This window comes from Sphingomonas sp. P3_C5, assembly GCF_056402635.1.
The window spans coordinates 114,327-170,362 of sequence record NZ_JBFUHA010000001.1 but is presented as its reverse complement, the minus strand read 5'-3'; the positions used below and the strand labels follow the sequence as shown (position 1 = coordinate 170,362).

General features: G+C 64.9%; 57 protein-coding genes and 1 riboswitch (2 of these 58 cut by a window edge). Of the genes, 45 read left to right on the top strand and 12 right to left on the bottom strand.

Features of this window, described 5'->3' with window-relative positions; translation table 11 throughout:
- From AC1DVS_RS00820 to AC1DVS_RS00810, 3 genes are all read left to right on the top strand, one after another.
- Positions 1-2,408, top strand: partial view of a M16 family metallopeptidase gene (locus tag AC1DVS_RS00820; RefSeq protein ID WP_478019396.1) — the 3' portion only. 436 nt of this gene lie to the left of the window's left edge; only the last 2,408 of its 2,844 coding nucleotides appear in the window; its start codon lies beyond the left edge, outside the window; its stop codon occupies positions 2,406-2,408.
- 23 nt (positions 2,409-2,431) lie between these two features.
- Positions 2,432-2,728 (top strand): hypothetical protein, encoded by a 297-nt coding sequence (locus AC1DVS_RS00815; protein ID WP_478019394.1) that lies wholly within the window; start codon positions 2,432-2,434, stop codon positions 2,726-2,728.
- Between the two features lie 119 nt (positions 2,729-2,847).
- Positions 2,848-4,740 carry a CocE/NonD family hydrolase gene (locus AC1DVS_RS00810; RefSeq protein WP_478019392.1) on the top strand — a complete coding sequence of 631 codons (1,893 nt, stop codon included), beginning with the start codon at positions 2,848-2,850 and terminating at the stop codon, positions 4,738-4,740.
- Between the two features lie 137 nt (positions 4,741-4,877).
- On the opposite strand, the gene AC1DVS_RS00805 is transcribed toward AC1DVS_RS00810, so the two are convergent.
- The 5 genes from AC1DVS_RS00805 to AC1DVS_RS00785 all read right to left on the bottom strand — a co-directional run bounded on the left by AC1DVS_RS00805 (position 4,878) and on the right by AC1DVS_RS00785 (position 8,991).
- Positions 4,878-5,945, bottom strand: coding sequence for a 5-(carboxyamino)imidazole ribonucleotide synthase (locus AC1DVS_RS00805; RefSeq protein ID WP_478019390.1), 1,068 nt, complete (start codon positions 5,943-5,945; stop codon positions 4,878-4,880).
- Positions 5,942-6,427, bottom strand: a complete 486-nt coding sequence (purE, locus tag AC1DVS_RS00800) for a 5-(carboxyamino)imidazole ribonucleotide mutase (RefSeq protein ID WP_478019388.1) — start codon at positions 6,425-6,427, stop codon at positions 5,942-5,944. The genes AC1DVS_RS00805 and purE overlap by 4 nt, the downstream gene beginning before the upstream one ends.
- 90 nt (positions 6,428-6,517) lie before the next feature.
- Positions 6,518-7,204, bottom strand: a complete 687-nt coding sequence (gene gpmA / locus AC1DVS_RS00795; protein ID WP_478019386.1) for a 2,3-diphosphoglycerate-dependent phosphoglycerate mutase — start codon at positions 7,202-7,204, stop codon at positions 6,518-6,520.
- Between the two features lie 60 nt (positions 7,205-7,264).
- Positions 7,265-8,383, bottom strand: coding sequence for a M14 family metallopeptidase (locus tag AC1DVS_RS00790; protein WP_478019384.1), 1,119 nt, complete (start codon positions 8,381-8,383; stop codon positions 7,265-7,267).
- Entirely contained in the window at positions 8,380-8,991 is a 612-nt protein-coding gene (locus AC1DVS_RS00785; protein ID WP_478019382.1) for a DUF4136 domain-containing protein, read from the bottom strand. Before AC1DVS_RS00785 ends, AC1DVS_RS00790 begins: the two co-directional genes overlap by 4 nt.
- A gap of 150 nt (positions 8,992-9,141) precedes the next feature.
- On the opposite strand from AC1DVS_RS00785, the gene ykgO reads away from it, so the two are divergent.
- Positions 9,142-9,267: a type B 50S ribosomal protein L36 gene (gene ykgO / locus AC1DVS_RS00780; RefSeq protein ID WP_004210176.1), complete on the top strand. Its 126-nt coding sequence runs from the start codon at positions 9,142-9,144 to the stop codon at positions 9,265-9,267.
- Complete coding sequence (locus AC1DVS_RS00775; RefSeq protein ID WP_478019381.1) at positions 9,268-9,882, top strand: HAD family hydrolase; 615 nt, start codon at positions 9,268-9,270, stop codon at positions 9,880-9,882.
- A gap of 30 nt (positions 9,883-9,912) precedes the next feature.
- Here the strand turns inward: AC1DVS_RS00775 and pyk are convergent, their stop codons facing one another.
- Complete coding sequence (pyk, locus tag AC1DVS_RS00770) at positions 9,913-11,370, bottom strand: pyruvate kinase (RefSeq protein ID WP_478019379.1); 1,458 nt, start codon at positions 11,368-11,370, stop codon at positions 9,913-9,915.
- Positions 11,371-11,443: 73 nt separating this feature from the next.
- Here pyk and AC1DVS_RS00765 point away from each other — a divergent pair, with 73 nt between their 5' ends.
- The 7 genes from AC1DVS_RS00765 to AC1DVS_RS00735 all read left to right on the top strand — a co-directional run bounded on the left by AC1DVS_RS00765 (position 11,444) and on the right by AC1DVS_RS00735 (position 14,828).
- Positions 11,444-11,746, top strand: a complete 303-nt coding sequence (locus tag AC1DVS_RS00765; RefSeq protein WP_478019377.1) for a DUF1244 domain-containing protein — start codon at positions 11,444-11,446, stop codon at positions 11,744-11,746.
- A 49-nt stretch (positions 11,747-11,795) separates the two neighbouring features.
- Positions 11,796-12,035, top strand: a complete 240-nt coding sequence (locus AC1DVS_RS00760; RefSeq protein ID WP_478019376.1) for a DUF2312 domain-containing protein — start codon at positions 11,796-11,798, stop codon at positions 12,033-12,035.
- 117 nt (positions 12,036-12,152) lie between these two features.
- Positions 12,153-12,896, top strand: a complete 744-nt coding sequence (locus AC1DVS_RS00755; RefSeq protein WP_478019374.1) for a YebC/PmpR family DNA-binding transcriptional regulator — start codon at positions 12,153-12,155, stop codon at positions 12,894-12,896.
- 112 nt (positions 12,897-13,008) lie between these two features.
- Positions 13,009-13,494, top strand: coding sequence for a crossover junction endodeoxyribonuclease RuvC (gene ruvC, locus AC1DVS_RS00750; RefSeq protein ID WP_478019372.1), 486 nt, complete (start codon positions 13,009-13,011; stop codon positions 13,492-13,494).
- A gap of 9 nt (positions 13,495-13,503) precedes the next feature.
- Positions 13,504-14,094 (top strand): Holliday junction branch migration protein RuvA, encoded by a 591-nt coding sequence (gene ruvA, locus AC1DVS_RS00745; protein ID WP_478019370.1) that lies wholly within the window; start codon positions 13,504-13,506, stop codon positions 14,092-14,094.
- Complete coding sequence (locus AC1DVS_RS00740) at positions 14,091-14,441, top strand: hypothetical protein (RefSeq protein ID WP_478019368.1); 351 nt, start codon at positions 14,091-14,093, stop codon at positions 14,439-14,441. The genes ruvA and AC1DVS_RS00740 overlap by 4 nt, the downstream gene beginning before the upstream one ends.
- 84 nt (positions 14,442-14,525) lie before the next feature.
- The gene (locus AC1DVS_RS00735; RefSeq protein WP_478019366.1) at positions 14,526-14,828 is read left to right on the top strand and encodes an antibiotic biosynthesis monooxygenase family protein; all 303 of its coding nucleotides are present in this window, start codon (positions 14,526-14,528) and stop codon (positions 14,826-14,828) included.
- Here AC1DVS_RS00735 and AC1DVS_RS00730 read toward each other — a convergent pair.
- Both AC1DVS_RS00730 and AC1DVS_RS00725 read right to left on the bottom strand, forming a co-directional pair.
- A complete protein-coding gene (locus tag AC1DVS_RS00730; protein WP_478019364.1) occupies positions 14,825-19,033 on the bottom strand; it encodes a DUF2339 domain-containing protein in 4,209 nt (1,402 codons plus the stop codon). The genes AC1DVS_RS00735 and AC1DVS_RS00730 overlap by 4 nt on opposite strands.
- A gap of 524 nt (positions 19,034-19,557) precedes the next feature.
- Positions 19,558-20,460 carry a 2-hydroxyacid dehydrogenase gene (locus tag AC1DVS_RS00725; RefSeq protein ID WP_478019362.1) on the bottom strand — a complete coding sequence of 301 codons (903 nt, stop codon included), beginning with the start codon at positions 20,458-20,460 and terminating at the stop codon, positions 19,558-19,560.
- A 59-nt stretch (positions 20,461-20,519) separates the two neighbouring features.
- Between AC1DVS_RS00725 and ruvB the strand changes: the two genes are divergently transcribed.
- From ruvB to ftsH, 7 genes are all read left to right on the top strand, one after another.
- On the top strand, positions 20,520-21,542 hold the full coding sequence (ruvB, locus tag AC1DVS_RS00720; RefSeq protein WP_478019360.1) for a Holliday junction branch migration DNA helicase RuvB: 1,023 nt from the start codon (positions 20,520-20,522) through the stop codon (positions 21,540-21,542).
- Positions 21,543-21,572: 30 nt separating this feature from the next.
- A complete protein-coding gene (locus tag AC1DVS_RS00715; RefSeq protein WP_478019359.1) occupies positions 21,573-21,869 on the top strand; it encodes an immunity 53 family protein in 297 nt (98 codons plus the stop codon).
- 178 nt (positions 21,870-22,047) lie between these two features.
- On the top strand, positions 22,048-24,318 hold the full coding sequence (ptsP, locus tag AC1DVS_RS00710) for a phosphoenolpyruvate--protein phosphotransferase (protein ID WP_478019358.1): 2,271 nt from the start codon (positions 22,048-22,050) through the stop codon (positions 24,316-24,318).
- A 107-nt stretch (positions 24,319-24,425) separates the two neighbouring features.
- A complete protein-coding gene (locus tag AC1DVS_RS00705; protein WP_478019356.1) occupies positions 24,426-25,385 on the top strand; it encodes a helix-turn-helix domain-containing protein in 960 nt (319 codons plus the stop codon).
- A gap of 65 nt (positions 25,386-25,450) precedes the next feature.
- Entirely contained in the window at positions 25,451-26,440 is a 990-nt protein-coding gene (locus tag AC1DVS_RS00700) for a tetratricopeptide repeat protein (RefSeq protein ID WP_478019355.1), read from the top strand.
- Positions 26,441-26,494: 54 nt separating this feature from the next.
- Positions 26,495-27,520, top strand: a complete 1,026-nt coding sequence (gene tilS, locus AC1DVS_RS00695) for a tRNA lysidine(34) synthetase TilS (protein WP_478019354.1) — start codon at positions 26,495-26,497, stop codon at positions 27,518-27,520.
- A 76-nt stretch (positions 27,521-27,596) separates the two neighbouring features.
- Positions 27,597-29,558: an ATP-dependent zinc metalloprotease FtsH gene (ftsH, locus tag AC1DVS_RS00690; RefSeq protein WP_478019352.1), complete on the top strand. Its 1,962-nt coding sequence runs from the start codon at positions 27,597-27,599 to the stop codon at positions 29,556-29,558.
- Between the two features lie 128 nt (positions 29,559-29,686).
- Here the strand turns inward: ftsH and AC1DVS_RS00685 are convergent, their stop codons facing one another.
- Both AC1DVS_RS00685 and AC1DVS_RS00680 read right to left on the bottom strand, forming a co-directional pair.
- The gene (locus tag AC1DVS_RS00685) at positions 29,687-31,975 is read right to left on the bottom strand and encodes a J domain-containing protein (protein WP_478019351.1); all 2,289 of its coding nucleotides are present in this window, start codon (positions 31,973-31,975) and stop codon (positions 29,687-29,689) included.
- Complete coding sequence (locus tag AC1DVS_RS00680) at positions 31,975-33,672, bottom strand: Hsp70 family protein (RefSeq protein WP_478019349.1); 1,698 nt, start codon at positions 33,670-33,672, stop codon at positions 31,975-31,977. Before AC1DVS_RS00680 ends, AC1DVS_RS00685 begins: the two co-directional genes overlap by 1 nt.
- Positions 33,673-33,832: 160 nt before the next feature.
- Between AC1DVS_RS00680 and AC1DVS_RS00675 the strand changes: the two genes are divergently transcribed.
- On the top strand, positions 33,833-34,204 hold the full coding sequence (locus AC1DVS_RS00675; protein ID WP_478019347.1) for a hypothetical protein: 372 nt from the start codon (positions 33,833-33,835) through the stop codon (positions 34,202-34,204).
- Here AC1DVS_RS00675 and AC1DVS_RS00670 read toward each other — a convergent pair whose 3' ends face one another.
- Positions 34,205-35,272: a DUF3667 domain-containing protein gene (locus tag AC1DVS_RS00670; protein ID WP_478019345.1), complete on the bottom strand. Its 1,068-nt coding sequence runs from the start codon at positions 35,270-35,272 to the stop codon at positions 34,205-34,207.
- Positions 35,273-35,349: 77 nt separating this feature from the next.
- Here AC1DVS_RS00670 and AC1DVS_RS00665 point away from each other — a divergent pair, with 77 nt between their 5' ends.
- From AC1DVS_RS00665 to AC1DVS_RS00570, 20 genes are all read left to right on the top strand, one after another.
- Positions 35,350-36,615: a glutamate-5-semialdehyde dehydrogenase gene (locus AC1DVS_RS00665; RefSeq protein WP_478019343.1), complete on the top strand. Its 1,266-nt coding sequence runs from the start codon at positions 35,350-35,352 to the stop codon at positions 36,613-36,615.
- Positions 36,616-36,725: 110 nt separating this feature from the next.
- Complete coding sequence (locus AC1DVS_RS00660; protein WP_478019341.1) at positions 36,726-36,980, top strand: CopG family ribbon-helix-helix protein; 255 nt, start codon at positions 36,726-36,728, stop codon at positions 36,978-36,980.
- Positions 36,977-37,267 (top strand): type II toxin-antitoxin system RelE/ParE family toxin, encoded by a 291-nt coding sequence (locus tag AC1DVS_RS00655; RefSeq protein WP_478019339.1) that lies wholly within the window; start codon positions 36,977-36,979, stop codon positions 37,265-37,267. Before AC1DVS_RS00660 ends, AC1DVS_RS00655 begins: the two co-directional genes overlap by 4 nt.
- Positions 37,264-37,881 (top strand): nicotinate-nucleotide adenylyltransferase, encoded by a 618-nt coding sequence (locus tag AC1DVS_RS00650; protein WP_478019337.1) that lies wholly within the window; start codon positions 37,264-37,266, stop codon positions 37,879-37,881. The genes AC1DVS_RS00655 and AC1DVS_RS00650 overlap by 4 nt, the downstream gene beginning before the upstream one ends.
- 8 nt (positions 37,882-37,889) lie before the next feature.
- Entirely contained in the window at positions 37,890-38,303 is a 414-nt protein-coding gene (gene rsfS, locus AC1DVS_RS00645) for a ribosome silencing factor (RefSeq protein WP_478019335.1), read from the top strand.
- A 6-nt stretch (positions 38,304-38,309) separates the two neighbouring features.
- Positions 38,310-38,732, top strand: a complete 423-nt coding sequence (locus tag AC1DVS_RS00640) for a 23S rRNA (pseudouridine(1915)-N(3))-methyltransferase RlmH (protein ID WP_478019333.1) — start codon at positions 38,310-38,312, stop codon at positions 38,730-38,732.
- 4 nt (positions 38,733-38,736) lie between these two features.
- Entirely contained in the window at positions 38,737-39,933 is a 1,197-nt protein-coding gene (locus AC1DVS_RS00635) for a murein hydrolase activator EnvC family protein (protein WP_478019331.1), read from the top strand.
- Positions 39,934-40,034: 101 nt separating this feature from the next.
- Entirely contained in the window at positions 40,035-41,372 is a 1,338-nt protein-coding gene (locus tag AC1DVS_RS00630) for a S41 family peptidase (protein ID WP_478019329.1), read from the top strand.
- Positions 41,373-41,493: 121 nt separating this feature from the next.
- Positions 41,494-41,982, top strand: a complete 489-nt coding sequence (locus AC1DVS_RS00625; protein WP_478019327.1) for a disulfide bond formation protein B — start codon at positions 41,494-41,496, stop codon at positions 41,980-41,982.
- Entirely contained in the window at positions 41,979-42,524 is a 546-nt protein-coding gene (locus tag AC1DVS_RS00620) for a demethoxyubiquinone hydroxylase family protein (RefSeq protein WP_478021193.1), read from the top strand. Before AC1DVS_RS00625 ends, AC1DVS_RS00620 begins: the two co-directional genes overlap by 4 nt.
- A gap of 14 nt (positions 42,525-42,538) precedes the next feature.
- Complete coding sequence (locus AC1DVS_RS00615; RefSeq protein WP_478019326.1) at positions 42,539-43,084, top strand: hypothetical protein; 546 nt, start codon at positions 42,539-42,541, stop codon at positions 43,082-43,084.
- A gap of 70 nt (positions 43,085-43,154) precedes the next feature.
- Positions 43,155-43,664, top strand: a complete 510-nt coding sequence (locus tag AC1DVS_RS00610; RefSeq protein WP_478019324.1) for a DUF2306 domain-containing protein — start codon at positions 43,155-43,157, stop codon at positions 43,662-43,664.
- A gap of 4 nt (positions 43,665-43,668) precedes the next feature.
- Entirely contained in the window at positions 43,669-45,240 is a 1,572-nt protein-coding gene (locus AC1DVS_RS00605) for a hypothetical protein (RefSeq protein ID WP_478019322.1), read from the top strand.
- Positions 45,227-45,307, top strand: a riboswitch (ZMP/ZTP riboswitch). It overlaps the preceding gene by 14 nt.
- A gap of 27 nt (positions 45,308-45,334) precedes the next feature.
- The gene (locus tag AC1DVS_RS00600) at positions 45,335-46,018 is read left to right on the top strand and encodes a DJ-1/PfpI family protein (protein ID WP_478021191.1); all 684 of its coding nucleotides are present in this window, start codon (positions 45,335-45,337) and stop codon (positions 46,016-46,018) included.
- A 95-nt stretch (positions 46,019-46,113) separates the two neighbouring features.
- Positions 46,114-46,932, top strand: coding sequence for an arylamine N-acetyltransferase family protein (locus tag AC1DVS_RS00595; RefSeq protein ID WP_478019320.1), 819 nt, complete (start codon positions 46,114-46,116; stop codon positions 46,930-46,932).
- 33 nt (positions 46,933-46,965) lie between these two features.
- A complete protein-coding gene (locus tag AC1DVS_RS00590) occupies positions 46,966-47,595 on the top strand; it encodes a class I SAM-dependent methyltransferase (protein WP_478019318.1) in 630 nt (209 codons plus the stop codon).
- Between the two features lie 183 nt (positions 47,596-47,778).
- Positions 47,779-48,327: a DUF1003 domain-containing protein gene (locus tag AC1DVS_RS00585; RefSeq protein WP_478019316.1), complete on the top strand. Its 549-nt coding sequence runs from the start codon at positions 47,779-47,781 to the stop codon at positions 48,325-48,327.
- Between the two features lie 18 nt (positions 48,328-48,345).
- Positions 48,346-48,732 (top strand): reverse transcriptase-like protein, encoded by a 387-nt coding sequence (locus tag AC1DVS_RS00580; RefSeq protein WP_478019314.1) that lies wholly within the window; start codon positions 48,346-48,348, stop codon positions 48,730-48,732.
- Positions 48,722-49,378: a glutathione S-transferase gene (locus AC1DVS_RS00575; RefSeq protein WP_478019312.1), complete on the top strand. Its 657-nt coding sequence runs from the start codon at positions 48,722-48,724 to the stop codon at positions 49,376-49,378. The genes AC1DVS_RS00580 and AC1DVS_RS00575 overlap by 11 nt, the downstream gene beginning before the upstream one ends.
- 91 nt (positions 49,379-49,469) lie before the next feature.
- A complete protein-coding gene (locus tag AC1DVS_RS00570; protein ID WP_478019310.1) occupies positions 49,470-49,658 on the top strand; it encodes a hypothetical protein in 189 nt (62 codons plus the stop codon).
- A 39-nt stretch (positions 49,659-49,697) separates the two neighbouring features.
- Here AC1DVS_RS00570 and AC1DVS_RS00565 read toward each other — a convergent pair whose 3' ends face one another.
- Positions 49,698-50,330, bottom strand: a complete 633-nt coding sequence (locus AC1DVS_RS00565; RefSeq protein ID WP_478019308.1) for a DedA family protein — start codon at positions 50,328-50,330, stop codon at positions 49,698-49,700.
- Positions 50,331-50,822: 492 nt separating this feature from the next.
- Here AC1DVS_RS00565 and rpiA point away from each other — a divergent pair, with 492 nt between their 5' ends.
- The 5 genes in view from rpiA to AC1DVS_RS00540 are tightly spaced (at most 18 nt apart) and all read left to right on the top strand, a layout consistent with a single transcriptional unit that may run on beyond the window.
- Positions 50,823-51,518 (top strand): ribose-5-phosphate isomerase RpiA, encoded by a 696-nt coding sequence (rpiA, locus tag AC1DVS_RS00560; protein ID WP_478021189.1) that lies wholly within the window; start codon positions 50,823-50,825, stop codon positions 51,516-51,518.
- Between the two features lie 18 nt (positions 51,519-51,536).
- Positions 51,537-53,621 carry a transketolase gene (gene tkt / locus AC1DVS_RS00555; protein WP_478019307.1) on the top strand — a complete coding sequence of 695 codons (2,085 nt, stop codon included), beginning with the start codon at positions 51,537-51,539 and terminating at the stop codon, positions 53,619-53,621.
- Positions 53,622-53,623: 2 nt separating this feature from the next.
- A complete protein-coding gene (gene tal / locus AC1DVS_RS00550; protein ID WP_478019305.1) occupies positions 53,624-54,751 on the top strand; it encodes a transaldolase in 1,128 nt (375 codons plus the stop codon).
- The gene (gene gnd / locus AC1DVS_RS00545) at positions 54,697-55,767 is read left to right on the top strand and encodes a phosphogluconate dehydrogenase (NAD(+)-dependent, decarboxylating) (protein ID WP_478021187.1); all 1,071 of its coding nucleotides are present in this window, start codon (positions 54,697-54,699) and stop codon (positions 55,765-55,767) included. The genes tal and gnd overlap by 55 nt, the downstream gene beginning before the upstream one ends.
- A protein-coding gene (locus AC1DVS_RS00540) for a Cof-type HAD-IIB family hydrolase (protein WP_478019303.1) crosses the window boundary here: on the top strand, positions 55,764-56,036 show its 5' end (the start). 537 nt of this gene lie beyond the right edge of the window; only the first 273 of its 810 coding nucleotides appear in the window; its start codon is at positions 55,764-55,766; its stop codon lies off the right edge, out of view. The genes gnd and AC1DVS_RS00540 overlap by 4 nt, the downstream gene beginning before the upstream one ends.

Here is a 56,036-nt window from a genome sequence, read left to right as displayed (position 1 = left end):
TCGAACGCGCACTGTTCCTCGAGAGCGACCGCATGGGCTATCTGCTCGGCGCGATGACCCAGGGCGTGCTCGATGAGCAGCGCGGCGTCGTCCAGAACGAAAAGCGCCAGGGCGACACCCAGCCCTTCGGCCTGGTCGAATATAAGCAGATCGAGGCGCTGTTCCCGCCCAGCCATCCCTATGGCCACACCACGATCGGTTCGATGGCCGATCTCGACGCCGCCAGCCTGCAGACGGTGAAGGACTGGTTCCACGATCACTACGCGCCGAACAACGCAGTGCTGGTACTCGCCGGGGATATCGATGCGGCAACGGCAAAGCCGCTGGTCGAGAAATATTTCGGTGGCATCCCGCGCGGCCCCGAGAGCGTGGTGCCGGCGGCCGATGTGCCGAGGCTCGCGGCGCCCAAATCCGAGGTGATGAAGGACCGTGTCTCGACCACCCGCATCTACCGGATGTGGGCGGTACCTGGCCTCAACGACAAGGATTCGATTGCGCTCGATGTCGCCGCCGGCGTGCTCGGCGGCCTGTCGAGTTCGCGGCTCGATAATGCGCTGGTCCGCCAGGAAAAGCTCGCGGTCCGCGTCACGGCCAACAATGAGACGTTCGCGCAGACCGGCCTCTTCACTGTCTTTGCCGATGTGAAGCCGGGTGTCGATCCCGCCCTGGTGTCGAAACGACTCGACGAGATCATTGCCGATCTGATCGCCAAGGGACCAAGCGCAGACGAGGTCCAGCGCGTCGCGACCGGGAGCATCTCGGGGACGATCGCCGGGCTCGAATCGGTGGGCGGTTTCGGCGGCAAGGCAGTCACGCTCGCCTCAGGCGAACTCTATTCGCAAGACCCGGACCATTACAAAAAGGAGCTGGCGACCCTCGCTGCAGAGACGCCGGCCACGGTGAAGGCAGCGACTGCAAAATGGCTGTCGCGGCCGGTTTATGCGCTGACGGTCGAACCTGGTCCGCGCCCCGCTTATGCCGAGGCCGCTTCGACTGCCAAGGCAGCCGCCGACGCGACTCCTCCCGCCAAGGGTACGCGAGGCGCGCTGCCCGCGGTCGGCACCATCGCCAATCTCGTCTTCCCTGCAGTCGAGCGGACGAAGCTCAGCAATGGCATCGAGGTCGTCTATGCGCATCAGGCGGCCGTACCGATCACGCGGATGGTGATGAGCTTCGACGCGGGAGTCGCCGCCGATCCGGCGACCAGGCTCGGCACCCAGCAACTTACCCTGTCAATGATGGGGGAGGGTACGACGTCGAAGAACTCAATCGATCTCGCTGAAGCCAAGGAGCGGCTCGGCGCCAATATCAGCGCGAACGCAACCACGGACCGCACCAATATGTCGCTGTTCACGCCCAGCCCCAATCTCGGCGCTGCGGTCAGCCTCTTCGCTGATGTGGTCGAGAACCCGGCCTTCGCACCTGCGGAGGTCGAACGCGTCAAGGTGCAGCAGCTCGCCCAGATCTCGGCCGAGCTGACCAATCCCGGCGGTCTCGCGACCCGCGTGCTGCCACGCCTGGTCTATGGCCCCGCCTCGCCTTACGCCCGCGGCTTCGGCAGCGGCGACCCCAAGGCCGTGGCGCTGCTGACCCGCGACGATCTGGTCGCGTTCCAGCATGCCTGGCTGCGGCCGGACAAGGCGAAGATCTTCGTCGTCAGCGATCGTCCGCTTTCCGAGATCCAGACAGTGCTCGATTCGCGCTTCGGCAGCTGGACGGCGGCTGGCCCGGCCGGGGTCAAGGACTTCTCGGCACCTTCCGTACCGTCGGCCCCGAAGATCCTGCTGATCGATCGGCCGGATTCGCCGCAATCGCTGATCATCGGTGCCGCGCCGACGCCGCTGGTCGGCACCGACGAGTTGCTGCCGGTCATCGCAGCGAACGATTCGCTCGGCGGCAACTTCCTCTCGCGAATCAACATGGATCTGCGCGAGGGCAAGCACTGGTCCTACGGCGTCTCGGGCAATATCCGCCGCGCCGAGCATGCATCGCCCTATATCATCTCGGCGCCGGTCCAGGCCGACAAGACCGGCGCTTCGATCGCGGCGCTGCAGGGCGATGTGAAGGACTTCCTGACTTCCAAGGGAATCACCCAGCCGGAGTTCGATCGTACCATCGTCGGTGCGATCCGATCGCTGCCCGGCAATTTCGAAACCTCGTCAGCGGTGCTGAGCGCGATGCAGTCGAACGACCTGTATCGCCGCCCCGACAATTATTACGCGACGATCACGCAAAAATATCATGCGTTCACATTGCCCCAGCTTGACGCTGCGGCACGCGGGGCAATCGACCCGAACAAGTTCATCTGGATCGTCGTCGGTGACGCGGCGAAGGTCCGCCCTCAGCTTGACAGCCTCGGGCTGCCGGTTGAGGTGGTGCCGGCGGCGTCCGTTGCGGATGTACGCTAGAGAATTCGGCTAGGAGAGACATGATGGCGGGTATCGACGGAAGCTGGGACACGGTGGTGAAGTCGCCGCTCGGCGATCAGAAGGCAGTGCTGACGGTCAAGGCCGATGGCGGCGCTTTCTCCGGCTCCTATGTCGGTGCGATGGGCTCGGTCGACATCAGCGGCACCGCTGATGGCGACACCATCAAATGGTCGATGAACATCACCGTGCCGATGCCGATGACGCTCGATTGCACCGCGACCGCTGATGGCGACAGCATCACCGGTACGGTCGGCGCCGGCGCGTTCGGCGCCTTCCCGATGTCGGGCACGCGCGCCTAAACCCGCAGCGTCGGCTGACGGTTCAAGAAGGCCCGCTTCCCGAAAGGGAGGCGGGCTTTCTTCGTTGTGCCTTAGGAAGTGGGCGCGCAGTATCCCCCCAGGGTGGCAAGGGGGCAATGATGATCGCGAAATGGCTGATTGGCGCTGCGGCGCTGGGATTGATCGCGTCCGGTGCGGCCGCGCAAACCTATGACGAACGGCCCGCGACGCTCACGCCCTCGACCGAAGGGTGGAACTTCGAACGCCGCGGCGTCGATATTCCGATGCGCGACGGGGTGAAGCTCCACACCGTCATCCTGATACCGAGGGGCGCGAACGGGGCACCGATCCTGCTCACCCGCACGCCCTATAATGCCGAGGCGCTGACGACCAACCAGCAGAGCGGCACGCTGTCCGCCGTGCTCGACGGCTATGACAATGCCAATGATGTGATCGTGCAGGGCGGCTATATCCGCGTCGTCCAGGACGTGCGGGGCAAATATGGCTCGGGCGGCATCTACATGATGACGCCGCCGCTTGCCGGCACCTCGCTCAACCCGACAAAGACCGACGATTCGACGGATAGTTACGACACGATCGACTGGCTGGTGAAGCATCTGCCCGAAACAAACGGCAAGGTCGGCGTGCTCGGCATTTCCTACGACGGCTTTCTCGCGCTGATGCCGCTGATCAATCCGCACCCGGCGCTCAAGGTGGCGGTGCCGATGAACCCGATGGTCGATACCTGGATCGGCGACGACGCCTTTCACAACGGCGCCTTCCGGCAGAACGACATGCCCTATTTCTGGGAGCAGGAAGCGACCCGGGGGAACAGCGACCTCTGGTGGTCGAACACATATGATGAGTATTCGCTTTATCTGCGCGCCGGCTCGGCGGGCGAGGTCGCGCGGCAGCACAAGCTCGATCAGATCGGCTTCTGGCAGAAGCTCGTCGCGCATCCCGCCTATGACAGCTTCTGGCAAGATCAGGCGATGGACCGGATCCTCGCGCGCCAGCCGCTCAAGGTGCCGGTGATGCTGGTCCATTCGCTCTGGGACCAGGAGGATATCTATGGCGCGACCGCGGTGTACCGCGCCATCAAGCCCAAGGATGTCGCGGGCGACATGGTCTATCTTACGCTCGGCCCCTGGTACCATGGCCAGGAAATTAGCGAGGGCAGCCATATCGGTGCGATCAAGTTCGATCAGGACAGCGCGAAATATTGGCGCCTGCATGTACTTGCGCCCTTCCTCGCCCATTATCTGAAGGGCACGCCGATGAATGTCGCGCCGGTCACTGCGTTTCAGACCGGCACTAATGAATGGCAGCGCTTGTCCTCCTGGTCCGCGACGCCGGCGATGGCGAAGCTTTATCTGAAGCCGGGCATGGCGCTCGGCTTCGACGGCGATTCAGGTGCGGGCCAGACCGCTGACTATATATCCGATCCGGCGCACCCGGTCCCCTATGTCCCGCGGCCCGACCGCGCGCTCAGCTATGACGATGATCACTGGACCGGCTGGCTCACCACTGACCAGCGCCACGCTTCGGCGCGGCCGGACGTGCTGACCTTCTCGACGGACGTGCTGACCAAGCCGGTGACGATCGCCGGTCAGCCCGTCGTCCACCTCACCGCTGCGACGAGCGGGTCGGATAGCGACTGGGTGGTCAAGCTGATCGACGTCTTTCCCGATCAGGTGGCGGGCGACCGCGCGATGGGCGGCTATGAATGGCCGATCGCAATGGACATCTTCCGCGGCCGCTACCGCGAGAACCTCGCCGAGGCGAAGCCGATCCCGTCCGATACCGCGCTGCCCTATAGCTGGCCGCTGCCGCAGACCAACCATGTCTTCCTGCCCGGGCACCGCATCATGGTGCAGATCCAGTCGAGCTGGTTCCCACTCTATGACCGGAACCCGCAGACATTCGTGCCGAACATCTTCTTCGCCAAGCCCGGCGATTATGTGAAGGCGACTCAGAAGGTGACGGTGGCAGGCGCGGGGCAGAGCTATATCGATCTGCCGGTGGTCAAATAAATCCTCCCCGGAACGGGGAGGGGGACCACGAAGTGGTGGAGGGGCTTGGAGCGAGAGGCGAGTGCCCCACGCTCCAAGCCCCTCCACCACCGACCTGCGGTCGGCGGTTCCCCTCCCCGAGCAAGCTCGGGGAGGATTTATCTGGTCAATCGCGTCACGTGACCCATCTTGCGCCCCGGCCTGATCGTCTTGCCGTAGAGATGCAGATGCGCGCCCGGTTCGGCGAGGATCGCGGCCCAGCGTTCCGCATCCTCGCCGATCAGATTCTCCATCTCGACCCGCGCGGCCGTCAGCCCCGTATCGCCGAGCGGCAGCCCGCAGATCGCGCGGATATGGTTCTCGAATTGCGAAGCGACCGCACCCTCGATCGTCCAATGTCCCGAATTATGGACGCGCGGCGCCATCTCGTTGAACACCGGCCCGCCATCGGTCGCGAAGAATTCGAGCGTCAGCACGCCGACATAATCGAGCTTGTCCGCAACCCGCCCAGCCAGCGCCGCCGCCTCGGCCCAGTGCCGCGCGATCTCAACCGGCGCCGGCAGCGATGAGCGGGCGAGGATGCCGTCGACATGCTCGTTCCAGGGCGGTGGGTAGCTGACCATCGCCCCGTCGAGGCCGCGGCCCAGCAGGATCGAGAATTCATGCCCAAATGTGACGAAGCCTTCGAGGATCGCCGGCCGCGCCCCGATCGCCTCCCAGGCGGCCTCGGCCTCCGCTGCATCGCGGATCCGAACCTGGCCCTTGCCGTCATAGCCAAGCCTGAGCGTCTTAAGGATCGCCGGTGCGCCGATCTCGGCAAGCGCCTGACGCAACTCGTCGAGGCTCGTCACCTTGCGCCATGGCGCCGTCCTCCCACCTAGCTCGCCGACAAAGCTCTTCTCGACCGCACGGTCCTGCGCGACGCTGAGCGCTGCGGGCGGCGGGTAGACCGGAACCTGGGTTGCCAGATAGGTGATCGGCTCGAGCGCGATATTCTCGAACTCATAGGTCACGACATCGGCGGAAGCGGCGAGTTCGTCGAGCACGATTCGGCTGTGATAATCGGCGCGGGTGAAGCTCGAGGCGGTCTGCGCAGCGACGCTTTCGGCGTCGGGCGCCAACACCCGGGTATGATAGCCGAGCTGCGCCGCCGCCACGGCAAGCATCCGCCCAAGCTGGCCGCCGCCGAGAATGCCGATCGTGGAACCTGGAGGAAGGACGCTCATTCGGGGTCGATCGCGACCGCCTCGGTCTGCGCGGCCCGCCATTTCTTTAGCCGTTCGGCGAGCAGCGCGTCGTGCGTGGCGAGGATCGCGGCGGCGAGCAGCCCGGCATTCTTCGCACCCGGCTTGCCGATCGCGAGCGTGCCGACCGGAATGCCGCCCGGCATCTGCACGATCGAGAGCAGGCTATCCATGCCCTTCATTGCCTTGGATTCGACCGGCACGCCGAGCACCGGCAGATGAGTCATCGACGCGGCCATGCCCGGAAGGTGCGCCGCGCCGCCGGCGCCTGCGATGATCACCTTCAGCCCGCGCACTTCGGCATGGGTCGCGTAATCATAGAGCCGCTGCGGGGTACGGTGCGCCGAGACCACCTTGCTCTCATGCGGCACGCCGAGCTCAGCGAGCATGTCGGCGGCATGGCGCATCGTCTCCCAATCGGAGGCGCTGCCCATGATGATGCCGACAAGAGGGTGGTCCGTCATGAGGGTACCCCGGTGGAAGGAGGGACGCTGGTAACCATGCCCGGCCCTAACCGCAACCCGTTCCCCCGGCTTGCGCCGGGGTGACGCTTGTTATCGCTCGCTCAGATAATAGCGGTCAGTCGCGTTCAGCGCGTCGTCGAGCTCATAGACGATCGGCTGCCCTGTCGGAATCTCCAGGCCGGTGATCTCGTCGTCCGGAATGTTCGACAGATGCTTGACCAGCGCGCGCAGCGAATTGCCGTGCGCCGAGATCAGAACCCGCTGCCCGTCCTTGAGTGCCGGCGCGATCCGGCCGTCCCAATAAGGCAGCACGCGTGCGATCGTGTCCTTCAGGCTCTCGGTCGTGGGGATCGCGATACCCGCATAACGCCGGTCCTGCGACAGATCGAACGGGCTGCCCGGTTCCAGCGGCGGCGGGGGGATGTCGAAGCTGCGGCGCCAGATATGGACCTGCTCGTCGCCGTGCTTTGCCGCGGTCTCGGCCTTGTTGAGCCCGGTCAGCCCACCATAATGTCGTTCGTTCAGCCGCCAGTCCTTCTCGACCGGCAGCCACAACCGCCCCATTTCCTCGAGCGCGAGATTGAGCGTCTTGATCGCGCGGCTCTGCAGGCTCGTGAAGGTCTGGTCGAAATCCAGCCCCTTCTCCGCCATGAGCCGACCCGCCGCGCGCGCTTCCTCGGCGCCCTTCTCGGTCACATCGACGTCCCACCAGCCGGTGAAACGGTTTTCGAGGTTCCACGACGACTGGCCGTGGCGGATCAGGACGAGAGTTGGCATGGGATTCCTTCAGACCGTGCCGCGCTGCTGAAACAGTGCCAGCGTCGCGCAGTCAATGGGTCAGATGTTGTCGATCACGTCGGCAAGCACTTCGAGACAGGCATGCGCCAGCGTCTTCGATCGCTCCGGCGACCAGCCGAACTCTGCGTCCGGGTTAGGATCATGGTCCTTGAACGGCATCTCGAGCGTCATCGCCACCGCGCCGAAACGCTCCGCGAGCTGGTTGGTCGACATGGTCAGATTGGCCTTGCCGGGCGCGGATTTCTCATAGCCTTTGTCGAGCTGGAAATCGGGTGTGTGTTCGGCGAGGCGGCGGCCAAAGTCGTAGAATTTCTCGCCAAGCGCGTCAGTCCAGCTCGGAATGCCCTCGAAGCCGGCCAGGAAATTGGCGGGGATCGCCTCGTCGCCATGCACGTCCATCGCAAAGGCGACGCCGGTCTCGTCCATCGCGTTGCGAACGCACAGCACCTCGGGGCTCTTCTCGGGCGAGGGGGCATGCCATTCGCGGTTGAGGTTCACGCCCGCGGCATTGGTGCGCAGATGGCCGCGGAACGAGCCGTCGGGGTTCATGTTGGGCACGACATGGAAGGTCGCCTTGGCGAGCAGCGCCGCGGTCACCGGATTGGCCGGATCGGTCAGCATCTCCAGCGCGCCTTCCATCCACCATTCGGCCATGCTCTCGCCGGGGTGCTGGCGGGCATAGAGCCACACCGATTTCGGGCCGGAGCCGATATCGAAACAGTCGATCGCGCGCCCGTCGAGCGATTCGCCGAGCTGGCGGTGGGCAACGCCCGGCTTCGCCGCGATCCGCGCGACCAGCGCGTCGTGCTGCTCCATCGTGTAAGGCGCGAAATAGGCGAACCAGACAAGCTCGCTATCGCCCGACCAGTCGAATTCGAGCACGCCATTCTCGTACCGCGTCTCGATCATCCGCCAGGTCAGCCGGTCAGTCGAGACCCGCGCCTTATAGCCCGGCCAGCCGAACGGATAGGCCGACTTTCCGGCATTCAGGATCCGGTAGCTGAGCGTGCGCCCCTTTGCGCCGGCCACGCGGAAATAGAACCATTGATAGAAATCGGACTGGTGATCCTGTGCGATCTCCAGGTCGATACGGTCTCCGTCGACGGCGACCATGCGGATATTGCCACCGTCAAAAGCGGCATTGATCTGAATGCTCATTTGACAGTGATAGAGCGGCCAGATTCGCCGGGGAAGCCCAGGAACAGAGCATGCGCCAATTTGCCGGCCGCCTGATCTGCCTGCGCCGCGGGCGCGCGTTCGTCAGCCTGGGTCTGCGCGCGACCCTCCCAGATGACGATATTGTCGCTGCGCCGGCGGATCTGGACTGACATCTCGGTCCCGATGATCGCGCGGCTGCGGGCCTTGCCGATCGGGAACGAGACGCCGCCGCCAAGCCCGACTCCGCCGCCATAACCGCCGCTATAGCCACCGCCGCCGATGCCGATTGTGAAGGGGCTCCGCCGCGGCGGCCCCTCACGGGTGTCGCGGTTGACGCCGAGGACAGCGACATATTGCGCGGAATTGCCGGTGGCCGGAGCCGTAAAGCCCTGGTTGAGCAACTGACTCCGGACGGCAGCGGCATAGGTCTGGAATTCGAGGCTCCCTGGCGCGCCGCCTGGTGCCGGCTCGACCGTCAACGTGCCGCGCTCGAGCGGAGCGCCGAGATGGAATCGCGTCACCTGCACCGGCGTGTTCGTGGCGGTGGTCTCGCACCCCGCCAGGCCCGTCGCCGCCAACGCGATCAGCAGTCCGGATATTGCCCTCATCGCGCAGTCCTCTTCAAAAACCGGTTATCGTGTCATGCCAACGCTCCATAACCGCTTGCGGGTTCAATGCCCATGCGGGTTGACTTGGAGCCCCTCGGCCCATATGCGAGCGCCTCTTTTCCGACACCCGAGAATCAAAGAAGCGCTCTCATGAAGATCCGCAATTCACTCAAGTCGCTCAAAGGGCGCCACCGCGACAACCGCGTGATTCGCCGCCGCGGCCGCACCTATGTCATCAACAAGACGAATCGCCGCTTCAAGGCCCGCCAGGGCTAAGTGACGCGGCCGATTGCCGTCGTCTTCGACGTCGGCAACGTTCTTTATGACTGGGACCCAAGGTTCCTCTACGAGCGCCTGATCGAGGACGATCGGGCGCTCGATGCGTTCCTGCGCGATGTCGTGACCAAGGAATGGCATTTCCAGCATGACGCCGGCCGTCCGTTCGCGGAGACTTCGGCCGAGTTGAGCGCTGAGCATCCCGAGTTCGCCGAACATATCGGCCTCTGGGGGCCGCGCTTCCACGAGCAGATCCCGCATATGCTGCCGGGCATGGCCGCGCTGATCGAAGAGCTCGATGCAGCGGGCGTCCCGCTCTATGCGATCACCAATTTCTCCGGTGAATTCTGGCCGCCCTTCCGCGATCGTGAAGCGGCGATCTTCGACCGGTTCCGCGACATTGTCGTGTCGGGCGACGAGAAACTCACCAAGCCCGACGCGGCGATCTATACGCTTGCGCTGCAACGTTTCGGGCTTGCCCCGGAGGAGGCCGTGTTCGTCGATGACCGCACGGATAACGTCGCCGGTGCCGAGGCGGTAGGGATGAAGGCGTTGCTGTTTACCGACGCCGCCACGCTTCGCGCTCAGCTGGTCGAACTGGGGCTTCTCGCCTAGCCGGCGGATCTGCCCGCAGTCGGAGCATGGCTAGCCCCCATAGCCCTTCAACTCGTCGCCCAGCACCCGCACAACATGCAGCACATTGGTCGATCCCGGCGTCCCGAACGGCACGCCCGCGATCAGGATCACGCGGTCGCCGGCCTTGGCGATATTGTGGCGCAGCGCCATGCGCTTGGCCTTGGCGACCATGTCTTCGAACGATTCGACATCGCGGGTGTGAACGGCATGCGTGCCCCAAAGCAACCCGAGCCGCCGCGCTGTCGCAAGCTTCGGCGTCAGCACCAGTAGCGGCACCGAGGGCCGCTCGCGCGCAACCCGGCGCGCCGTCGAGCCAGAGGAGGTGAAACAGATGATCGCCGATGCCGACACGGTCGCGGCGATGTTCTTCGCTGCCTCCGCCAGCGCGTCGGCGGTGGTCGGATCGGGGCGGGTGACGGTGAAATGGATGCGGTCGCCGTGCATCGGGTCGCGTTCGACCGCATTGGCGATCGAGTTCATCATCGCGACTGATTCGACCGGCCAGGCGCCGGCCGCGCTCTCGGCGGAAAGCATGATCGCATCGGCGCCGTCATAGACAGCCGTCGCGACGTCGGAGACTTCAGCCCGGGTCGGCGTCGGCGCGGTGATCATCGACTCGAGCATCTGAGTCGCCACGATCACCGGACGGCCAAGCCGCCGTGCGGTCTCGACGATGCGCTTCTGCAGCGGCGGCACCGATTCGGGCGGCAACTCCACGCCGAGATCGCCACGCGCGACCATCACCCCGTCGCACTGCTCGACAATCTCTTCCAGTCGCTCGATGGCTGAGGGCTTCTCGATCTTGGCGAGCAACGCTGCCTTGCCGCCGATCAGCTTGCGCGCTTCGGCCAAATCCTCGGGCCGCTGGACGAAGCTCAGCGCGATCCAGTCAACACCCTGGTCGATCGCAAAGGCAAGGTCGCTGCGATCCTTCTCGGTCAGCGCCGCCATCGGCAGCACGACATCGGGAACGTTCAGCCCCTTGTTGTTCGACAGCGCACCGCCGACCACCACAGTCGTAACGATGCTGGTCTCGTCATGGCTCTCGACGCGCAGCACGAGCTTGCCGTCGTCGAGCAACAGCCGCGCGCCCGGCCTGATCGCCTCGAAGATCTCGCGGTGCGGCAGCTCGACCCGCCGCGCATCGCCCGGCGTCTTGTCGCGGTCGAGCGTGAAGATCGATCCGGTGACGAGCTCGGTCTTGCCGCCCTCGAACTTGCCGACGCGCAATTTCGGGCCCTGCAGATCGGCAAGGATCGTCGTCGGCCGGCCATATTTTTTCTCGAGGCTGCGAATCGCCTCAATCACCGCGACCTTGGATTGCTGGTCGCCATGGCTCATATTGACGCGAAACGCGTCGGCGCCCGCCTCGAACAGGCGGCCGATCATCTCCGCAGTACTGCTCACCGGCCCAAGCGTGGCAAGCACGCGAACCTGGCGCGAACGCGGATGAATGGCCTTGGTCATGACAACGTTTTCCTCGGCTTGTGCGCCACTGCCTCTAGCTCCTATCTCGGACTGATCAAGGTTTGGAGGCTAAATGGTGAAGATCGAACAACTGGACGACAAAGTTGCGGCCGCCGCCTTCCGTCGGCTGGTCGAGCATCTGCGCCACCGCAGCGATGCACAGAATGTCGATCTGATGGGCTTGGCTGGCTTCTGCCGCAACTGCCTGTCCGATTGGGTGCAGGAGGCGAGTGACGGCACACTTGATAGGGAGACCGCGCGCGAGGCGATCTACGGCATGCCCTATGCGCAGTGGAAAGCGGAGCATCAGGCCGAGGCGACGCCCGAGCAACTCGCCCGGATGGCGGAAAGCGTCGCGAAGAATGGACGCGCGTGACGGGCGCGGCTAAGGCCGCCACCTTCACCGATTCAACCGAGGAATATCCATGAGCGACGTGATCGCCGCCGACCAGCTTCGACTCTTCATCGAGCGGATCGAGCGGCTCGAGGAAGAAAAAAAGGGCATCGCTGACGACATCAAGGACGTCTATGCCGAGTCGAAATCCAACGGCTATGACACCAAGACGATGCGTGCGATCGTCCGCCTGCGCCGGATGGAAAAGCACCACCGCGACGAAGCCGAGATGCTGCTCGACACCTATAAGGCGGCGCTCGGGCTGGATTGATCAGCCTGTCCGTTCGTCGCCGAACTTGTCGAAGTGCCGCTCTTTCTTCTACCCCGGGGTCAGAGAAAAGAGCGAGCCGCGACAAGCTCGGCCCGGATTGAGAGATAGAGAGACCCGATGGCAGGCCATTCCAAATACAAGAACATCATGTACCGCAAGGGTGCGCAGGACAAGAAACGGTCCGCCGCCTTCTCCAAGCTGAGCCGCGAAATCACCGTCGCGGCGAAGATGGGCACGCCCGATCCGGACATGAATCCGCGGCTGCGCGCGGCGGTCAACGCCGCCAAGGCGCAGTCGATGCCGAAGGACAATATCCAGCGCGCGATCGACAAGGCAGCCCGCGGCGATGCCGAGAATTACGAGGAAATCCGCTATGAGGGCTTCGGCCCCGGTGGCGTCTCGCTGATCATCGAGGCGCTGACCGACAATCGCAACCGCACCGCGACCAATGTCCGCACCGCTGTCTCCAAAAATGGCGGCAATCTCGGCGCGAGCGGCTCGGTGAGCCATGGTTTCGACCGCATGGGGTTGATCTCCTACCCCGCCAGCGCCGGCGATGCCGAGAAGGTCTTCGAGGCAGCGCTCGAGGCGGGCGCCGAGGATGTCGAATCGAGCGACGAGGGTCATGAGATCTGGACCTCGAACGAATCGCTCCATGAGGTGGTGAAGGCGATCACCCCGGTGCTCGGCGAACCCGAAGGCGCCAAGCTCGCCTGGAAGCCGCAGACGATGGTCGATGTCGGCGAGGACGATGCCGGCCTGCTCTTCAAGCTGATCGACACGCTCGACGAGGATGACGACGTCCAGACGGTCTGGGGCAATTACGAAGTCTCCGACGCCGTGATGGAGAAGCTGGGTTGAATTTCTTCAAGCCCCTCCCCTTCAGGGGAGGGGTTGGGGTGGGGGATTCACTCGGACAGGCGCTTGTGTCCCCCACCCCCAACCCCWCCCCTGAAGGGGAGGGGCTTTTTTCATGATCATCCTCGGCCTCGATCCCGGACTCGGCACCACCGGCTGGGGCCTGATCCGCGCCGAGGGCAATCGCCTGTCGCACCTCGCCAATGGCCGCCTCAAGACTGACAGCGCCGCGCCGCTGCCCCGCCGCCTCGCCCATCTCGACGCCATGCTGGTCGCGCTGGTCGCAGATCACGTGCCGGAAAGCGCCGCGGTCGAGGAGGTGTTCGTCAACGCCAACCCGCAATCGACGCTGAAGCTCGGCCAGGCCCGCGGCGTGGCGCTGTGCGCCGTCGCGCGCAGCGGCATCGAAGTTGGCGAATATGCCGCGCGGCTGGTGAAGAAGGCAGTGGTCGGCACCGGCGGTGCTGAGAAGGCGCAGGTCCATGCGATGGTCGCGCGGCTGCTGCCCGGCGTGAAGATCGACGGCCCGGACGCGGCGGACGCGCTCGCGGTGGCGATCTGCCATGCGCACCATCTGGCGTCGGCGAGGCGCATCCCCTAGTCCGTTGCCATGATCGCCCATCTCAAAGGCCGCCTCGACGCAACCGGCATCGACCATGCGGTGATCGATGTCGGCGGCGTCGGCTATCTGGTCGGCGCGTCGACGAAGACGCTCGCCGCGATCGGCCCGGTCGGCGAGGCGGTGATGCTCCACACGGAAATGCTCGTCGCCGAGGACTTTATTCGCCTGGTCGGCTTCGCGACCGCAGGTGAGCGCGACTGGTTCCGCCTGCTCACCGGCGTGCAGGGCGTCGGCGCCCGTGTCGCGCTCGCCATCCTGTCCGCGCTCGATCCAGCCGATCTCAGCCGCGCCATCGCCGCCCAGGACAAGGCAATGGTCGCCCGCGCCAACGGCGTCGGTCCCAAGCTCGCCGAGCGCATCGTGCGCGAACTCAAGGACAAGATCGGCGGCGTTGCGATCGGGGGCGCTACCCCGATCGCGGCAAGCGGCGCGAGCGGAGATGCGGTTTCGGCCCTGCTAAACCTCGGCTTCCGCCCCGCCGAGGCGAGCGGCGCTGTGGCGGCGGCGGAAGAAGAACTGGGCGGTGGCGCGAGCCTCGATGCGCTCGTGCGGCTCGCGCTGAGGAAAGCGGCGAAATGAGCGGCCGGTATGATCCGCGCTCCGCGTTCAGCCCTTATGAATTCGGTGTAGCTCAATCGCTGCTGCTATCGATAGCGGCAATGGCGCTGCTCGCTCTGTTCACGTTCCACCGGGGGGCCTCCGTCGCGGCCCCCGAGCTATTCGTGATTGCGTGTGCAATCATCCTGGCGGCCAACCTCCTCTACTGGTTGTCGCGGTGCCCGAACTGCGGCAAAGCATCGACGATGCGGCTATTGTCCCGCCGCAAGCTCGACGGGATGCGGCTGTTCCAGATACAGAGGGCCTGGCCGGAACGGATCTGTGGTGAATGCGGCGAGGATCTGACGGTTGTCGCCAAGCGACATTAGCGTGCGTCCATGTTTGTGTTGCCGTTCAGTCTTGATGCACCGATTCTAGCGGCGCTCGTGGAAGCTGCAAACCGGGAGGCCGACATGATTGCGAGGCTGTGGCATGGTGCAGTGCCGGCGGCGAAAGCGGAAACCTATCTCGCGCACATGCGCACCGTCGCCATCCCTGACTATAAATCCACCCCCGGCAATCTCGGCGCCTGGTGCCTGCACCGCCCCGAGGGCGATATCGTCCATTTCCAGATGCTGAGCTTCTGGCCTGATATTGAGGCGATCAAGCGCTTCGCGGGTGACGATTATGAAGTCGCTAAATATTACGACTTCGACCGCGATTTCCTGATCGAGCTCGAGCCGCACGTCACCCATTACATGCTCCACGACGGCTAGTCCTCGCTGTGACGAAGCTGGCGGCTGTAAAGCCAGCCGATCCCGATCAGGCTGAAGCCCAGCGCCACGAAGCTGGCGATGCGCAGAAGGCCCTCCAGCCCGTTGGCGTCCAACAGGAACACCTTGGCGACCGCCGCCAGCATCAGGATCAGCGAAGCGATGCGCCAGTTGTGGCGGTTCTTGTGAATGCCCCACAGCAGATAGCCGATGGCAAGGACGATGCCGATTATGCTGCGCAAAATGTCCTCCGGCTGGCTAACCCCAGGATCGGTCAGCAAACTGCCGTGGAACAGCTGGCGCAGGCTGGCCCAGGCCAGCATCGCGACCATGATCATCAGCAGCGGCTGGAGCACGCGGTCGATTGTCTCGGCCCATTTCGGCGACATGCGCGCCATCAGCATCAGGCAGAGCGGCAAGGCGGCGAACAGCGGGAACAGCAGATTGAGCAAAGGCAGCGACCCAACCGCCTGAGCAGTCCAAAGCGGGTCGTGCAGCACCAGGCTGTACCAGGCGACATGCAGTCCCGCCGCCATCACCAGCGCCGGTGCTGCATGGCTGGCGAGCATGCCACCTGCCCGCTTCCACAGCGCATAGCCTGTTCCAGCCAGCAAGGCGGACCACAGCAGTCGCTGGCCAAGTCCGGTGGCTATGAAATCACCGCCGAACGCCTCGGAGAAGCCGGCGCGGTAAAGGCTGTGCACCGCGACGATGCCGAGCAAACCGACCAATCCGGCCAGCGGAAACAAGACCACGCGCCCGAGCTTCTCGCGCAACAGCCACAGGCTGCCTCCCAGGAGCAGAGCCGGAACGAACAGCCGCCGCACGACTGACAGGGGCTGAAGTAGGGGCGCCTCGAGCAGCATCGGAATGCCGCCAAGCGAGCGGACCGCCTCGATCCACCACCACAGCAGCGGCAGGAAGGCCCAGGCTGCGGCGATGGCAGCCAGCAGCCCCAGGCCAGTCCTGAGGCGCGGCCATTCTAGCGAGCGACTCCACCAGGCGAGGCAGAGGCAGGCGGCCGGGGCGACCAAAGGCAACGCGACGAGCGGCACGATCTGCGCCAGCGCGCCATAACCAAGCAGCACGGCCATGGCCTGGCCAAGTTCGCGCACCACCCGTTCACGCGACCGGACGGCGAGGAGTATACCCAGCGCGGCGACGGCGGCCCAGCGACCAAGAGCGGCCCCGTCGAGCGACCCGTCGCCGAGACCGGCAAGGCGCTGCCACTCGGCCATGGGATCACCGCCGGTCGTCGCCAGCAGAAAGAGGCCGCCTGCCGCCAGTATCAACACTTGCAGGTCGGACAATACCGAGCCTTGCCGTTGCAGAATGAGGAAACCGGCACCCGCAATAGCTGCCATGGCGATGGGCAGGGTCCAGCCCGGCACAATTTGCGCCAGCGCGCCATAGGCGAGCAGCATCGCGGCGAATTGTGCCAGCGAGCGCAGCCATTGCAGGCGCGAGCGCCAGGCGAAGAACGCGCCGAGCATCGCAACCCCGCCCCAACGCAGCAGCGCCAATATATTGACGGGAGCATCGCCCATATCGGCCAGCCGCAACCATTCGCCCAGCGGGTTCGATCCGGTGATGCGCAACAGGCAGACACTTGCCGCGGCGAACAGCAGCAGCAGGCCCTCGGCACCGGGCACTTCGCCCCGCTTCTGCATGGCAATCAAACCTGCAGCCGTGACGGCGGCCATCGCCAGCGGCAAAGACCAGCCCGGAACGACTTGCGCCAGTGCGCCATAGGCGAGGGGAATCGCCGCGAAGTGTGACAGCAGGCGCATCGCCGGCAGGCGCGAGCGCCAGGCGAAGAATACACCCAGCAACGCAACCACGCCCCAGCGCAGCAGCGCCTGAGCACTTGCGGGAGCATCGCCAGCGTCGATCAGCCGCAACCATTCGCCCAGCGGGTGCGGTCCGGTGACACCCAGTAGCGCCACACTGGCGCCGGCGAAGAGTAGCAGCTGGCTTTCCGCGGCGGGCTCCTCGCCGCGCTTCTGCATGGCGATCAGAGTCGCAGCGGTCACCCCGACCATAGCCAGGGGCAGGCTCCACTGCGGCACCAGCTGGGCGAGCACGCCATAGGTCAGGCCTGTGACAAACATCCATGCAGAAAGGCGCAAACTTGCCTGTTCCGCGCGCCAGGCGAACAGGGCAAACATCGCTGCCATACCCGACCAGCGCATCAGCGAGGTGCTATCGATTCCCGCAGACTGCACGCCGATCAGAACGGTAGCTTCGCCCCATGGGGCGATCATGGTCAAGACGAGCATGAACAGCGCAAGCGCGGCATAGAAGGCCGCCAGCGGTTCGATCCGCCAGTCCGCAGCCGGGCGCGAAACGAGCAACAGCGCGCTGGCAATCGCGCCGATCCACAGCGGCGCCTGCCAATGCGGCATGGCGAAACAGGCCGCAGCGGAGAGCAGGCCGCCCGTGGTGGCGAGCAGCAGAGCGAAGCGGCTGTCGTCTTGCCGGTCTGCCTTCCACCCACTCACCGCACCCGCCAGCGTCAGCAGGCCGCCACCCGCGGCCGCCAGTGCCGTCAGCGCATCGGTCTCGCCCCAGGGCGCATGGAAATGCCACAGCGCAACGATCGGAGCCGCGACGGCGATCGCGCACAGCTCCACCGCGCGCTGCTTAACGGAAGGCATGTGCCACAGCCGCACCAGCAGCGGCAGCGCATGGATCGCCGTCAGCACCAGCGCGAAGGTGGCGAGCCAGCCGCCTGTCGGGTGAGGCCACAGCATGAGCAACAGGAACGACAGCGCCGCGCCGATTGTCGGCACGATGGCGAATTCCTTCTCGCGCCAAGCCAGGACTTGTCCGGCAAAAGCGATCAGCGCGAACAGGGCCCAATAGAGCGGTTGATAACCCCCGGTTGCGACCAGCAAGGCCAGCTGCGCCGCGCCAATGATGGCGGAAACCGCGCGCAACAGCGTTGCCCCGGCATCGCGGAAGGCGAACAGCGGCGCGGCAATGGCCAGCATCAGCACGAACCCGCCGACCGACAACGCCCCCATCATGGTCAGTGCCTGGCCGGCGAGGATCAGCCACAGGCTCCAGCCCGCGCCGCCAAGCAGGGCGAACGCCGCCAGCCATGGCCAGCGCCGCATCCGGCTGACCCCGACCAGCCCGGCGATGGTGAAGCCGAGATAGGTCGCCAGCATCGGCACGTTCGCATCGAGCCCGACGGTCAGCGCCGGCGCGGCGAGGCCGCCCGCCAGCCCAAGCAGGGCGCTGGGCACACCATGGCGCAACGACAGCCAAAGGGCAGTTGCGGTCACCAGCGCCAGTCCGATGAACGCCGTCAGCGGTGAGATCAGATGATAGAGGTTCGCGGCGACCAGCAGCGATGCATAAAGCGTCGAGATACCCGCGCCCGACAGCGCCTGGCTGACCCGGGGATCATCGACCTTGTCGCGCCGGAGATGCGCCCATTCCGCGCCGCCGATCAGGCCGAGGCCGAACACCATACCGCACACGGCCTGTACGCCCGGCGTGAAGATGCGTCCGAAAAAGCCCGCGTCGATGGCATATTTGACGATCAGTACGCCTGCGATCGCGAGCGTGATGCCGCCCGCCCAGATCGGCAGCTTGCGCCCGAACAGCTCTTCGAAATTGATCGTTGCCCGGGGCGCCGGAGGCGCTGAGACTACGCCCGCCTTTGAGACCGGTTCCGGTTCATCCGCTTCGGTCTCGGCTTCCGCGCGGGCCGCTTCTTCGAGCGCAGAGCGGGCAATCAGCCTCGCCCGGATGCTCGACGGGGCGGCGGGAAGCGGCCGCTGCTCCTCTGTGACCGGCAACGCCACGTCCGATGACTCGTCTTCGGCTTGCTGCTCTTCCACCGGTGGCTCGACATCGGCGGGCGACGCTGGTTCGATCGGTGGCCCGACATCTGCGGGCGATGCCGGGTATTCAATCACCACCATCTCAGGTGCGGGAGCGGGTTCGGGCTTGAGCTCCGGATCGGGAGCCCGGTGCGGTTCTGCGACTGGCTGGCGCACTTCCGCCTTTGGTGCAGTTCGCATCGCCTGTGCATGTGGCGCCTTCTGCCGTGACGGCGGCACGCCCCCGGCGGCGACCCAGAGTCGCAGTTCTCCCTCGACCAGGAGCAGCCGATGCTCGAGCCGGCCAATGCGTGACCGCGCGCCCAGCAGCAGTCCGCCCCCTACAAAGAACATCAGCGTAACGATGAAGCCCATGATCCGCACCCCTTTGCGCGGCACCATAGTGGCAAATGATCAATGTTCAATTAAAAAATATACAGTGCTCAATTTATCGTTCAGCTTGGCTCGCGCGCTTGGAAAGGCAGTGACTGCCTGGCGGGCGCGGGGAGGGAAGTGAGTCGGATGATTCATGAGCCGAATGAGACGCGGTTGATCGCGTCGATTCAAATCCGGCATGCGGTGTGGCAGCACGGCACTGGACGAGGTGCACCCCAGGCCTCGTCTTGCTCTTTGACATGATCGGAAAAATACCGGGTCCATGTTCGGCTCAGTCATGGCGGCCTGCCACCGCTGTTCCGGTGAAGAACAGCGCTGTTCCTCCGCTGTTATTTCCAACTATCACCGCTGTTATTCGATAACAGCAGAATGACAAGCAAAGCGTTGAAAATAAACCGGAAACCTTCCAGAAAAATCCAACATAACAGCGGAGAAAAAAATGTCGCCGAATAACAGCGGATAACAGTGGAGAAACACGTGCGCCGCGCGGCCAGCCCGGGCGATCACGCCAGCGGCGTCACCAAAGGCAAGCCCGCGAAATGCGCGTCGAGATTGGCGAGGACGAGCGCGCCCATCGCCGCGCGGCATTCCGCCGTCGCGCTGCCCTGATGCGGTAGCAGCACCACCCGGTCCATCGCCTTGAGCGCATCCGGCACATTCGGCTCGTCCTCGAACACGTCGAGCCCCGCCCCCGCGATGGTGCCGGCCGCGAGCGCCGCGACCAGTGCCGGCTCGTCGACAAGGCTGCCGCGCGCCACATTGATCAGCACGCCCCCCGCGCCAAGCTTCGTCAGCACGCCCGCATTGACGATATGTCGGGTCGCTTCGCCACCGGGGGCGATCAGGATCAGCGTGTCACAGGCTTCGGCAAGCGCGCCGATATCGGGCAAGAAGCGATACCCGGACCCGGCTCGTTCGTGCCGCGCGGTATAAAGCACTTCCCGCGCAAAGGGCGCCGCTCGCCGCGCGATCGCCTGGCCAATCCGGCCGAAACCGAAAATGCCAACCCGCCGACCCGTTGAACGGCGGCCAAGCGGCACGTTCCAGCCGCCCTCCCGCACCGTGCGATCGTTGAAGGCAATGCGCCGGTCGACCGCTAGCATCAGCGCGATGGCGAGATCGGCGACGTCGTCGGTCAGTACATCAGGGGTAGTCGTCACTCGCACGCCCCGCGCGCGGACCGCGTCGAGATCGACCCGGTCATAGCCGACGCCATTGATCGCGACGATCTCGAGCGCCGGGAAGGCATCGAGCACTGCCTGATCGACCAGTACCGATCCGCCGCTGAGCATCGCACGTGTTGTCACGGGCGGGTTGTCGCGGTGGATCCGGAAACGTTTTGCCAGCTCGTCCATTTGCGAGGGCGTCATTCCGGCGGTGAGGTACAGGTCGGGAAGCTCGCTCATCGGCCTCCCATAAAGCGCGTGCCTTGCCCCCGCCAGCATCTGCGCGCTATCGCGACGGAGTGACCGATAGCGACCGCCTCATCACGCCCGCGCGAAAGCCCGAGGATATCGACGCGGCCCTGCGCCCGAAGAGCCTCGACGAGTTTGTCGGGCAGAAGGCCGCGCGGGAGAATCTGCGTGTCTTCATCTCGGCGGCGAAGACGCGCGGCGAAGCGCTCGACCATGTCCTGTTCTTCGGCCCGCCAGGCCTCGGCAAGACGACGCTCGCTCAGATCATCGCGCGCGAAATGGGCGTCGGCTTCCGCGCCACCTCAGGCCCGGTGATCGCCAAGTCGGGCGATCTCGCCGCATTGCTCACCAATCTCGAGGATGGCGATGTGCTGTTCATCGATGAGATCCACCGCCTCGCGCCGGCGGTCGAGGAGATCCTCTATCCGGCCATGGAGGACCGCGCGCTCGATCTGATGATCGGCGAGGGACCCTCGGCGCGCTCGGTCCGGATCGACCTGCCGCGCTTCACCCTGGTCGGGGCGACCACGCGCCAGGGCCTGCTGACCACGCCGCTCAGGGACCGTTTCGGCATCCCGGTCCGGCTCCATTTCTACACAGTCGATGAACTGGAGCGGGTGGTGACGCGCGCCGCGACCCTGCTCGATCTCCATGTCGCGCCCGATGGCGCGCATGAGATCGCGCGCCGGTCCCGCGGCACCCCACGAATCGCCGGCCGGCTGCTTCGCCGGGTTCGCGATTTCGCTAATGTTGCGGGCAATGCGACGGTCGACGCGAAGATTGCCGATGCGGCGCTCAACCGGCTCGAGGTCGACGGGCTTGGGCTCGATGCGATGGACCGGCGCTATCTGATGATGATTGCCGATGTCTATCGCGGCGGGCCGGTCGGGGTGGAGACGCTCGCCGCCGGGCTCAGCGAACCGCGCGATACAGTGGAGGAAGTGATCGAGCCCTATTTGATTCAACTCGGCCTGATCGCCCGGACCGCGCGGGGGCGGTGCCTAAACGCCGGCGGCTGGAAGCATCTTGGGCTAAACCCACCGGCGAGCACGCAGGATGGCTTGTTCGATTAGCGCGCAGGGTTCTTGAAAGGCGGGGTTGCCATGGATGTACTGGACTGGCTCGCCCAATGGTACGAATCTCAGTGCGACGGTGATTGGGAACATGGTTTTGGGCCGTCGATCGGAACGATTGACAACCCGGGCTGGTCGATCAAGATCGACCTGTCCGGCACCGATTGCGACGGGCGAAGCCTTGCGCGCATACAGCACGACTTCGACCATGAGACGGAATGGTGGACGTGCTGGACCGAGGGGAATGTCTTTCGTGGTGCCGGCGGCCCTCTTCAACTGCGACCGCTTCTGGAATGTTTTCGGGCCTGGGTCGGCGACGAGCGCTGACGATCCGTGCTGGTGTCGCACATCTCCCCGGCGGGAACGGAGAAGGTCGCAGTGGCCCATGGGTCGCTTCAAATCAGGCACTGCTCTCGCTAACCAGCTCCCGACCTTCACCCGACAACGGTTTTTCTTGTTGCGCAGCATTATGGCTCCACCCGAAACAATCTGGTAGCGCCCCCTTATGCCAAGCGCCGCCGCCTCTGCCCGCGAGATCCTCGTCCGTCTCCATGACGTGATGGCGTCGCGCACCGCCGCGCAGGCCAAGCTCAATTCCGTGGTCCAGATCGTCGGCGAGGCGATGTCGAGCGAAGTCTGCTCGATCTACCTGCTGCGCGATGGCGTGCTCGAACTCTACGCGACCCGCGGCCTTGCCCAGGAGGCGGTCCATGTCACCAAGCTAGCGCTCGGCGAGGGGCTGGTCGGGACGATCGCCCAGGAAGTCGAAACGCTCAATCTCGACGAGGCGGCGAGCCATCCCGACTTCGCCTACAAGCCGGAGACGGGTGAGGAGAAGTTCCACAGCTTCGCCGGCGTGCCGATCATCCGGCGCGAGCGCTCAGTCGGCGTGCTGTGCGTGCAACATGCCGATCCGCACAAATATGACGATGTCGAGATCGAGGCGCTCCAGACCGTCGCCATGGTGCTGAGCGAGCTCATCGCCAATGCCGATCTCGCCGATGCGAGCGGCGCGGCGGCCGCCCGGCCGCAATCGACCGCTGCGATTCGCATCCCCGGGCTCAAGCTCGTTGACGGCATGGCGAGCGGCTATGCCGTCTTCCACCAGCCGCGCGTCACGATCGAACATACCGTCGCCGAGGATGTCGAGGCCGAGCGCCACCGCGTCTATGCGGCGTTCGACAAGATGCGCGAGCAGATCGAGCGCATCTCGGCCCAGGCCGAATTCGGCGTCGGCGGCGAGCATGAAGAGGTGCTCGAGACCTACAAGATGTTCGCCTATGACGAGGGTTGGGCGCGGCGGATCAACGAGGCGATCGATTCAGGCCTCACCGCCGAGGCGGCGATCGAGCGTGTCCAGCAGCGTACCCGCACCCGCATGCGCCAGATCGACGATCCGCTGCTGGCTGACCGGATGCACGATCTCGAGGATCTGTCGAACCGCCTGCTCCGGATCGTTTCGGGCCAGATGGGCACTGCGGCCCAGCTTGGCCTCAGGCAGGACACCATCCTGATCGCGCGCAACCTCGGCCCTGCCGAACTGCTCGAATATGATCGGCGCCGGCTGAAGGGCGTGGTGCTCGAAGAAGGCTCGCTCACTGCCCACGTCACCATCGTCGCTCGCGCCATGGGCGTGCCGGTGCTCGGCCGGGTCAAGGGCGTGCGCCGGCTGATCGGCGAGGGCGATCTGCTGTTGCTCGATGTCACCGCCGCCAATGTCTATGCGCGGCCCTCCTCCTCGATGGAGGAGGCGTTCGAGACCAAGCTGCAGCTTCGCCAGCAGCGCCGCGCCGCCTTTGCCGCGCTCAGGAGCGAGGCGCCGGTCACCCTGGACGGCCACCGGGTGACGGTGATGGTCAATGCCGGCCTCCGGGACGATGTCGCAGCGCTCGATGTGGCGGGAGCAGACGGCATCGGCCTGTTCCGCACCGAATTCCAGTTCCTGATCTCGTCGACACTCCCGTCGCGCGAGCGCCAGCAGCGGCTCTACAAGGACGTGCTCGACGCCGCGGGCGAGCACCCGGTCATCTTCCGCACCGTCGATATCGGCGGCGACAAGGCCTTGCCCTATCTCAACAAGGACGACAGCGACGAGGAGAATCCGGCGATGGGCTGGCGGGCGCTCCGGCTCGCTTTGGAGCGGGGCGGGCTGATGAAGGTCCAGGCGCGCGCGCTGCTCGATGCGGCCGCCGGGCGCACGCTCAACGTCATGTTCCCGATGATCTCGGAGCCCTGGGAGTTCGACGAGGCCCGCGCCCTCTTCGAAACCCAGCGCGACTGGATGCGGGCCCGCGGCCGCAAATTGCCGAACGAAATCCGCTACGGCGCGATGCTCGAAGTGCCGGCGCTGGCCGAGCAGCTCGATCTGTTGTTGCCGAATATCGATTTCCTGTCGGTCGGCACCAATGACCTCACTCAGTTCCTGTTCGCCGCCGACCGCGCCAACCCCAAGCTCGCTGAGCGCTATGACTGGCTGAGCCCCGCGATCCTGCGCTTTCTGCGCCGCCTCGTCGCGCCGACCCGTGGCGCGGGTGTCCAGCTCGCCGTGTGCGGCGAGATGGGTGGCCGGCCCCTGGAGGCGATGGCGCTGATCGGCCTCGGCATCGATCGGCTGTCGATCACCCCGGCTGCGGTCGGGCCGATCAAGGCAATGGTCCGCTCGGTCGATCGGCCCGCGCTGATGGCGCATATGGAGTCGCTGCTCGCTGCCCCGCCGCGTAACATGCGAGCCGCGCTGCTCGACTGGGCGGCGCAAAGCGGCGTCGAACTGGCGTGATACCGTGATGGACGGCAGTTCAAGGCGTTGACACCGCCGCGGCGCTTTGTGAGACACGCGACGAAGCAGGGCTATAATGGGCCGCAACCTTCCTGCCGGAGAGAAGAATGACTGACCCTGATCCCGGCGAAGAAGCGACTCTGTTTCCCAAGACGGTGGGCGAGCGGCTGCGTGAGGCGCGCGAGGCGCAGGGCCTCTCGCTGGCCGAGATCGGCGCGCGCACTCGAATTCCGGTCCGCCAGCTCGAGGCGATTGAGGCTTCGAACTTCGCGTCGATGCCGTCGATCACCTATGCGATCGGCTTCGCAAAGGCCTATGCCAGGGCTGTGGGCGCTGACGAGGTGGCGATTGGCCGCGATATCCGCGGCCAGAGCGATATGGCCACCCGCCATGTCGAATATGAATCTTTCGAACAGACCGATTCGTCGCGCACGCCGACAAGCGGCATCGTCATCGCCTGTGTCATCGGCGCAGTGCTGCTGCTGATCGGGGTCGGCCTCTGGTACGGCACACCCTGGTTCCGCGGCGACGGAACCGCGCCGGTCGCTGCGCCGACCGAGGTGGCGCAGGTGCCGCAGGCCGCGCCTGTAGTTGCGCCCACGCCGGTCGCGGCAGGCCTTGTCACGATCACGGCGACAGACGAAGTCTGGATGCGGATCTATGACGCGACCGGCAAGACGCTCTACGAGAATACGCTCAAGGCCGGCGATCGCTACGACGTCCCGGCTGACGCCAATAATCCGATGATCAACGTCGGCCGGCCGGACAAGCTTCAGGTGATGGTGGACGGTACCGCGATCCCGCCGCTGGGGGACGGCGCCCGTCCCATCAAGGACATCCCGATCAGCGCGGCGGCGCTCGCTGCCCGGGCAAGCGGTGCGCCGCAACCGACGCCGAGCGCAACGCCGGGCGCAACATCGACGGGCGCCCCTTCAACACCGCGCACGGCGCGCAGGCCGGCAGTTGCGCGCCCAAGCAGCGAAAGCACGCCCGCCGCCAGCACGACTCCGCCCGTCGTAGTGCCGTCGCCGGCCGCGCCGAGCCCATCCGCAACGCCTGCTCCTTAAGGCTGGCGACAGGATGATTCTGTCAGCTATACCCGAACGGTCACCGCGTTTGGGGGGGTGTATGCATGCGTAAATATCTGATGACGGCGATGATGGCGGCGGGGATGGTGACGGGGATCGGGCTCGCCTCCCAGGCAGCGCACGCCCAGACGGCGGTCGAGGGCCGGGTCAGTCGGCTCGAGAGCGAGATGCGCGCCGTCCAGCGCAAGGTCTTCCCGGGCGGCAGCGGCCAATATGTCCAGCCCGACATCAATCCGCCAACGACGAACACGGCGATTCCGGGCAGCCCCTCGAGCAGCCCGGTCGCCGATCTCGATGCGCGGGTGAATGCGCTCGAATCGCAGATCACCACCATGACCGGCCAGATCGAGACGACTCAGCACCGCGTCCAGCAGCTCGAAGACGCCTTCAGCGCCTATAAGCGCACGACCGAGGCGCGGCTGAAGGTGCTCGAGGAGAATGCCCCGTCAGTCGGCACCGGTTCAGTCGGCACCGGCTCGGGTCCGATTGAGTCGCCCGCCGGCGTCGCAATGCCCCCGGCGACCAAACCGCCCGTCACCAAGCCTGCCGCGCCCGGCACGAAGCCGCCGGTACCCGGCGCTCCGGCGAAGGACCCGGACCGCGCCAAAAAGGTTGCGGCGGTCGAGAAGCCGCCGGTCACGGACGATCCGGCTGAGGATACCTATCTCTACGGCTACCGGCTATGGGCGGCGAAGCTCTACCCCGAGGCCGAGGCGGTGTTCCAGAAGGTCGTCGCGACCTACCCCAAGCACAAGCGCGCCAGCTATGCGCAGAACCTGCTTGGCCGCTCCTATCTCGAGGAGGGCAATGTGCGGGACGCAATGCAGTCCTTCTACGACAATTTCCACAAGATGCCCGATGGTGATCGGGCGCCGGACAGCCTCAATTATCTCGCGCAGACGCTGATCAAGATCAACAAGCCGGCCAAGGCCTGCGAAGTCTATGGCGTGCTCAACCAGGTCTATGCCGAGAATATGACGGCGGCGATCAAGGCCGATGTCGCGCGCGGTCGCACCGAGGCGCAGTGCAAGTGACCCTGATCGCCGGATCAGGGTCATCCCGGCGCAGGCCGGGATCCAGCTAGGCACGTGCGCGAAAGCGCACCTGACGCGGCTTCCGTCGAGCGATTTCGAAGCGATTTCGAAGCTGTGCTCGGCCGCCCGGTCGGGGCGGAAGAGCGGATCGCGCTTGCCGTCTCCGGCGGGCCGGACAGCATGGCGATGCTTGCGCTCGCGCACGGGGCCTTTCCCGAACAGGTGATCGCGGCAACGGTCGATCACGGTCTGCGACCCGAATCTGCCGATGAGGCCGCCATGGTGGCGGGCTATTGCGCGGCGGCGGGGGTCGCGCATGAGACCCTGAACATTGCGACGCCGCCCGCCGCGCGCGACAACATCCAGTCCTGGGCGCGGCAGGAACGCTATGCGCTTCTGCAATGCTGGGCGGTAAATGCTGGTGCCGACTCGCTGGCAACCGCCCACCATGCTGACGATCAGGCCGAGACCTTTCTGATGCGCGCAGCGCGCGGTTCGGGATTGCCGGGACTCGCCGCAGTGCGCGCCCGGCGCGACATCGACGTGCAACTTGCTGGCCATCACCAAAAGCTCACGCTTGTCAGGCCATTGCTTGGCTGGCGTCGCCAGGAGCTGCGCGTAGTGGCCACAGACACCGCCGTCCCGTTTGTGGACGATCCGAGCAATAGCGACGATCGCTTCGATCGAACGCGGTTTCGCCGCCTGCTCGCCGAGGCGCCGTGGCTGGATCCGGTGCAGATCGGGCGTTCCGCTGCCTATCTGGCCGAGGTCGATGCCGATCTATTCGCGATCAGCGAATGGCTGTGGAAGGAGCGAGGGCTGCCGTCGGCAGACGATGAGGCGAAACTCGACATTTCGGGCCTGCCGCGCGCCACTCGGAGGCATCTCGCACGCATGGCGATCAGCCATGTCCTCATGATGGAGGGGCGTAGTGATGGGAACTGGTCCCGTGCCGCCAATGTCGAAGCCCTGCTCGAGGCGCTCGAAGCAGGAAAGGCCGCGACTCAGGCAGAGGTCATGGCCTCTGCCAAAGGCGATATCTGGCACTTTCGCCCGGCCCCGCCGCGTCGATCACACTGATCGCCGAAACTGCAGTTTGTTCCATTGCCATTAACCGCGCACCGCTTATCTTGGTGGCGAAAGGTATCCGATACCCATGAACGACAATGAGAAGCAGCCGGGCCCCGACAATGGGGGCGGCAATCCCTGGATGAAGAGCCTGCTGATCTGGTTCGGCATCCTCCTCGTCGGCGCGCTGTTCGTGACGTTTCTCAACGGAGCGCCTCAGACGGCGGCCAACAGCACGATCGCCTATTCGGCGTTTCTCGACAAGGTCGAGGGCGGGAACGTGCGGGATGTGAATGTCGCCGGCGAGGTGATCACCGGCACCTTCAAGGACAGCACCAAGTTCCGCACCTATGGGATGCAGGATCCGCAGCTCACCCCGTTGCTGCGCAAGAACGGCGTGGTGATCACCGCCAAGCCCGAGGACGGCGCTCCGATCTGGCAAATCCTGCTCGTTCAGTCGCTTCCCTTCGTGCTGATGCTCGGCGTCGCCCTGTTCTTTGTGCGCCAGATGCAGAAAAGTTCCGGATCGGGCGCGATGGGCTTCGGCAAGAGCCGGGCGAAGATGCTGACTCAGCGTGAGGGCAGGGTGACCTTCGACGATGTCGCCGGCATCGATGAGGCGCGCGAGGAATTGCAGGAGATCGTCGAGTTCCTGAAGGACCCGACCAAATTCGCTCGTCTCGGCGGCAAGATCCCCAAGGGCGCATTGCTGGTCGGCTCGCCCGGTACCGGCAAGACCCTGCTCGCCCGCGCCATCGCGGGTGAGGCGGGCGTGCCCTTCTTCACCATCTCGGGCTCGGATTTCGTCGAGATGTTCGTCGGCGTCGGCGCGAGCCGCGTGCGCGACATGTTCGAACAGGCCAAGAAGTCAGCGCCTTGCATCGTCTTCATCGACGAAATCGACGCCGTCGGCCGCCATCGCGGCGCCGGTCTCGGCAATGGCAATGACGAGCGCGAGCAGACGCTGAACCAGCTGCTGGTCGAGATGGACGGCTTCGAGGCCAATGAAGGCATCATCATCATCGCCGCGACCAACCGTCCGGATGTGCTTGATCCCGCGCTGTTGCGCCCGGGCCGCTTCGATCGTCAGGTCGTGGTGCCGCGCCCGGATATCGAAGGCCGGGTCAAGATTCTCCAGGTCCATATGAAGAAGGTGCCGCTCGCGCCCGACGTCGATCCGCGAGTCATCGCCCGCGGCACGCCGGGCTTTTCGGGCGCCGATCTCGCCAATCTCGTCAACGAGGCCGCGCTGACGGCGGCTCGCAAGGGCAAGCGACTCGTCGCCATGGCCGAGTTCGAAGAGGCCAAGGACAAGGTCATGATGGGCGCCGAGCGGCGTTCCATGGTGATGACCGAGGACGAGAAGCGCATGACTGCCTATCATGAGGCCGGCCACGCCATCGTTGCGCTCCACGAGCCGGCTTCGGATCCGATTCACAAGGCGACGATCATCCCGCGCGGTCGTGCCCTCGGCATGGTCATGCGGCTGCCCGAGCGCGATTCGTACAGCTATCACCGCGACAAGATGTACGCGAACCTCGCGGTCTCGATGGGCGGGCGCGTGGCCGAGGAAGTGATCTTCGGCTATGACAAGGTCTCTTCGGGCGCGTCGAGCGACATCCAGTACGCGACTGGCCTTGCGCGCGACATGGTCACGCGCTGGGGCATGTCGGACAAGCTCGGGCCACTTGAATATGCCGAGCCCGAGGGCGAGAGCTTCCTGGGTTATTCGTCGAGCCGGCCGGTGCGCATGTCGAACCAGACCGCGCAGCTGATCGACGACGAGATCAAGGCGATCGTCGAAGGCGGCCTCAATCGTGCCAAGGATCTGCTCAGCAAGCATCTCGACCAGCTCCATCTGCTGGCCGGTGCGCTGCTCGAATATGAGACCCTGTCGGGCGACGAGATCAAGAAGCTGATCGCGGGCGAGGAGATCGGCCGGATAGACAGCGACCTGAAGGGGCCATCGGTTCCTGCCGGCGGTACCTCGATTCCCAAGACACGGCGTCCCAAGGGGCCGTTCGGCACTCCGGCACCGCAGGGCGCGTAAACGTCGCCTTGCGGCGTCCAAGAGCGGGCTGTGTTTCGATGGAAACACAACCCGCTCTGGATTCTTTGTGGTCGCGTGCTTGTTTGCGAATAGCCGGATTCCACCTATTCGCAGCACGCTCTATGCGGTTATTTCGTCTTGGGTGGTTTGCGCTGATCACGCTTGAGCTGTTCGCGCATGGTGAAGGCGAGGTCTTCCGGGTCCTGGCGCAACAAGGCGGCAAACAGCGCGATCCGGGCGTCACACTGCGCTGCCTCCCCGGCCTTGCCGGCGATCGCTTCCGACAGGGCCTCGGCTGACAGACCGATCGATCGGGTCATCTCGGCACCGATCGCTGCGTCGGAGATGGCCTTCCCCTTGGCCGCCTCTGCCGGTCCGATATCCGAACCGGCGAGGATGTCGAAGTCATGCGCCTCATCGCGCTGCACCAGCGTGGTGGGCAGCAATTTCGAGCGCTCCACGCCCTTTGCCTGCACGCACGCACGCGGTGAGATCTTCCTCAAGGCCTCGGTCTCAGCCAGCGCGATGCGGATGCTCTCGACGACCAGCGGTGTGCTGGATTTGAGCTGTTTGGTGTGAAGTTCGGCGTTGATCAGGGTCTCGATTGCCGCGGATTCGCTCGCGTCCGTCAGGATGCCAGCATGCCGCCGCTGAACGATCTCACGAAGTTTCGCGTACAGTGCCGGATTACCAGTGCGGATTTTGGCGAAGCCGGGCTGGCGTTGTTCCATCCGGGCCAGGCGCTCCTTCACCGTGGGATTCGCGTCGGGCCAAAGGGGCGAGGCTGCAAAGGCGAAGCCCGCGAAGAGCAGGAGGTGGAGCGCTTTGCTCCACCAGATGTTTCGGTTGGCCAGGACGGCGATCAGCGGCAGGATTGCGGCCACCGCGACGGCGGCCGCCACAAAGACAGCGCCATAATCTTCGCCGAAATAAACCCGTCGAGCCCATGCGACGGTCGCGACAAGGATAAGGATGGCGGCAAGCGCGGCCCACGCCTTTGCGATTGGCCGAGCTCCGGCGATGTGCGTCAGAAGCTGGGTGATATGGTCCGAGCGTCCGATAAAGGTGCCGCCAACAAGGGCGGCCAGCATGCCGGCAATAGCAGCCCCCGCTGGCGCCATGTGGCCGATCGCGTCGTATCCCGCCAGTCCATATGCCGTAAGACCCAGAGCCGAGGAACCCAGCGCAGCTACAAGGCTGCTGCTGCGTTTGCCGGTGACGGACATCCAGGCAGCGCTGGTCCAACCGAGCGCGAGGACTGCAGCTGCCGCCCAATAGGATATCGGGAGCAACAGGGTCACCAGGAGGGTCACCCAATACAGAATGAACCATCCGTCCCGTCGCCAACCCGTTTTCGCGGCGGGGTCTTTGGTCAGCTGAAAACCGATCGCGGGCGCGACCAGCCCAAACACGCCGCCGAAAATCTCGATGCCGGTCAGTTCGCTCCCGGACAGGCCGGAGAACTGTCGCATCACGAAGTACAGCGCCGCCCAGGCCAGGGGAGCGAGTAGCAAATGGCCTATCGTGAGGTGCGGCTTCTCCAGATATTCCCGCCAGCGGGCGACCGACGCGGCATTGAACGACAGGCAAAGGCCGGGTGAGCTCGCTGCGACCTCATCGAGAAGCGTCCCCACCTTGGTCGCCAATCCGGGGCGCGCGGCCTGGAGACGCCATAACAGCGGCGGTGCAGGAGGTTCGGTCAACAAGCGCCATGGCCGGTGCATGGGACTTTCGTGCCGGCCAAATCGCTCGATAAGGCGCAACTCCTCGATACGGTCGCGCAGACGCACAACGGAGTAATAGGCATTTCCGCCGCGACCATCGTCGCGCCAGCCCATCGCGCGCAAAGCTTGCGCCAGCAGGGCGTCGCTACGGGGAATGGTCTCGGCAAGGAGGTCGGCGAGCCAGATCTCGAATTCGCCGCGGATTTCAATCTCGTTCAGGATATCGGCCGCGAGGGCGCTTCGCAGGCCGGCTTCGAGATGGACAATGTCAGGCTGCCACGCGCCGCGCAGGCCTTGCTCCAGCGCCCGCATGGCCGATCGCAGCGTTTCGAGCTCAGCCTCGCGTTCAGCGAGGATCGCCTCCACCTCAGGGTCGCCAATGGGCCGATCGCCGGGAAGTTTGGGGTCGTGGAGCCGCAACGGCGGATAGGGCGAGGCCGACATCTGGTCGATGTCGTCGCGGCAGTCCCCGCTCTCCTCATCCAGCTCGACATCGGCTTCGTCTTCGTCATCACGCTCCCAGGCAAGGCGACGGTCACACCACAAAAGCGCCTGTTCATAGGCCGCCCGAAGACGCTTGAAACCGTCGGCATCGTCCTCAGGATTGGTAACGCGCAGCTTGGCGGCATAAGCGCGCCTGATCGCGCTGCGATCGCTGTCGGCCGGAATTCCGAGGATCTTCCACGGTTGCACTAGAGGAAGCGCTCGCCTTCGATCTGGTCGAGCGCCTCGTGGAATTGAGCGCGGGCGTGTTCCACCGCGCGAGGGTCCTGGCCGTCGATGACTTGGACGAACTGGGCGATGAGACCGCCGATCATGTCGCGGTCATAGCCGAGGAAATTCTCGTAGCATTTCTCACCACGGGCGATCGCCGCGCGGTTGAGCTCATCGTCGCGTGGATGGGTCTTCAACTCGGCCAGTGCCGCCCGCCGCGCGGCAATCGTCGCCTCGTCGCCGACGCGATCATCGTTGATCACGAGCTGGGTCCGCTGGCCTGACTTCTCGACCAGGATATCGACCTCGAGCAACCCGCTGATGTCATAAGAGAAGCGCACCGCCAGATCCTGACCCGCGGGGCCTCGCGGCACCTTCACGCGGGTCTCGCCGATCTTCACATTATCGCGTACCAGCCGGGCCTCACCCTGATAGATGCCGAAAACAACCTCCGTCTGATTGTCCTGGAGTGTCGCGAAATAATGTTCGCGGCTCGCCGGAATCACGGTGTTGCGCTCGAGGATCGGCGCGAAAAGGCCCTGCTCATATCCGCCTCCGGGCAGCGGGCGGCTGATCTCCACACCCAGCGAATAGGGACAGACATCGGTGACGACGACTTCGCGCAACGCTGAATCGCGCGCCTTCAATCCGGCCTGAACAGCGGCGCCGAGAGCGACCGCTTCGTCCGGGTTAACGGTGGCATTCGGGAAACGTCCGAACATGCGCGCAACTGCGCGTCTGACGACCGGCATGCGCGTCGCGCCGCCGATCAGGATGACGTCGGACAGCTCTACGGGCCGCAAATTGCTGTCGCGGAGCGCGCGCAACACCGGCTCCCGCAACCGGTCGATCAGCGGCGCGGTCAGCGTTTCGAATTCAGCGGTCTGCAGCTCCATTTCAAAGGCCTGATCCTTCCAGATCAGCTTCATCGTAGTGGCAGGTGCGGTCGTCATGTCCCGGCGGGCGCGTTCGGCTTGTTCCCGGATCTTCTGATAGAGCGCGTCGTCGCGCTCGGACTCTTTCCACGCATCGGCGAAACGCGCGCGCATCTGGCCGATGAGCAACTCGTTGAAATCCTCGCCGCCGAGCTTGTTGTCGCCGGTCGAGGCCCGCACTTCGATGATCCCTTCGAAAATCTCGACAATCGAAACGTCAAAGGTGCCGCCGCCAAGATCGAAGACGAGGAAGCGCGCCTCGCTGTCGAGATTATGAATGCCGTAAGCGAGCGCAGCCGCGGTTGGCTCGTTGATCAGCCGCTCGACGCGAAGCCCGGCGATCTCGCCGGCGCGGTGAGTCGCCTTGCGCTGCTGGTCATTGAAATAAGCGGGCACGGTGATGACAGCCTCGGTGACCGGCTCGCCCAGATATGCCTCGGCATCCTCCTTGAGGCTGCGCAGGACGAGCGCCGAGAGTTCCTCCGCGCTATAGTCGCGCCCGCCGAGCCTGGTCGTGCGCTTCGTGCCCATATAGCGCTTGAAGGCGGTCGCGGTCGCCTGTGGGTGGCTTGCCTGACGGTCACGCGCCGCCAGCCCCACAAGCACGGCGCCGTCGTCGTCGATGCTCACGGCTGACGGCGTCAGCGTCTGACCGAGGCTGTTGGGAATCAGCGTCGCCGCGCCGTCTTTCCAGACCGCCGCCGCACTGTTGGTCGTACCAAGGTCGATTCCGATGATCATGGAATATTGCGCATCCCCCGTTTTCAACCGCATAACCGCACGGCTGGCGGCGGTGAAGCACCCGAGTGGCGCTCGCGACTATTTCAGTTCATTTTCGGTTCACCGGCCGGGCGTTCATCCTCGCCGCCAGACGTTCGGGACAAGATTTCAGGGGGCGGCGATGCGCGGAACGATCAGGGTAACAGCACTGGCATTCATGCTGCTGCCGGCGGCAGCTCAGGCGATGACGGTCAACGAGTTCCTCGCAAAGACGGCCGCGCTTCAGGCGAAAGGTTTTTCGGCGATGCTCTCGCCCGATCTCACCTTGGTCCGTGACGAGATCAAGACCGCGGCCACTGCCTATCGCGCCGAGCTCGACGCTGCCCAGGCCGCACATCGCAAGCCGCGGAGTTGTCCGCCACCCAAAGGCCAGGCGAAGGTCGATTCGAACACGTTGATGGCGTCGTTCCAGGCGATCCCACCCGCGAAGCGCTCGATGAGCGTGAAAGCGGCCTTTTACGGCTTCATGGACAAGCGCTACCCCTGCAGCTGACTATTCCATCAGGCCGAGAACCAGCAGCAGGATGGCAAAGGCGCTGAGGGCGACGACGGAGAAGATCATCAGCGCTATCGTCCGCCACAAGGCCGAGCGTTTGCGCAGCGAATAAGCGCCGCGCAGCTGCGCGAACATATGCACGGGCGGCACGGTCAGCGCGGCCAATATGATCAGGCCGGTAGATAGACCGATAGAGCCGGCGACGGTGAGAGCAACGACGAACAGCATCATGAACGCCAGCGAATAGGTGACGAAGATGGCATGGTCGTACAGGTGGAAGCGGCGACGCCACAGGAACATCAGCGCCACGAACGGCACCGAGATCGGGATCAGCGCCCAGGAGAATTTATAGGCGCTCGATTGCAGTTTGTAGAGCGCGAGGCCGGGATTTTCGCGCGCCTTCTCGATGCCCTTGTCGAACATCTCCCATCCCGTGTTCACCTTTTTGAAGCTGATCCCCTGGTTCCCGTCCTTGCCTGGCGCCAAGGTGGCGCGCGCGATCTGGAAAGATTTGAGAACCCTCCTGGCGGCAATCAGCTCTCCATCCTCGATGCCGGGGGGCTTATGCGCATGATCCGCCTCTGCCTGTTTAAGGTTTGCGGTAGCCACTGCGATCTGCCGGTCGAGGTTGGCTATCTGCTTGGGCGTTGCGGTGGTCCGGTTGGGGATCTCGAGTTCGCCGTTGAACGTGTGGATCGTCGCGAACATCAGGAAGACCGAGAACAGGAACAGCGCCAGCGGCGAGACGAAGCGCGCGCGCTCGCCAGCGATGAAGCGCCGGGTCAGCGCTCCCGGGTGGAAGGCGAGCATCGGCACCGTGCGCCACACCTTCCCCTCGAAATGGAAGACGCCGTGGAGCAGGTCGTGCAGAATCGAGCTCAATGTCCGATGAACATGCTCGGCTTGGCCGCAGGCGTGGCAATAGTCGCCGATCAGCGCAGTGCCGCAATTGAGGCATAGTCCATGCTCGGCACTGCCAGGCCCCTCCCCGGCGCCCGGCTCAAAGGCACGCCCGATCAGGGCTCCCGTGGCGATATCGCCGGCTGCTTCTATTCCCCCGCTCATCGCGCCCGATTATCACCGGATGCAGTTTAGGCGATAGGGCTTTGGCAGGCGGCGGCGAGCGTGGTAGCGATATTGTCATGGCTGACGTCGAAATCGATTCCACAGGCTTGATCGCCGATATGGGCAAGCGCGCCCGCGCGGCGGCGCGACTGGTCGCCGGCATGTCGAGTGCTGCCAAGAGCAGGGCGCTGGAAGCAGCGGCAGAGGCGCTTCGCGAGGCAGCACCCGATATCCTGGCCGCCAACGCCGCGGACATGGCGCGCGCTCAAGCGAGCGGCTTGTCGGGCGCGATGCTCGATCGTCTCCGTCTCGATGCCAAGCGGATCGATGCGATGGCCGCGGGCGTCGCCACGGTCGCGCTGCTCCGCGATCCTGTCGGTCAGCTGATCGACGAGAATCGTCGCCCCAACGGGCTCGTGCTGCGTCGGATCCGCGTGCCGATCGGCGTGATCGGCATCATCTATGAAAGCCGCCCGAACGTGACCGCTGACGCGGCCGCGCTCTGCGTCAAATCGGGCAATGCCGTCATCCTGCGCGGCGGATCGGAAGCGATCGAGAGCAATCGCGCTATCCATGCGGCCTTTGTCGCCGGACTGGAGCAAGAGGGTTTGCCGCGCGACGCGGTGCAACTCGTGCCGACGACGGATCGTGCGGCGGTGGGGGCGATGCTTGGCGCCGAGGGCGCGATCGATCTGGTCGTGCCCCGCGGCGGCAAGAGCCTGGTGGCGCGCGTTCAGGCTGAGGCGCGTGTGCCCGTGCTCGCGCATCTCGACGGCATCAACCATGTCTATGTCGATGCCTCGGCTGATCCGACCATGGCGGAGGCGATCACCGTCAACGCCAAGATGCGGCGCACCGGCATTTGCGGTGCGATGGAGACGTTGCTGATCGACCGCGACTATCCGCAGGCCGGCGAGCTGGTCAGCGCGCTGGTCGGTACGAGCTGCGAAGTACGCGGAGACGAGGGGGTGCGCGCATTGGTGCCCGGCGTCTTGCCCGCCAGCGACGCCGACTGGGACACTGAATATCTTGAGGCGATTGCCTCAGTGGCGATGGTCGATGGCGTCGAAGGCGCGATGGCGCATATCGCCGCGCACGGGTCGCATCACACCGATGCGATCGTCGCAAGCGATGAGGGCGTGGCCGAGCGCTTCCTCGCAGGCGTCGACAGCGCGATCGTGCTGTGGAACGCCTCGACCCAGTTCGCTGATGGCGGCGAATTCGGCCTGGGCGCCGAGATCGGTATCGCCACCGGGCGACTCCATGCGCGCGGTCCGGTCGCGCTGGAGGGCCTCACCACCTATAAATGGATCGTGCGGGGCACCGGCCAGATCAGGCCCTGACTATGATTGCAGCATAAGGGGCAGATACGCAGAGCACCTGTCGCGACGCCGTGCTGAAACAGCAGACGCACGGGGATTGATTTCGCGTATCGTTTGTATACATTCGATACATGACCAAAACTGCCGTTGTCACTGCCCGTATCGAGCCAGATTTGAATGATCGCCTGGATCAGCTGGCGCGAGATTATGATCGTAGTCGGGGCTGGCTCGTCTCGCGCGCTATCGAGCGCTATGTCGATGAGGAGTCTCAGCTCCTCGCGATGATCCGCGAGGGCGAGGCTGATATCGAGGCCGGCAGGGTCTTCGCCCAGGAAGAAGTCGAGGCGATGTTCAACGTCAAGCGGGAACAGCGTGACGCTGCATGAAGCGCGTTACGTGGACGCGTTCCGCGACTGAAGATCTGGTAGGAATCCGCGATTATCTCTCCAATTTCAGCCCGGAGATCGCGCAGGATTCCCTTGATCGCATCATCCTCGCCGCGCACTGGCTGCTTCGGTTTCCGTCAGCCGGATCCGCCATGGGATATCGGCGATGGCGGAAATGGCGTCCGCGCAAGACTCGCTATGTTCTGATATACGAGCCTACCGACGAAGGGATTTCCGTGGTGCGCGTTCATCATGCGCAGCAGGATTGGCGGGTAATCCCGGAATGACCCGCATCGGCATCCTCGGCGGCTCGTTCAACCCGGCGCATCGCGGCCACCGCGCGATCAGCCTTGCCGCGATCGCCGCGCTGGGCCTCGACGAAGTGTGGTGGCTGGTGTCGCCCGGCAATCCCCTGAAGGAGAAGTCGGGCGATATGGCGCCGTTCGCCGCGCGCTTCGGCTCGGCGCGGCGGATGGCGCGGCATGCGCCGATCCGCGCCAGCGCAATCGAGCTGAAACTGGGCACGCGCTACACCATGGATACGGTCCGTGCGCTCAACCGCCGCTACCCCAACAAGCGCTTCATCTGGCTCATGGGATCGGACAATCTCGCCCAGTTCGACCGGTGGCGGGGGTGGCGCCGGATCGCCCATGAGGTTCCGATTGCGGTCGTGGCGCGTCCGGGCTATGATGGCGCTGCCCGCGCGGCCCCCGCGATGGGTTGGTTGCGGCGCTTCATCCGGCCCGCATGCCAGGCAAAGAACTGGACGAAGTGGAGAATGCCGGCACTCGTGCTGTTGCGATTCCGCCCCGACCCGACTTCTGCGACCCGGCTTCGCATGGCCGATCCCGCCTGGCAGCGGCGTTTTATGCCGCGATTACCGTCCTCACCCTCAACATAGGAACCGTCTTGGCCTTATCTTCCCCCGTTTTGCGTGCGACCGATCCCGAAGAGGTCGACGCACTGCATCAACTCGTCCTGGCGTCGCTCGATGACGATCAGGCAGTCGACACGATCTCGATCCCGCTTGCGGGGAAGAGCAGCATTGCCGATCACATGGTGATCGCCAGCGGCCGCTCGACCCGCCAGGTGGCGTCGATGGCATCGAAGCTCGCCGAGAAGATCAAGGGCGAGCTTGGCCGCACCACGCGAATCGAAGGCCTGCCGACGGCTGACTGGGTGCTGATCGATGCCGGCGATGTGATCGTCCATCTGTTCCGGCCCGAAGTGCGCAGCTTCTATAATCTGGAGCGGATGTGGGCATTCGGTGACGCGCCGCCCGCCGAGCCCCCCGCCGAACCGACGCCCGCACGCGACGCGTAAACCGGCTTGCTGCTCCACATCGTCGCGCGCGGCCGGATCGGGCGCGGGCCGGAGGCCGAGCTGGTCGATCGCTATGTGAAGCGGCTCACCTGGCCGGTTCGGCTGACGGAATTGCCCGATAGCGGCGGCAAGATGCCGCCGGTCGAAGGCCAGACCCGGATCGTGATGCTCGACGAAACCGGTGAGATGCTCGGCTCGCGCGCCTTTGCCGACCGGCTCGGCAAATGGCGCGACGAGGGCGTTCGCGAAACCCGTTTCCTGATCGGCGCGGCGGACGGCTTCGATGATGCCGAACGTGCCGGCGCCGACCTGCTTTTGTCGTTCGGCCGCGCCACCTGGCCGCATCTCCTCGCCCGCGCGATGCTTGCAGAGCAATTGTGGCGCGCGGCGAGCATCCTTGCCAACCACCCTTATCATCGCGAAGGATAGTGCGATGAGGGGAAGGCACGCCTGGGGAGGGATCGCGATCGTCGCTCTGGCTGCGGGCGGCTTCTTCACTGCATCCGCCCAAACCCCGGTTTCAGAACAGCAACAGCGCCTCATCGAAGCCAAGGCGGCATCCCAGGCTGCCGCGGAACGCTCGGCCAGGCTCGAACGCGCCGCTGCGAACGAGAAGGATCAGGCGCTCCAGGCGCGCGCGCAGGAAGCGGCGGTCGCGGCGCACATCCAGCAGATCGAGGCCGATATCGCCGCCGGCCAGGCGCGGATCGCCATCATCAACCGGCTGCTCGCCGCCCAGCGCACCCGGCTCGCCGTCCGCCAGGGCCCGGTCACGCGGCTGATGGCCGCGCTGCAATCGCTCGCCCGGCGGCCGGCGATGATCAGCATCGTCCAGCCCGGTTCAGTCGACGATCTCGTCCATGTCCGTGCCGTCCTGTCGAACACTTTGCCGGTCATCCGCGCCCGCACCGCCGATGTCCGCGCCGATCTCGCCCGCACCCGCCAGCTTCAGGCAGGCGCGACCGCCGCGGCAAAGGCGCTCGCCGACAGCCGCACCCAGCTCGAGGAGCAAAGGCTGTCACTGACCCGGCTCGAGGCAGAGCACCGGCTGCGCTCGCGCGCGCTCGGCCGCGACGCTCTGTTCGAATCGGACCGCGCGATCGCGCTCGGCGAGCATGCCCGCGACATTGTCGACCTGATGGATCAGCTCGGCAATCAGGCCGCAACGCGGGAGGAGCTCGAATCGCTGCCCGGCCCGCTGCCGCGTCCGCCGCGCCCGGGCGAGGTCGCCTCGCCGGTCGACACCATCTCCTGGTCGCACAGCGCACCGCCCTACCGGCTTCCCGTTGTGGGACGGGTGGTGACCGGGCTTGGCGAGCTTTCTGATGCCGGCGTGCGCTCGCGCGGCCTTACCATCGTCAGCGCGAAGGAGGCGCAGGTGGTTGCGCCCGCCGCAGGACGGATCGCCTTTGCCGGCCCGTTCCGCGGATACGGCACGATCGTCATCATCGATCATGGCGGCGGCTGGACCTCGCTGATTTCCGGGCTTGGTGGGGTATCGGCGCGCGTCGGCGAGCGTGTCGCACAGGGTGCGCCGATCGGGGCGGCGGGCAGCGGCGACGATCCGCGCATTACCATCGAGCTCCGCAGGCGTGACCGCGCTATCGACATGACGCCGCTCCTCGGCTGAGTCTCGCCTCCAGTCAGTTCCCGTTCAGGCGCCTTGGCTTTGATCAGGCCGAAAATAGCGCTACTGTGCGAACAGTCAGCTTCTTGCAGGTATTCATTTCGATGACACGTCTCGCGTCCCGTGCGTTTTTTCAGGCCTCAGCGATTGCGATCGCGCTGGCGATCGTGCCCGTCGGCACCAGCGCGATGGCGGCGGTCGATACCGACACCTATCGCGAGATCGATGTCTTCATGGACGTCTTCAACCGGGTGAAGGCCGATTATGTCGACAAGGTCGATGACAAGACGCTGATCAAGGGAGCGATCAGCGGCATGCTCGCCGCGCTCGATCCGCACAGCGCCTATGAGACCGGGCTGGATTACGACAATCTGCGCATCCAGACTTCGGGCAGCTATGGCGGCCTCGGCCTCAGCGTCACGCTCGAGGATGGCGCCGTCAAGGTCATTGCCCCGCAGGAGGACACGCCCGGCTGGCGCGCCGGCATCAAGTCCGGCGACTACATCACCCATATCAACGGCAAGCTGATCTACGGCGAAACGCTCGACGAGGCGATCACCGAGATGCGCGGCCCTCCCGGCAGCAAGATTTCGCTGACCCTGATCCGCCCCGGCCATGACAAGCCGATCGAAATCGCGGTCACGCGCGAGCGCATCGTCCAGAAGCCCGTCAAATGGGAAGTGAAGGGCAATGTCGGCTATATCAACATCAACACCTTCTCGGAAAATACCGGCGCGGCGACCAGGGCGGCGATCCTCGGCATCGACAAGGCGCTCGGCCATGCGCCGCTCGGCTATGTCGTCGATCTGCGCGACAATGGCGGCGGCCTTCGCGACGAGGCGGTGAACGTCGCTGACGTTTTCCTGAACTATGGCGAAGTCGTCTCGGAGCGCGGCCGCGAAAAGGGCGATATCCAGCGCTTCTACGCGCATAACGGCGATTATGCGCATGGCCTGCCTGTCATCGTGCTGACCAATGCTGGCACCGCCTCGGCCTCGGAGATCGTCGCGGGCGCCCTCCAGGACCATCACCGCGCGCTGATCATGGGCGAGCGTTCGTTCGGCAAGGGATCGGTGCAGACCGTGCTCGATCTCGGCAACGGCACTGCGCTCCGCCTCACCACCTCGCGCTATTACACGCCTTCGGGCCGGTCGGTGCAGGAGGGCGGGATCGAGCCCGACGTCAAGGTGCCGCAGATTTCCGACGCCGATTACAAGTCGCGCCCGGTCTTCCGCGAGGATGATCTGCGCCGCCACCTGATCAACGAGGTCAAATCGAACAATTCGGTGCTCGAGGAGGATACCAAGCCCGATCCCCGCTTCGCCGCGACGCCTGAGCAGCTGAAGGCCAAAGGGGTCGAGGACTTCCAGCTCGATTACGCACTGAAGACGATCGGCCGGGTCGCCGTGGCACCGCAGATCGCAGCGGTGACGAGGAAGTGAGCCCCTGCCCCCGCGTCTTACGTCACCCCGGACTTGTTCCGGGGTCCATTGCGCCGCAACCGCTGACGGCGCGGGATGAGAAATGGGTGCCGGAACACGTCCGGCATGACGAGGTATTTTGATGCTCCGTGACCGCTTCGCCACGGCCCGCGCCCTCGCGCTCCTGCTGCCGCTTGCCCTGATGGCAGGCGCGCTCGGGTCGCAATATATCGGTCACCTTTACCCGTGCGAGATGTGCTGGTGGCAGCGCTATCCGCATATCGCCGCGATCGTTCTCGCGGCGCTTGCCTTCGTCGTACCGGGCTTGGGCGCGAAACGCGCTCTGGTGCTGCTTGCGACGCTCGCGATCGTCGTCAGCGGCGCGATCGGCGTCTACCATGCCGGCGTCGAATATCATTGGTGGGAGGGCATCACTGCCTGCAGCTCGACCATGACCGGCTCGGGCGGCTCAGTCCAGGACATGCTTGACCGAATCATGAAGGCGCCCGTCGTGCGCTGCGACGTGGCGCAATGGTCTCTGTTCGGAATCTCGCTCGCCGGCTTCAACGCACTGTTGTCGCTGGGCGGCGGCGCTACCATCTTGTGGCTGATGCGACGGCCCAGATCATGAATGCCACCAGCACCTGGCGGCCCGGCGACGCGAAGCGCGCGACTGGTTCGATGGTCCGCGTCGATCAGGCCGGCGAATATGGCGCGACGCGGATCTATGCCGGGCAGCTCGCGGTGATGGGCGATCGCACGCCCGTCGCCCGCAAGATCGCCGGCATGGCCATTCAGGAGGAGCGCCACCGCGCCTTTTTCGACGCGATGATGGCGCGGCGCGGCGTGCGGCCGACCCTGCTCCAGCCCTTCTGGAATGTCGCCGGCTTCGCGCTCGGTGCGGTGACGGCGGCGATCGGTCCCGAAGCGGCGATGGCCTGCACTGTCGCGGTCGAGACCGAGATCGACAAACATTATGCCGAGCAGCTCGAAATCCTCGGCGACAGCGACCCGGAATTATCGGCGGCGATCGCCGATTTCCAGGCCGAGGAAGTCGAGCACCGCGAAACCGCGCTCGCCTCGGGTGCGGAACGCGCCGTCGCCTATCCGGTCTTTACCGCATTGATTCGGGTCGGCTGCAAGCTAGCCATAGCGACGGCCAAGCGGCTCTGAACTGGGAGAGAGCAATGATCGTCAAACTTGTCGCGGGCGCGCTAGCCCTGGCTGCCATCAGCCCCGCCACAGCGCAGACCGCAGCGCCGGCTCCCATAACGGCTCAGACGGGAACGCCGACCCCAACCCCAGCGCCCGTCTCGACGCCTGCCCGTGCTCCGGCGCTCCCCGGTGCGCCCGCAGCGCCGAAGCCGGAAGGCCCCGCCGAGGTCTCGCGCAACGCGCCGGTCAATGGCGTGCTGGTCCTGTTCGGCAATGAACGCTGCCCGACCGACAAGAATGGCAACGAAATCGTCGTCTGCACCCATCGCAGTGCCGCGGAGCAATTCCGCATCCCCAAGGAGATGCGCGAATTCAAGGTCACGCCACAAAATGAAAGCTGGGCGGTGAGGGCGCAGGGCCTGGTGAACGATCCGACTGTCGCCGGCGGCATCGGCAGTTGCTCGACGGTCGGCCCGGGCGGCTCGACCGGCTGCTTCCTGCAACAGGCCCAGGCAGCGCGCGCCGAGAAGAAGGACAGGAAAGCCGACGAAAAGCACGTCGAGGATTCGCTCCCCTGATTCCGTAACCGTTGCGAGCACCGTGTTTGGACCCTAGGGTGGCGCCGTCTTTCGGTCGGGGCGCATCTCAATGGCAACTATCACGGGAACCGCCCCGCGGGTGAAGCCGCTTGCGGCGGATGGCTATGAGAAGTTCCTCGCGGTCGCCGCGACCGCACTCCTGATTACGGTCCTCACCGCCCTGGTGCGCGGATATGCGCATTGGGATCGGGTCCCCTGGCCGGTCTGGGCGCATCTCGTCACCATCCTGACAGCCCTTGCCTTGACGCCCGTCCAGTTGCTGCGCCCGCGCGGCGGTCAGCTGCACCGCGTGCTCGGCAGGGTCTGGGTGATCGCGATCTTTCTCGCCGCTCTGTTCTCGCTCCTCGTCCATTCGATCAATCCGGGCGGGTTCAGCTTCATCCACATCCTCTCCGCCTATGTCATCGTCAGCGCGCCGATCATCTGGTGGTCGGCCCGCACCCACCGGATCGCGCTCCACCGTGGCAATGTGCGCGGGATGGTCACCGGCGCGCTGATCGTCGCCGGCTTCTTCACCCTTCCCTTCGGGCGTTTGCTCGGCTCCTGGCTGTTCGGCTGATCCGATGATCCTGTCTTCGCCCGTCCGCGGGCCCCACAAGGTGGCGCTTGGCCTGTTCGCGCTCGTCTGGCTGTCGATCGTCTGGTTCGGCTCGTGGCAATTCAATCCGAACAATTCGACCCGCCTGTTCGCGGCCATTTCGCTGGTCGAACAGCACAAGGCGACGATCGACGAGTTCAAGAGGATGACGATCGACAAGGCCGAGTTCGGTGACCATGTCTATCTTGACAAGGCGCCGGGCATGACGCTGATGGCGATGCCGGCGGTCGGGATCGCCAATCTGCTGACGGGGACGACCTCCGCCAGCTATCCGCGCAGAATCAACAATGACGGTTTTTCCGGGTTCATGCAGCTCCGGCTGCGGCTCGCGGTCGCGATGTCGGTCGCGGTCATCACTGCGCTTGCCGCTGTCCTCCTGTTCGATCTTGCGACCGGCATCACCGGCAGCCCGCAAGCAGGGCTGGTGACCGCGCTCGGCTATGCGCTGGCGACCCCCGTATGGGGCTGGTCGACCACCCTGTTCGGTCATGCCCCAGTCGGCGCCCTGCTGCTGATCGCGACCTGGGCGATCTGGCGTGGCACCTCGGGCGAGCGTGAGCCGGAGCGTGCTGCGAATAGGTGGAATCCGGCTATTCGCAATCAAGCACGCGACCAAAAGGAATCTGAAGCGCGCKGCGTTTCCATGGAAACGCCGCGCGCTTCAGCGCGGTGGCGCTATCCGCTCATCGCCGGCGGAGCACTGGGCTGGGCGCTGGTCATCGAATATCCCACGGTCATCTCCGCCACGCCGATCGTCATCTGGGTGATCTGGCGGACCCGCCATCTCGCCTGGCCGCTCCGCGCGCGCCTGTTCGGGCTCGCCGCCGCCGCCGGCATCGCCGCGTTGGTTCCTCTCATCTGCTATAACGAGATCGCCTTCGGCACCTTGTTCAAGGTCGGCTATTCCGGCGTGGTCGGGTTCGACGGCATGAACCAGGGCTTTTTCGGGCTGACCTATCCCAAGCTCGCCGTGCTGGGCGAAATCACGTTTGGCACCGCGCGCGGCCTGTTCTGGCTTGCGCCGATCCTGTTCCTCGCGCCGTTCGGCATCGCCCGATTGGCCCGCGCGCCGGAAACGCGCGATCTCGCTATCCTCGCTGCGACCATCACGGTCATCGTGCTGCTCTACAATGCCTCTTACGTCTATTGGGACGGCGGCTTCTCCACCGGGCCGCGCCATTCGATCCCGATGGTCGGCTTCCTCGCACTCGGCATCGCGCCCTTATGGCGGGATTGGCGCGCGACCGGGCGCGGCTGGATCGCCGGGCTGATTGCTTCGGGCATGTTCCTCAACCTGGCGGTGGCTGCCGTCGAGATCGCTGCGCCGAGCGAATTCCCCTTCCCGCTCGCCAACCCGATCCTGAAGGGGTTCATGCGCGGCGAGATCCATGATCTTCCCGGCGAATATTGGGGCTGGCCGCCGGCGCTCGGCCTGCTGCCCTGGCTGGCGATCGCCGTGCCGCTGCTGGTCTGGATCGTGCGGCAAGCCGGCTTGCCCGCAAAGGCGCCAGCGGATATTCAGCCAGTCCTCGCGTGACTGGCGAATCGTGGAGCACCACGGGGAAGCGCGAGATGTAAGATGGCCGCTCGCCTGGGCATTTCCTCGATGGTTGGAGGTTCCTGTGCCCGAGATGTCGCCCATCCGAATCGCCTTTCTGCTCTTTCCGAATGTCACCCAGCTCGATCTGACCGGGCCGGCGCAAGTGCTGTCGCGCCTCGGCAACGCAACGATCGATCTTGTCGCGAAGACCCGAGATCCGGTGCCGACCGACGCCGGCTTCGCCCTGCTGCCGACCGTCACCTTCGCTGACGCGCTCCAGCCCGACATTCTCTGCATCCCCGGCGGCTTCGGCATCCAGGATGCGATGGAGGATGAAGCGACTCTCGCCTGGGTGAAGAGCGCTGCGGAAGACGCAACCTGGGTTACGAGCGTGTGTACCGGCGCCCTGCTGCTGGGCGCCGCCGGCCTGCTCAAAGGCTATCGCGCCACGACCCATTGGGCCTCGCACCATCATCTCGCTGCGTTCGGCGCAATTCCGGTCAAGGAGCGCTTCGTGTTCGATCGCAACCGCGCGACCGGTGGCGGCGTGACCGCGGGCATCGACTTCGGCCTCGCGCTCACCGCCGCGATCCGCGGCGAGGCGCATGCGAAACTCGTCCAGCTCAGCCTCGAATATGATCCCGCACCGCCGTTCGATTCAGGATCTCCCGAGCGCGCCGATGCCGAAACTCTGGCGCGCTATCAGGGGATGGCGGCAAGATCGGCGCCCGATCGCGACGTCCGCACCCGAGCTGCCGCGGCGCGGCTGACCTGATCCCTCATCTCCATTCGCTCTGAGCTCGTTGACGATCGAGGTCCAAAGCCTCGCCTTGACTGATCTCCGCCGCTCTCCATCTACAGGGTATCACCATGTTCGATCTCAACGCCTATCTCGCCCGTATCGCGCTCGACGCGCCACCTGCCGCCGATGCTGAAGGCCTCGACCTGCTGCAGCGCGCCCACCGCCTTGCCATCCCCTTCGAGAATCTCGACGTCATCCTCGATCGGGGCATCCGCATCGACAGCGCGTCGGTCTTCGCGAAGCTCGTGACCGCGCGCCGCGGCGGCTATTGCTTCGAGCAGAACCGGCTGTTTATCGATGCACTGGCAGCGCTCGGTTTCACCGCCCGTCCGGTGCTTGCGCGAGTCTGGCTAGCCGCGAGCGAAACCCCGCCGCTCACCCATGTCTTCAGCCTGGTGACGATCGCGGGGCAGGACTGGATCGCCGACCCCGGCTTCGGTGGCAGCTATTCGCCGATCCTGCCACTCGCTGAGGGGGCTGAGGTCGAAGCCCCGGACGGCGCCCGCTTCCGCCTTGCGAAGGACCCGGTGCATGGCTGGATGCTGACGCGAGACGGCCATCCCGGCACGACTGATGGGCGCAATACCGGGGTCGGCTTCCAGCCCCAATACAGCTTCACCCTGGCGCAGGTCTGGGATTCCGATCTCGCAATGGGCAATCACTGGACCTCGGCGGCGCCCCAAAGCCGCTTCAGGCAGGTCCGCCTCGCCAGCCTCGTGCTGCCCAGGGGGCTTGCGAGCCTGACCGACCGGGTCGAGCGCAGCCGAGCGGGGGAGGAGGAGACGATTGTCGAGATCGTCGATGCCGAGACATATCGCACCCGACTCGCCAAATTGTTCGGGATTGCGCTTACAGCGGAAGAGGTCGCGGCGCTGGGGCTTTTCTGAGGCGGGCGGCGTCTCGAACAAGGAGCTAGCGACGTGTCCGACGGATCTGACCCACCAAGTCCGACGCCTTCCCCGTTCGATCAAGATACCATCAACTTTTACGATTCGAATGCGGTATCCTATTCGGCGGCGCGCCCGGACGAGGTAACGCCCGAACTCGTGGCATTTCTGTCCAATCTCAGCCCCGGTTCGCGCATCCTTGAACTTGGCTGTGGCAGCGGATGCGATGCCGCAGAAATGGCGAGGCGGGGGTTCGAAATCGATGCAACCGACGGTACGCCCGCCATGGCCGCGCTTGCGAGCGAGCGGCTCGGGCGCGCGGTTCGGGTTCTTCGTTTCGACGACCTCGATGCGCAGGAAAGTTACGATGCGGTCGTTGCGTGCGCCTCTCTGCTGCACGTGCCGCTTCTGGCATTGCCCGCGATTCTGACACGCGTCTGGAAGGCGCTGAAGCCGGGCGGCTGGCATTTTGCGAGTTACAAAACGGCGGGAGCCGAAGGCCGGGACAAGCACCAGCGCTATTACAATTATCTGGAACGCCAGGACGCCGAGCGCATATATGGCGAGACCGGGATATGGGCATCGATAATGTGCGATGAGTATGATGGCGTCGGCCATTTCAGCGAACCGGCGCGTTGGCTGACGGTGACCGCTCAAAAATAATTGTCAGGCATGACAATCGACAGATTCACGTCAGCTATTTGAACGTCATTCAAGCTAGTTGTCGGCTTGAGGCGGTATTCTCGAAACAGCGGCCTCAGCGACTTTCATGACGATAAATTAACGCGACGCGAAACCGCCTCGCCCTTAAGCTCGCGCCGCGAATATGCGGGGGAGGCGGACGGAATGACTCAAGCCATTGGCCATGGGATTCAGGAAGCGGAGCAGGCGCTGCTCGACGAGCTGCGCCAGGTGCGCCGCACCGTCCGGACAAAACCGGGCGAAACAGACGGTGCCGCGCCGCTGCTCACGACCGGTCAGAAGATCGCCGATACCGTGGCATCGACCATGGGCTCATGGCGCTTCATCATCATCCAGACGACGATCCTGTTGTTCTGGATCGTGCTGAACGTCACTGCCTATGTCCAGCGCTGGGATCCCTATCCCTTCATCCTGCTCAACCTCGCTCTGTCGTTCCAGGCGGCCTATGCCGCGCCGTTCATCATGATGAGCCAGAACCGGCAACAGGATATCGATCGCCGCGCCGCGGAAACCGATTACCAGATCAACATCAAGGCCGAGCTCGAGATCGAATCGCTCCACCAGAAGCTCGATCAGCTGCGCGAGACGGAGGTCCTGCAACTCACGATCGCGGTGCAGGATCTGACTGAGCTGCTCAATCGGGCGGGTCTGTGCGGGCCGGTCGATCAGAAGCCGGCCTCTGGTCCCGCATAGGATCTGGTTGAAAGCGGAATGCCCACATCCAGGCTCAGGATATTCTTCGATGGCGGCTGCCGTCCGAACCCCGGGATGATGGAAATCGCCATCGTCGTGCGCGGGCGAAGCTATATCACCCATGATCTCGGCCATGGCACCAGCGGCGATGCCGAATGGCTGGCCCTCCTCGAGGCGATCCGCATAGCGCGATCGCTGGACGAGCCGGATTTCGTCCTGGTCGGTGATTCAGCGATGGTCGTCGATCAGGCCAATGGCACCTCGAAATGTCGAAGCGCGAACCTCCAGGCTCATCTCGAAAACTTCCGGCAACTCGCCGCTGCCGGGCCGCCCCTGCGTATCCGGCACATCGGGCGATCGCAGAATCTCGCCGGCATTGCTCTGGCCAAAACGCATGACCGGTGAAGCCGCCGAACCTGCGGCGGAGCTTCCGACCCTCTACAGCTTCAGGCGCTGCCCCTATGCCATGCGCGCCCGTATGGCGCTTCTGGTCAGCGGGCAGACCTGCGTGCTGCGCGAGGTCGCCCTGCGCGCAAAGCCCGTTGAGATGATAGAGGCTTCGGCAAAGGCGACCGTTCCGGTGCTGGCCTTGCCGGATGGTCAGGTGATCGACGAGAGCCTCGACATCATGCGCTGGGCGCTCGCGCGAAATGATCCCGAAGACTGGCTCAGCGCTGACGACGCTGTGCTCGTCGCTGAAAATGATGGTCCGTTCAAACATCATCTGGATCGTTACAAATATCCGGACCGTCATGGCTCCGATCCGGCTGAGGATCGCGCGATGGGGTTGGCTTTTCTCGCCTCACTTGAAGCCCGACTCGCGGAGCATGCGAATCTCTGCCGCGAACCCCGGTCTTTCGCTGATATCGCGATCATGCCGTTCGTTCGGCAGTTCGCCGCGACAGACCAGAGCTGGTTCGAGGCGCAGTCCCTGCCGCGACTCAAGGCCTGGCTGACACGCCATCAGGAGTCGCCGCTGTTCCTGCAGGCAATGCTTCGTGTACCGCCATGGCAGGCTGGTGACGCACTGACCTTGCTTACGACGCGGTAATTCATCGAAAAAGTGGCATTGCCGCTGCTATCTGTCGCATGATCTCAATTAATCTATTGATCCTGACGCCGCATCGCCAATATGGGGGCGCATGACCGTCATCGAAACCTATCGCGCGAACGCTGCCGCTCAGCGCGCCGCTGCCGCCAACACGAACCTCCCGAACCGTCGCGAGATGCATGAGCGCTCGGCGCGGACCTGGGAAATCATGGCCATCAGCGCCGAAGAGACCGTCGGTCGCGCCCTGGTCAACCAGGCTGCGAAAGCCGAACGCGGCTAATCACTTAAGCCTGAGCGGCTCCGTGCGGCGAGCGCTGCCTCAGCGCTTCGCCTTCAATCCGCGCACCCGGTGCCAGATATAGAATCCCACCGCCGCCACCAGCACGACCGCGATCACGGCGTCGGCGCTGTGGAAAGCTGCCTTGATTCGCGGATCGCTGTTCCATTTGTCGCCGAGCTTCATGCCGACCCAGGCGAGCCCGAAGCACCACGGCCATGAGCCGATGAATGTGTAGATGTGGAACGGCACCAGCCGCATCCGCGCCACGCCCGCCGGGAAGGCGATGAACGACCGGATCACCGGCAGCAGCCGCCCGATCAGCACCGCGATGGAACCGAATCGCTCGAAGAAGCGGTCAGCGGCGTCGAGTTCGCCTGGCCCGATCAGCACATACCGGCCCCAGCGCTCGGCGAGTGGCCGCCCGCCCCGCTTGCCGACCTCATAGCCGACGATCGAGCCGAGATTGCAGCCGATCGCGCCTGCGGTCGCCGCGAGATACAGGTTGAACGTGCCCGTCGAGACGAGATAGCCGGCGAACGGCATGATGATTTCCGACGGAAGCGGAATGCACGCCGATTCGATCGCCATCAGCAGCATGATGCCGAGATAGCCGCCGCCCGAAATCACGGCGATCGCGAAACTGGCGAGGAAGGTCAGGAGCTTTTCGATCATGCGTGCCCTTTTGTCGAACCGCGCGCTCGCCGCCAGCACAATCTTGCGCTGCCCGGTTTGTCCCAGGTCCTTTTTCCCCGGCGCCTTCCACCGGAACTCTCGGTCCTCGAAAAGGTTGTACAATGTTCTGTACAGACAGGAAATGTCAGCGCCCCGCATGACATTTTGAATAAAGCCTTGAAAAGCGCTGCTCTCCCGCGCGTCTCCAGGTGCCGCGCCTCATCGCCTGACTGGCACCCGACCCCCCCTAGGGGCATGACATAATTCTCCAACATGCCAGCGCCCTTTTCCCCATATTCCCCTCGTAAACCCCTTGCAGGGGGCCGAAATCCGCACCGAATTATGTCACTCGTCCAACACCGCACCGCGGGCTCGTCCACGCGATTCAACCCGCGCCTGAAATTCTCTATAGCGACCGTGTTTGGCCGGCATGACTGGCGCGATTGCGGTACCTCTTGCTATCGGAGGCCCCTGGCCAGCGGCGGAACGATGATGATCGATGACGAGAAGCGCGCCGCTGCCTTCGCCGCGGTGGAGGAGGTCCGCCCCGGCATGCTGGTTGGTCTCGGTACCGGCTCGACGGCCGCCTTCGCGATCGCGCGGCTCGGCGAGCTTGTCCGCGCCGGCCTCGACATCCGCGCCGTCGCGACCTCGCGCCGCAGCGAAGAGGCTGCACGGTCGGCCGGCATCGCCCTGCTCGACTTTGCCGAGGTGGAAGCGGTCGATCTCACCATCGACGGCGCCGACGAGATCGACGACCGGCTGTTCGCGATCAAGGGCGCCGGCGGGGCGATGCTCCGCGAGAAAATCGTCGCTGCCGCCTCGCGCCGGATGATCGTCATCGCCGATGCTTCGAAACGCGTCGAGCGGATCGGCCGGGCGAAGCTGCCGGTCGAGATTCTCCCCTTCGCCCGCGCCTTTGTCGCGGCGCGACTCGAAGCGCTCGGTGCCCGCGTCACGCTTCGCCCGGACTATCTAACTGATCAGGGCAATCTCATCGCGGATTGCATATTTCCCGAAATGCCAGACCCTTCCGCCCTCGCTGCGCATCTTTCAGCGCTTCCCGGCGCGCTCGGCCACGGCCTTTTCCTTGACGAGGTCGATTGCGCCTATATCGGCGATGGCGACCGCGTCATTCGGCTCGAGCCCAGGCAACCTCCGGCACCGCCTGGCGTTCGGCACCCATAGCTACGAAAGCGAATTTTCATGTCAGATGTCGCCACGACCAGTGCCCCGGTTCCCGGCCTGCACGAAGACGGCTCGCCCGCGCGCCTCGCGATCGACACGATCCGCACCCTCTCGATGGACGCGGTGCAGAAGGCGAATTCGGGCCATCCCGGCACGCCGATGGCGCTCGCCCCGGTCGGCTATACGCTCTGGTCGCAATTCCTCCGCACCGATCCCGACAAGCCCGATTGGCCCAACCGCGATCGCTTCGTGCTCTCGGTCGGCCACGCCTCGATGCTGCTCTATTCGCTGCTGCACCTTGCCGGCGTGAAGGAGGTCGATCGCGACGGCAACAAGACCGGCAATCTCGCGGTCAGCCTCGACGATATCGAGAATTTCCGCCAGCTCGGCTCGAAGACGCCCGGCCATCCCGAATATCGCCACACCACCGGCGTCGAGACCACCACCGGCCCGCTCGGTGCCGGCTGCGGCAATTCAGTCGGCATGGCGATCGCCGAGCGCTGGCTCGCCGCGCGCTACAACAAGCCCGGCTTCGATCTGTTCGATCATGACGTCTACGCGCTGTGTGGCGATGGCGACATGATGGAAGGCGTCTCGGCCGAGGCGGCCAGCCTCGCCGGCCACCTCAAGCTGTCGAACCTGTGCTGGATCTACGACAGCAACCTGATCAGCATCGAAGGCGCGACCAATCTCGCGTTCGACGAGGATGTCGGCAAGCGCTTCGAAGCCTATGGCTGGAACGTCATCCATGTGAACGACGCCAATGATTGCGCTGCGCTCACGGCCGCTTTCGCCGAGTTCAGGGCAACCAATGATCGCCCGACCTTCATCGTCGTCCATTCGGTCATCGGCTGGGGCAGCCCACGTGCCGGCAGCGAAAAGGCACACGGCGAGCCGCTCGGTGCCGACAATATCCGCGAGACCAAGAAAGCCTATGGCTGGCCCGAGGACGCGCAGTTCCTCGTGCCGGACGGCGTCGCCGAGCATTTCGAGGGGGCGATCGCCGATCGCGGCCGCCCGCTTCGCGAGGCATGGGAGGCAATGTTCGCCTCCTATCGCGCCGCGAACGGCGATCTCGCCAAAGAGATCGACCTTCTCCTCGCCGGCGACCTGCCCGATGGCTGGGATGCCGATATCCCGGTGTTCGACGCTGACGAAAAGGGCATCGCCTCGCGCGATGCCGGCGGCAAGGTCCTCAACGCAATCGCCAATCGCGTGCCCTATCTGGTCGGCGGCTCGGCCGATCTCGCGCCCTCGACCAAGACCGACGTCAAGGGCAAACCCTCGTTCGAGGCCGGCAGCTATGACGGCAGCAACTTCCATTTCGGCGTGCGCGAGCACGGCATGGGCGCGGTCGTGAACGGCATGGCGCTGACTCATCTGCGCGCCTACGGCTCAACCTTCATGGTCTTTGCCGATTATATGCGCCCGCCGATCCGGCTAGCTGCGATCATGGAACTTCCCTCGATCTTCGTCTTCACCCATGATTCGATCGGTGTCGGCGAGGATGGCCCGACCCATCAGCCGATCGAGCACCTCGCAACGCTGCGCGCGATCCCCGGGCTCGACACGATCCGCCCGGGCGACGCCAATGAGGTCGCCTGGGCCTGGCGCGCAGCGCTTGAGCACAAGCACCGGCCGACCAGCCTCATTTTCTCGCGCCAGGCCTTGCCGACGCTCGATCGCACCAAATATGCCTCGGCCGAAGGGCTGATGAAGGGTGCGTATATCCTCGCGGGCGATGCTGATCCCGAACTGATCCTGATCGCCACCGGCAGCGAGGTCTCGCTTGCCGTCGCGGCGCATGAGGCGCTGACGGCACAGGGCGTGCGTTCGCGCGTTGTCTCGATGCCGAGCTGGTTCCGCTACGAGCTGCAGGATCAGGCGTACAAGGACAGTGTCCTGCCCAAATCGGTCAAGGCGCGCGTTGCGATCGAGATGGGCGGCGAGCTCGGCTGGGATCGCTATGTCGGGCTGGACGGCAGGACGGTGACGATGTCGACCTTCGGCGCATCCGCCCCGATCGCGAAGCTGCAGGACAAGTTCGGTTTCACTGTCGACAATGTCGTCAAGGTCGCGCGCGAATTGCTCGGAAAGGATTGATCATGAGCCTCATCAAGGATCTCACCGCCCGGGGCCAGGCAGTCTGGCTCGATTTCGTCGATCGCAAGTTCCTGGCTGAAGGCGGCCTTCAGAAGCTGATCGACGAGGATGGGCTGACCGGCGTCACCTCGAACCCGTCGATCTTCGAAAAGGCGATGGGCCACGGCACTGCCTATGACGCCGCGCTCGCCGAGTTCGATCGGGAGCATCCCGGCGCGCCGGCGATGGACCGTTATGAGCATCTCGCCATCCAGGACATCCAGGCGGCCGCCGATACGCTGCGCCCGGTCTATGATCGCCTCGGCGGCAAGGACGGCTATGTCAGCCTCGAAGTCTCGCCCTATCTCGCCAACGACACCGACGGCACGATCGCTGAAGCCGCGAAGCTGTGGCGGCTGGTCGACCGGCCCGATCTGATGATCAAGATTCCGGGCACGCTCGCAGGCACGCCGGCAATCGCTGCAACGATCGCGGCCGGCATCAACGTCAATGTGACGTTGCTGTTCTCGATCGAGGCCTACAAGGCAGTCGCCCTCGCCTTTGTCGAAGGGCTCGAGCAGCGGGTCGCAAAGGGCGAGCCGATCGACAAGATCGCCAGCGTGGCGAGCTTCTTCGTCAGCCGGATCGACACCAAGATCGACGATGCGATCGACGCGCGGATCAAGGCGGGCGACGCCGAATCCGAGGCGCTGAAGGCAGTGCGCGGCAAGGTCGCCATCGCCAACGCCAAGCTCGCTTATGCCTGGTACGAAGAGTTCATCGCCTCGGACCGCTGGCAGGCGCTCGCCGGCAAGGGCGCGATGCCGCAGCGGCTGCTCTGGGCCTCGACCGGCACCAAGAACCCCGATTATCCCGATACGCTCTATCTCGACACGCTGATCGGCAAGGACACAATCAACACCGTGCCGCCCAAGACGCTGGATGCATTCCGCGCTCGCGGCACCGTTGCCGATACGCTGACTGCCGATGTCGATGGCGCCCGCCATGTTCTCGCTGAGGCCGAGCGACTCGGTCTCGACCTGAACGGCGTCACCGATACCCTGGTCGAGGAAGGCGTCGCCTCCTTCTCCAAGGCATTCGACGATCTGCTCGGCGCGATCGCCGCCAAGCATCCCGAAACGGCGGCCTGACTGATCACCCCCCATCCGGAGAGACATGTATGCGTATCGGAATCATCGGCCTCGGCCGGATGGGCGGCAATATCGCGCTAAGGCTGATGCGGGCGGGACATGAGACGGTCGTCTATGATCGCGACGCGAAGGCCATTGCCGATATCGTCGGCCAGGGTGCTGTCGGTGCCGAGTCGCTCGAGGACCTGCACGCAAAGCTCGCAAAGCCTGCGATCTTCTGGGTGATGCTCCCCGCCGGCGATCCGACCGAGCAGACGATCGAGACGCTCGCCGGCTTCAGCGGCGAGGGCGATATCATCATCGATGGCGGCAACACCTTCTACAAGGACGATATCCGCCGCTCCAAGGCGCTGGCCGAAAAGGGCATCCGCTATGTCGATGTCGGCACCTCGGGCGGAGTCTGGGGGCTTGAGCGCGGCTATTGCATGATGGTCGGCGGTGAAAAGGCGGCGGTCGATTCGTTGGATCCGATCCTGGAGGCGCTCGCACCCGGGCTCGGTACCATTCCCCGCACCCCGAACCGGATGGAGAATGAAGGCGAGGATCCGCGCGCCGAAAAGGGCTATATCCATGCCGGCCCGGCCGGCGCGGGGCATTTCGTCAAGATGGTCCATAACGGCATCGAATACGGCCTGATGCAGGCCTATGCCGAAGGCTTCGACATCCTGAAGGGCAAGTCGTCGGACAAGCTGCCCGAGGACGAGCGCTTCGATCTCAATCTCACTGACATCGCTGAGGTATGGCGGCGCGGCAGCGTCATCTCGTCCTGGCTGCTCGATCTCTCCGCTTCCGCGCTCGCGCAGGATCAGCAGCTCGAGAAATTCTCCGGCAAGGTCGCTGATTCGGGCGAAGGCCATTGGACGATCGAGGCAGCGATGGAAGAGGCGGTGCCGGTCAATGTCCTCTCGGCCGCCTTGTTCGCCCGCTATCGCAGCCGGGTCGATCACACTTTTGGCGACAAATTGCTCTCGGCGATGCGCTTCGGGTTCGGCGGCCATGTCGAGATGCCGCAATGAGCGAGCCGGTACGGCTCGTCGTTTCGGACGTTGACGGTACATTGGTCGACAAGAACAAGAAGCTGACGCCGGGGACGGCTGCGGCGGTCAAGCGGCTCCGCGCGGCGGGGGTCGGCTTCACGATCATCAGCGCGCGGCCGCGCTCGGGAATGATGCCGATCGCCGACACACTGGCGATCGACGACCCGATGGGCGCCTTTAACGGCGGCACCATCTTCCGCCGCGATGGCACGGTGATGGAGCAGCACCGGCTCGACCCCGATATCGTG

Excerpts from the sequence above, each read along its gene's own strand:
- AC1DVS_RS00670 (WP_478019345.1), bottom strand. The coding sequence starts at position 35,272 with ATGAGCGGGGGAATAGAAGCAGCCGGCGATATCGCCACGGGAGCCCTG.
- AC1DVS_RS00700 (WP_478019355.1), top strand. The coding sequence starts at position 25,451 with ATGCGTAAATATCTGATGACGGCGATGATGGCGGCGGGGATGGTGACG.
- AC1DVS_RS00580 (WP_478019314.1), top strand. The coding sequence starts at position 48,346 with ATGCCCACATCCAGGCTCAGGATATTCTTCGATGGCGGCTGCCGTCCG.
- AC1DVS_RS00655 (WP_478019339.1), top strand. The coding sequence starts at position 36,977 with ATGAAGCGCGTTACGTGGACGCGTTCCGCGACTGAAGATCTGGTAGGA.
- AC1DVS_RS00785 (WP_478019382.1), bottom strand. The coding sequence starts at position 8,991 with ATGAGGGCAATATCCGGACTGCTGATCGCGTTGGCGGCGACGGGCCTG.
- AC1DVS_RS00815 (WP_478019394.1), top strand. The coding sequence starts at position 2,432 with ATGGCGGGTATCGACGGAAGCTGGGACACGGTGGTGAAGTCGCCGCTC.
- AC1DVS_RS00665 (WP_478019343.1), top strand. The coding sequence starts at position 35,350 with ATGGCTGACGTCGAAATCGATTCCACAGGCTTGATCGCCGATATGGGC.
- AC1DVS_RS00595 (WP_478019320.1), top strand. The coding sequence starts at position 46,114 with ATGTTCGATCTCAACGCCTATCTCGCCCGTATCGCGCTCGACGCGCCA.
- ykgO (WP_004210176.1), top strand. The coding sequence starts at position 9,142 with ATGAAGATCCGCAATTCACTCAAGTCGCTCAAAGGGCGCCACCGCGAC.
- rpiA (WP_478021189.1), top strand. The coding sequence starts at position 50,823 with ATGATCGATGACGAGAAGCGCGCCGCTGCCTTCGCCGCGGTGGAGGAG.
- AC1DVS_RS00705 (WP_478019356.1), top strand. The coding sequence starts at position 24,426 with ATGACTGACCCTGATCCCGGCGAAGAAGCGACTCTGTTTCCCAAGACG.
- ruvA (WP_478019370.1), top strand. The coding sequence starts at position 13,504 with ATGATCGCCCATCTCAAAGGCCGCCTCGACGCAACCGGCATCGACCAT.
- AC1DVS_RS00615 (WP_478019326.1), top strand. The coding sequence starts at position 42,539 with ATGATCGTCAAACTTGTCGCGGGCGCGCTAGCCCTGGCTGCCATCAGC.
- AC1DVS_RS00765 (WP_478019377.1), top strand. The coding sequence starts at position 11,444 with ATGGTGAAGATCGAACAACTGGACGACAAAGTTGCGGCCGCCGCCTTC.
- purE (WP_478019388.1), bottom strand. The coding sequence starts at position 6,427 with ATGACGGACCACCCTCTTGTCGGCATCATCATGGGCAGCGCCTCCGAT.
- AC1DVS_RS00740 (WP_478019368.1), top strand. The coding sequence starts at position 14,091 with ATGAGCGGCCGGTATGATCCGCGCTCCGCGTTCAGCCCTTATGAATTC.
- AC1DVS_RS00725 (WP_478019362.1), bottom strand. The coding sequence starts at position 20,460 with ATGAGCGAGCTTCCCGACCTGTACCTCACCGCCGGAATGACGCCCTCG.
- AC1DVS_RS00675 (WP_478019347.1), top strand. The coding sequence starts at position 33,833 with ATGCGCGGAACGATCAGGGTAACAGCACTGGCATTCATGCTGCTGCCG.
- ptsP (WP_478019358.1), top strand. The coding sequence starts at position 22,048 with ATGCCAAGCGCCGCCGCCTCTGCCCGCGAGATCCTCGTCCGTCTCCAT.
- AC1DVS_RS00635 (WP_478019331.1), top strand. The coding sequence starts at position 38,737 with ATGAGGGGAAGGCACGCCTGGGGAGGGATCGCGATCGTCGCTCTGGCT.
- AC1DVS_RS00620 (WP_478021193.1), top strand. The coding sequence starts at position 41,979 with ATGAATGCCACCAGCACCTGGCGGCCCGGCGACGCGAAGCGCGCGACT.
- AC1DVS_RS00565 (WP_478019308.1), bottom strand. The coding sequence starts at position 50,330 with ATGATCGAAAAGCTCCTGACCTTCCTCGCCAGTTTCGCGATCGCCGTG.
- AC1DVS_RS00790 (WP_478019384.1), bottom strand. The coding sequence starts at position 8,383 with ATGAGCATTCAGATCAATGCCGCTTTTGACGGTGGCAATATCCGCATG.
- AC1DVS_RS00680 (WP_478019349.1), bottom strand. The coding sequence starts at position 33,672 with ATGATCATCGGAATCGACCTTGGTACGACCAACAGTGCGGCGGCGGTC.
- AC1DVS_RS00760 (WP_478019376.1), top strand. The coding sequence starts at position 11,796 with ATGAGCGACGTGATCGCCGCCGACCAGCTTCGACTCTTCATCGAGCGG.
- AC1DVS_RS00625 (WP_478019327.1), top strand. The coding sequence starts at position 41,494 with ATGCTCCGTGACCGCTTCGCCACGGCCCGCGCCCTCGCGCTCCTGCTG.
- AC1DVS_RS00600 (WP_478021191.1), top strand. The coding sequence starts at position 45,335 with ATGTCGCCCATCCGAATCGCCTTTCTGCTCTTTCCGAATGTCACCCAG.
- AC1DVS_RS00715 (WP_478019359.1), top strand. The coding sequence starts at position 21,573 with ATGGATGTACTGGACTGGCTCGCCCAATGGTACGAATCTCAGTGCGAC.
- tal (WP_478019305.1), top strand. The coding sequence starts at position 53,624 with ATGAGCCTCATCAAGGATCTCACCGCCCGGGGCCAGGCAGTCTGGCTC.
- AC1DVS_RS00730 (WP_478019364.1), bottom strand. The coding sequence starts at position 19,033 with ATGGGCTTCATCGTTACGCTGATGTTCTTTGTAGGGGGCGGACTGCTG.
- AC1DVS_RS00660 (WP_478019341.1), top strand. The coding sequence starts at position 36,726 with ATGACCAAAACTGCCGTTGTCACTGCCCGTATCGAGCCAGATTTGAAT.
- gpmA (WP_478019386.1), bottom strand. The coding sequence starts at position 7,204 with ATGCCAACTCTCGTCCTGATCCGCCACGGCCAGTCGTCGTGGAACCTC.
- ruvC (WP_478019372.1), top strand. The coding sequence starts at position 13,009 with ATGATCATCCTCGGCCTCGATCCCGGACTCGGCACCACCGGCTGGGGC.
- AC1DVS_RS00735 (WP_478019366.1), top strand. The coding sequence starts at position 14,526 with ATGATTGCGAGGCTGTGGCATGGTGCAGTGCCGGCGGCGAAAGCGGAA.
- pyk (WP_478019379.1), bottom strand. The coding sequence starts at position 11,370 with ATGACCAAGGCCATTCATCCGCGTTCGCGCCAGGTTCGCGTGCTTGCC.
- ftsH (WP_478019352.1), top strand. The coding sequence starts at position 27,597 with ATGAACGACAATGAGAAGCAGCCGGGCCCCGACAATGGGGGCGGCAAT.
- AC1DVS_RS00755 (WP_478019374.1), top strand. The coding sequence starts at position 12,153 with ATGGCAGGCCATTCCAAATACAAGAACATCATGTACCGCAAGGGTGCG.
- tkt (WP_478019307.1), top strand. The coding sequence starts at position 51,537 with ATGTCAGATGTCGCCACGACCAGTGCCCCGGTTCCCGGCCTGCACGAA.
- AC1DVS_RS00575 (WP_478019312.1), top strand. The coding sequence starts at position 48,722 with ATGACCGGTGAAGCCGCCGAACCTGCGGCGGAGCTTCCGACCCTCTAC.
- AC1DVS_RS00650 (WP_478019337.1), top strand. The coding sequence starts at position 37,264 with ATGACCCGCATCGGCATCCTCGGCGGCTCGTTCAACCCGGCGCATCGC.
- AC1DVS_RS00810 (WP_478019392.1), top strand. The coding sequence starts at position 2,848 with ATGATCGCGAAATGGCTGATTGGCGCTGCGGCGCTGGGATTGATCGCG.
- AC1DVS_RS00610 (WP_478019324.1), top strand. The coding sequence starts at position 43,155 with ATGGCAACTATCACGGGAACCGCCCCGCGGGTGAAGCCGCTTGCGGCG.
- AC1DVS_RS00630 (WP_478019329.1), top strand. The coding sequence starts at position 40,035 with ATGACACGTCTCGCGTCCCGTGCGTTTTTTCAGGCCTCAGCGATTGCG.
- AC1DVS_RS00570 (WP_478019310.1), top strand. The coding sequence starts at position 49,470 with ATGACCGTCATCGAAACCTATCGCGCGAACGCTGCCGCTCAGCGCGCC.
- AC1DVS_RS00585 (WP_478019316.1), top strand. The coding sequence starts at position 47,779 with ATGACTCAAGCCATTGGCCATGGGATTCAGGAAGCGGAGCAGGCGCTG.
- AC1DVS_RS00805 (WP_478019390.1), bottom strand. The coding sequence starts at position 5,945 with ATGAGCGTCCTTCCTCCAGGTTCCACGATCGGCATTCTCGGCGGCGGC.